The organism is Pseudomonas fluorescens, assembly GCF_902497625.1.
In the GTDB taxonomy this organism is placed as follows: domain Bacteria; phylum Pseudomonadota; class Gammaproteobacteria; order Pseudomonadales; family Pseudomonadaceae; genus Aquipseudomonas; species Aquipseudomonas fluorescens_BQ.
Map to the genome: position 1 here is coordinate 115,344 of NZ_CABVGX010000006.1, position 49,668 is coordinate 165,011.

Here is a 49,668-nt window from a genome sequence, read left to right on the forward strand (position 1 = left end):
ACTGGATCAACACGGTTGGCCTGAAGGGATACGAAAACAAATACCCGCACCAGCTCTCGGGCGGCATGCGCCAGCGTGTCGGACTGGCCCGGGCCTTGGCGGCCGACACCGACATCATTCTGATGGACGAAGCCTTCAGCGCCCTCGACCCGCTGATCCGCGCGGAAATGCAGGACCAGTTGCTGGAGCTGCAAAAGACCCTGCACAAGACCATCGTCTTCATCACTCATGACCTCGACGAAGCGGTGCGGATTGGTAACCGCATCGCGATCCTCAAGGACGGGCGCCTGATTCAGGTCGGGACGCCGCGCGAGATCCTGCACTCGCCGGCGGATGAATATGTGGACCGGTTCGTCCAGCGGCGTGCGGCGGTGGTTTAACTGGTTTGCGGGTGGTGAAACCTATTGTGGCGAGGGGGCTTGCCCCCGTTGGGCTGCGCAGCAGCGCCAAAAACCTGCGAGCGCTTCGCGCTCGAACGGGGGCAAGCCCCCTCACCACAGGGTTAATTGATCGACAGAATGGTTCATTGATCGACAGAATTTTTGTAAGAGGCACCAGATGTCCCAGGCCGAATTCGCCGACGGATGAGTAGGTGGACCGGTTCGTGCCCCGGCGGGCGGCGTTGGTTTAACAGATTTGCGGGTGGTTCAAAAACAGATTTGCGGGTGGTGAAACCTATTGTGGCGAGGGGGATTGCCCCCGTTGGGCTGCGCAGCAGCCCCAAAAAACCTGCGAGCGCTTGCGCTCGAACGGGGGCAAGCCCCCTCACCACAGGGTTCATTGATCGACAGAATGGTTCATTGATCAACAGAATTTTATAAGAGGCACCAGATGTCCCAGGCTGAATTCGCCGGCGGATGAATATGTGGACCGGTTCGTCCAGCGGCGGGCGGCGGTGGTTTAACAGATTTGCGGGTGGTGAAACCTATTGTGGCGAGGGGGCTTGCCCCCGTTGGGCTGCGCAGCAGCCCCAAAAAACCTGCGAGCGCTTGCGCTCGAACGGGGGCAAGCCCCCTCACCACAGGGTTCATTGATCGACAGAATGGTTCATTGATCAACAGAATTTTATAAGAGGCACCAGATGTCCCAGGCTGAAAAAATCGTTATCACCGACACCCCTCTGCGTTGGCAGGAGGTGGTCGCCGTCGCCCGTCATGGCGCTCAACTTGAGCTGTCGAACGACACCTGGGCGCGCATTGACAACGCCCAGGCCATCGTCCAGCGCATCGTCATCAGCGGCGAACGAGCTTATGGCGTCAATACCGGTCTGGGCGGGTTGTCCAACGTTTCGCTCAAAGACCAACAACTCAGCCAGTTGTCCCGCAACACCTTGCTCAGTCATGCTTGTGGCGTCGGCGCGCCTTTGGCCGACGAGCAGACACGCGCCATCATCTGTGCCGCAATCCGTAATTACAGCCACGGCAAATCCGGCATTCACCGGCGCGTCGTCGAGGCCTTGCTGGCGCTGCTCAACCGCGGCATCACCCCGCAAGTGCCGGCGCAAGGTTCGGTGGGTTACCTGACGCACATGGCGCACATCGGCATTGCGCTGCTGGGCGTCGGCAATGTCAGCTATCGCGGCCGGATCATTTCTGCCCAACAGGCGTTGCGCGAAGAAGGGCTGCCAACGGTCCAGCTCGGCGCCAAAGACGGGTTGTGCCTGGTCAACGGCACGCCGTGCATGAGCGGCCTGAGCTGTCTGGCGATTGCTGATGCAACCAACTTACTGCAGTGGGCCGATGTAATTGGCGCCATGAGCTTCGAAGCCCAGCGCGGCCAGATCGCCGCGTTCGACGCCGAGATCATCGCGCTCAAACCGCATCCGGGCATGCAACAGGTGGGCGTCAATCTGCGCGCGTTGCTTGATGGTAGCGAAGTGATCGCGGCGAGCAAAGGCATTCGCACCCAGGATGCGCTGAGCATTCGCTCGATTCCACAGGTACACGGCGCGGCTCGCGATCAGCTTGAACACGCGAAAAAGCAGATCGAAACCGAACTCAACTCGGTCACCGATAACCCGATGTTGCTGGGCACGCCGGATAATTTCCGCATCGTCTCCCAAGCCAACCCACACGGTCAGTCGGTCGCGCTGGCGGCGGATTTACTGGCCATCGCGATGGCGGAAATCGGCTCGATCGCCGAGCGTCGACTCGATCGTTTGATCAACCCGCACGTCAGCGGTTTGCCGGCGTTTCTGGTGGCCAATCCGGGGGTGAACTCGGGGATGATGATTGTCCAGTACGTCGCCGCGTCACTGTGCGCGGAGAACCGGCAATTGGCGCAACCGGCGGTGCTCGACAACTACGTTACCTCGGGCCTGCAGGAAGACCATCTAAGCATGGGCACCAACGCCGCGCTGAAGCTGCATCGCGCGCTGGAAAACTGCACGCAGATCCTCGCCATCGAATATCTGCTAGCGGCCCAGGCCTTTGAATTTCTCAAGGACCAGCGCTTCGGCGCCGGCACCGATGCCGCATGGCGGCTGCTGCGCGAACGGGTGCCGGCGTACGATCAGGACCGTTGGCTGGCGCCGGACATCGCCGCTGCCGCGAGTGTCCTTAAAGACCCGGCTCTGCTGCATCAGGCTTTACCGAACCTGCACTGACGACGACCTCACACCAGCGTGCCAAGGCGCCAGCCCCCCACAAGGCGGGAAGCGACGGACAACGGACTTTTCCGGAGCGTCTGGTGAGTTAACAAGCACTCTCAAAAGGAGAATAAAAGTGACTGCGCTTAACCTGATTCCCGGCCAATTGAGCCTTGCCCAACTGCGTGAGATTTATCAACAACCGGTTCGGATCACCCTCGACGACAGCGCCTCGGCGCAGATCGAGGCCAGCGTGGCCTGCGTCGAGCAAATCCTCGCCGAGAACCGCACCGCGTATGGCATCAACACCGGTTTCGGCCTGCTCGCCTCGACCCGGATCGCCAGTGAAGACCTGGAAAACCTGCAGCGGTCGCTGGTGTTGTCCCATGCCGCCGGGGTCGGCGAGCCGATCAGCGATGCCTTGGTGCGACTGGTCATGGTGCTCAAGGTCAACAGCCTGAGCCGGGGCTTTTCCGGCATTCGTCGGGTAGTCATCGATGCCCTGATCGCGCTGATCAATGCCGAAGTGTATCCGCACATTCCGCTAAAAGGATCGGTCGGCGCCTCCGGCGATCTCGCTCCGTTGGCGCACATGTCGCTGGTGTTGCTGGGCGAAGGCAAGGCTCGCTACAAGGGCGAATGGCTGGAGGCCACCGAGGCGCTGAAAGTCGCCGGTCTGGTGCCGTTGACCCTGGCGGCGAAAGAAGGCCTGGCGCTGCTCAACGGCACGCAGGTGTCCACCGCTTATGCTTTGCGTGGCCTGTTTGAAGGCGAAGACCTGTTCGCCGGCGCCGTGGCGCTGGGTGCCTTGACCGTCGAAGCGGTATTGGGCTCGCGTTCGCCGTTCGATGCACGCATCCATGCCGCCCGCGGCCAGAAAGGCCAGATCGACGCGGCTGCCGCTTATCGCGAGCTGCTCGGCGAGCGCAGTGAAGTCTCCGAATCGCACAAAAATTGCGACAAGGTTCAGGACCCCTATTCCCTGCGTTGCCAGCCCCAAGTCATGGGCGCCTGCCTGACCCAGTTCCGCCAGGCCGCGGAGGTGCTCGCGGTTGAAGCCAACGCAGTGTCGGATAACCCGTTGGTGTTTGCCGCTGAAGGCGACGTGATTTCCGGTGGCAACTTCCACGCCGAACCGGTGGCGATGGCGGCGGACAACATGGCTTTGGCGATTGCAGAAATTGCCTCGCTGAGCGAGCGCCGTATCTCGTTGATGATGGACAAGCACATGTCGCAACTGCCGCCGTTCCTGGTGGCCAATGGCGGGGTCAACTCCGGTTTCATGATCGCCCAGGTCACGGCGGCAGCGCTGGCCAGCGAGAACAAGGCGTTGTCGCATCCGCATTCGGTGGACAGCCTGCCGACGTCGGCGAACCAGGAAGACCACGTGTCCATGGCCCCGGCAGCGGGCAAGCGCTTGTGGGAAATGGCCGAAAACACCCGTGGCGTGCTGGCGGTGGAATGGCTGGCGGCGTGTCAGGGACTGGATTTGCGTGAAGGTTTGAAGACCTCGGCGAAGCTGGAAAAAGCCCGGGCGATTCTGCGTGCGGAAGTGCCGTTTTATGAGAAGGACCGGTTTTTTGCGCCGGACATCAATGCGGCGACCGAGCTGTTGGCGACGCGTTGTTTGAATGACCTGGTGTCGGTGAAGTTGTTGCCGAGCCTGTAAGGGCCCCATCGCGGGCAAGCCCGGCTCCCACAGGGATTGTGTGGACACTGCAAAACCGGTGTGGGGCTGAAGCCATCGCGAGCAGGCTCGCTCCCACAGGGATTGTGTGAACGCTGCAGATCCAGTGGGAGCGAGCCTGCTCGCGAATCGATTTTGAACAAGACGAGGAACCCGGGATGAAAACCCTATGGCACAACTGCCACGTCGCGACCATGGCGCAAGGCGTCTACTCGATTATCGAGGACGCGGCGATCGTGACGTCCGGTGCGCACATCGAGTGGCTCGGCCCCCAGGCTGAACTGCCGCCGGGAGACTATTCGGCCACCACCGACTTGAACGGCGCCTGGGTCACCCCAGGCCTGATCGACTGCCACACGCACACGGTGTTCGGCGGTAACCGCAGCGGTGAATTCGAGCAGCGTCTGCAAGGTGTTAGCTACGCGGACATCGCCGCTGCCGGCGGCGGCATCGCCAGCACCGTCCGCGCCACCCGCGCCGCGTCCGAGGATGACTTGTTCGCCAGTGCCGCCAGGCGCCTGAAGAGTCTGATGCGCGATGGGGTGACCACCATCGAAATGAAATCCGGTTACGGCCTCGACCTGGCCAGTGAACGGAAAATCCTCCGGGTCATCCGCCGTCTCGGCGCCGAACTGCCGGTCAGCGTGCGCAGCACCTGTCTCGCCGCCCACGCGATGCCGCCGGAATACGTGGATCGGGCTGATGACTACATCGACCACATTTGCACGCACATGCTGCCGGCGCTGGCCGCCGAAGGCCTGGTGGATGCGGTCGATGCGTTTTGCGAATACCTGGCGTTTTCGCCCGCGCAGGTCGAGCGCGTGTTTATCGCCGCCAAACAACTGGGCCTGCCGGTGAAGCTGCATGCCGAGCAATTGTCCTCGCTCAACGGTTCCAGCCTGGCGGCGCGCTACCACGCACTGTCGGCCGATCACCTGGAGTTCATGACCGAAGATGACGCCATCGCCATGGCTGCTTCCGGCACCGTCGCTGTGTTGCTACCTGGTGCGTTCTACTTCCTGCGCGAAACACAATTGCCGCCGATAGAAGCCTTGCGCAAACACGGGGTGAAAATCGCCATCGCCAGCGACCTGAATCCAGGCACCTCACCGGGACTGTCGTTGCGCCTGATGCTGAACATGGCTTGCACCTGTTTCCGCATGACCCCGGAAGAAGCGCTGGCGGGCGCGACGATTCACGCCGCCACCGCGTTGGGAATGGCCGACACCCATGGTTCGCTGGAAGTTGGCAAAGTCGCGGATTTCGTCGCCTGGCAAATTGATCGTCCCGCCGACCTGTCGTATTGGCTGGGCGGCGATCTGGAAAAACGCGTCGTGCGCCACGGCGTCGAAACGAGTCTGTAGGAGAGCAGTTGTGGATAAGGTTCTGAATTTCAAACAAGGCCGTGTGCCGCTGTTGATCAGCATGCCCCACGCCGGTCTGCGCCTGACACCGGCCGTCGAGGCCGGCCTGATCGGTGATGCGAAAAGCCTGCCGGACACCGACTGGCATATCCCCAAGCTGTATGAATTCGCCGATGAGCTTGGCGCCAGTACACTGGCTGCCGAATATTCGCGATTCGTTATCGACCTCAACCGTCCATCTGACGACAAACCGTTATATGCCGGCGCTACCACTGGCTTATACCCGGCAACGCTGTTCGACGGCATTGCATTGTTTCACGAGGGCAAGGAACCGTCAGCAGCGGAGCGGGCAAGTTATCTGGAGAAGATCTGGACGCCCTACCACAGTACGTTGCAGCGCGAGTTGGCGCGGCTGAAAGCCGAGTTCGGCTACGCGCTGCTGTTCGATGCGCATTCGATCCGCTCGATCATCCCGCACTTGTTTGACGGCAAACTGCCGGACTTCAACCTTGGAACCTTCAATGGCGCCAGTTGCGATCCGCAGTTGGCCGCTCAGCTGGAAGCGATTTGCGCGCAGCATGCCGAGTACAGCCATGTGCTGAACGGCCGCTTCAAGGGCGGTCACATCACCCGCCACTACGGCAACCCGGCCGACCACATTCATGCGGTGCAGCTGGAATTGTGTCAGAGCACGTACATGGAAGAGTTCGAGCCGTTCCGCCATCGGCCGGATCTGGCAGAGCCGACTCAGGTTGTCCTCCGGGAACTGCTGCAAGGGCTGTTGGCGTGGGGCGAACAACGCTACAACGCCTGACCCGACCCCGACCCCGGAGCTGTCGAGAGAAACGAGGCTGCGATCTTTTGATCCTGAATAAATCCAAAGATCGCAGCCTCGTTTCACTCGACAGCTCCTACGACGTCATCAGGTCAGGTTAAACGTCGCTCATGAGGCGCCTGCCATTGCCGGGGCATGCTCATTCACGTCAATCGGGTTTATGATGCCGAACGGCAGAATAATAGAAGTCCCCCCAGGGATGACCTCGACCCCTTACGGAGCGCGCAATGCAGACTTTGTACCCGCAGATCAAACCCTACGCCCGGCATGATCTGGCTGTCGATGAAACCCACACGCTGTACGTTGACGAAAGCGGCTCTCCGGAAGGATTGCCGGTGGTGTTTATCCACGGCGGTCCCGGTGCCGGGTGTGATGCCCAGAGTCGCTGTTATTTTGATCCCAATCTTTATCGCATTGTCACCTTCGACCAGCGCGGTTGCGGTCGCTCGACGCCCCATGCGAGCCTGGAGAACAACACCACCTGGGACCTGGTCGCAGACCTTGAGCGAATCCGCCAACACCTGGGTATCGACAAATGGGTGCTATTCGGCGGTTCGTGGGGCTCGACCCTGGCACTGGCCTACGCGCAAACCCATCCAGAGCGGGTACACGGTCTGATTCTTCGCGGGATTTTTCTCTGCCGTCCGCAGGAAATCGAGTGGTTCTACCAGGCGGGCGCCAGTCGTCTGTTCCCCGATTACTGGCAGGACTACATCGCGCCGATTCCGCTGGACGAGCGCGACGATTTGCTCTCGGCGTTCCACAAGCGATTGATCGGCAACGATCAGATCGCGCAAATGCACGCAGCGAAAGCCTGGTCCATGTGGGAAGGCCGCACGGCAACCCTGCGCCCGAACCCCTTGGTGGTTGATCGTTTCTCCGAGCCGCAGCGTGCGTTGTCCATCGCCCGCATCGAATGTCACTACTTCAGCAACAACGCTTTCCTCGAACCCAACCAGCTGATTCGCGACATGGGCAAGATCGCCCATCTGCCGGGCGTGATCGTCCACGGTCGCTATGACGTGATCTGCCCCCTCGATAACGCCTGGGAGCTCCATCAGAACTGGCCGAACAGCGAACTGCAGGTCATCCGCGATGCCGGCCACGCGGCCTCCGAACCGGGCATTACCGACGCGTTGGTGCGTGCTGCCAACCAGATGGCGCGGCGCCTGCTCGACCTTTCTCCCGACGAAGCATGAAAGGCCTTCTGCAACGGGTGAGTGCCGCTCGGGTCGAGGTCGCGGGCGAGGTGATCGGCGCCGTCGATCAAGGGCTGCTGGTATTGGTCGCGGTGGAGCCGGCAGACACTCCGGCCAGCGCCGACAAACTTCTGCATAAGCTGCTTAACTATCGTGTGTTCAGTGACGCCGAGGGCAAGATGAATCTGTCCCTGGCGGATGTCGGCGGAGGGCTCCTGCTGGTCTCTCAGTTCACCTTGGCCGCCGACACCAAAAGCGGGCTGCGGCCGGGTTTCTCAACGGCTGCCCCTCCGGCCTTGGGCGAGGAGTTGTTCGACTATCTATTAAGCCAAGCGAAACAGGTGCATGGCACTGTGGCATCAGGTAGATTCGGCGCGGATATGCAGGTGCATCTGGTCAATGACGGCCCGGTCACCTTCCTGTTGCAGACGTGAAAGCGCTTGAAACAACTTTTTAAGCGCTTATCGCCTGAAAACAGGGGTTTTTCGCGAAAAATACTTGCTGGCGCCTGATGCGTTGTAACGCGGCCTGCTAGATAATCGCGCGCTACGGGGATCGGCGTTCGTTGGTCCGTTTTTGACTTAGGTAGAGACTTGTCCTGGGCCTGTTGGGGAATCATTTTGCCCCATGGGAGTCGGAACAATGCTCGCCAACTTGGCAAGAGTCGCTGGCAAGGCCGGTTTTTTGAACCGCTAACCATGCTGGCACTTTAACTGGCCGTTGGTTTTTTGATCTGTTTTCGGCGAGGGTTGCTCGTGATTGTTAGTCCCTGTAATGCACCAAAATTGACTGCCAAACGGTTCCGAAGCGCTCTGGTAGCGGGCTCTGCTCTGCTCTGCCTGCTCAGCGCCGGACAGCTTTGGGCATTCAATCTGGAGGATGTGTCGGTCAAGGCAAAAGAGCTGGCCGGGCAGAAGTACGAAGCCCCGCGCAGTAATCTGCCAAACGAATTCCGTGAAATGAAATTCGCGGACTATCAGAAAATTCGTTTCCGCACTGAAAAAGCTGAATGGGCCGATCAGAAAACCCCGTTCAAGCTGTCGTTCTATCACCAGGGTATGCATTTCGATACACCGGTAAAAATCAACGAAATCACCGCCAACAACGTTCAGGAAATCAAATACGACCCTACTCGTTTTGATTTCGGCGATGTTCAGTTCGATCCGAAAGCCACCGAGCAACTGGGTTATGCCGGTTTCCGTGTGCTTTACCCGATCAACAAGGCTGACAAGCAAGACGAAATCATGACCATGCTCGGCGCGAGTTATTTCCGCGTTGTCGGCAAGGGGCACACCTATGGTCTGTCCGCTCGCGGTATGGCCATCGATACCGCGTTGCCGTCCGGCGAAGAGTTTCCGCGTTTCACCGAATTCTGGATTCAACAACCGAAGCCGGGCGACAAGCACCTGGTGATTTTCGCGCTGCTGGATTCGCCCCGCGCTACCGGCGCCTATCGCCTGACCCTGCGTCCTGGCAGCGACACCGTTGTCGACGTCAAGGCTCGCATGTTCCTGCGTGACAAGGTCACCAAGCTTGGCGTCGCGCCGCTGACCAGCATGTTCCTGTTCGGCGCCAACCAGCCGTCCAAGGTGCTCAACTATCGTCGCGAGCTGCACGACTCCAGCGGTCTGTCGATTCATGCCGGCAACGGTGAGTGGATCTGGCGTCCTCTGAACAACCCGAAACATCTCTCCGTCAGCAACTTCTCCATCGAGAACCCGCGTGGTTTTGGTTTGCTGCAGCGTGGCCGTGACTTCAGCCACTACGAAGACCTTGATGACCGCTACGACAAGCGTCCAAGTGCCTGGATCGAACCGAAAGGCGATTGGGGCAAGGGCTCTGTAGATCTGGTGGAAATTCCGACCGCCGACGAAACCAACGACAACATCGTTGCTTTCTGGAGCCCCGAAAAGCTGCCTGAGCCAGGCCAGCCGCTCGACGTTGCCTACCGCATGCACTGGACCATTGACGAAGCTGCGCTGCACGCTCCGGACAGCGCCTGGGTGAAACAGACCCTGCGTTCCACCGGTGACGTCAAACAATCGAATCTGATCCGTCAGCCGGACGGCAGCGTTGCTTATCTGGTCGACTTCGAAGGCCCGTCGCTGCTGGCGCTGCCGGAAGACACCGACGTGCGTAGTCAGGTCAGCGTTGGCGATAACGCCGAACTGGTCGAGAACAGCGTTCGTTACAACCCGGACACCAAAGGCTGGCGCCTGACGCTGCGCATGAAGATCAAGGACCCGGGCAAGGCCACCGAGATGCGTGCTGCACTGGTCAAGAACATTGTCACGGCCGACCTGGCCAAGACCCTGCCGACCTCCAATTCCTCCGTTGCCAAAGCCGACAAGGTCGCTGCCAGGCAGCAGGAGAAAGAGGACAAGGAAGCCAAGCTGGCCGAGGCCAAGCTCGCCGAAGCCAAACAGGCCGAAGCCAAGCCGGTCGCCACTACCAAGGAACAGGACAACAAAGACGCCAAGCAGCCAGTCGCTGCCGAAGCGGCCCCAGCCACACCGGAATCGGCACCGACTGAAGAAGTCCTGACCGAGACCTGGAGCTACCAGTTGCCTGCCGATGAGTAATTCTCAAGTACAGCCAGAGACTCTTGCCGAGTATCTGGCGCATTTACCGATGACCGATGAGCAGCGCGCGGAACTCGCGGGCTGCCAGTCGTTCAGTGAACTGCACCAGCGTCTGTCGTCCTCGACGTTCGACGCGCCGGCCGAGGCTGCTCAAGCTTCGGTCGGCAAACGCCTGACGTTGAACACTGCTGAAGAACTCGAAGAAGCGGAAATGCTGGCGATGGATGCCAGCGGTCGCGTGGTCCTCAAGGCCACGCCGCCGATTCGGCGGACCAAAGTCGTGCCGGAGCCGTGGCGCACCAATATCCTGGTGCGTGGCTGGCGCCGTCTGACCGGTCGCACCAATCCGCCGCCACTGCCTAAAGATGAGAACGTGCTGCCGGCGGCCCGCTGGCGTACGGTTGGTTCGATCCGTCGCTATATCCTGCTGGTCCTGATGCTGGGCCAGACCATCGTCGCCGGTTGGTACATGAAAGGCATCATGCCGTATCAAGGCTGGTCGTTCGTGAGCCTTGACGAAATCCTGCATCAGCCGTTCCTGCAGACCGTTACGCAAGTGCTGCCATATGCACTGCAAACCAGCATCCTGATTCTGTTCGGAATTCTGTTTTGTTGGGTATCGGCCGGTTTCTGGACGGCGCTGATGGGCTTTCTCGAATTGCTCACCGGTCACGATAAATACCGCATTTCCGGTAAAAGTGCCGGTAACGAGCCGATTCCCAAGGACGCACGCACCGCACTGGTGATGCCGATCTGCAACGAAGACGTGCCACGGGTGTTCGCAGGTTTGCGGGCGACTTTCGAGTCTGTCGCGGCCACGGGCAACCTGGATCGCTTCGACTTTTTCGTCCTCAGCGACAGTAACGATGCCGACATCTGCGTTGCCGAACAGCAGGCGTGGCTGGATGTCTGCCGAGAGGCCAAAGGCTTCGGCAAGATCTTCTATCGTCGCCGTCGCCGTCGCGTCAAACGCAAGAGCGGTAACCTCGACGACTTCTGCCGTCGCTGGGGCGGCGACTACAAATACATGGTCGTACTCGACGCCGACTCGGTGATGAGCGGCGATTGCCTGTCCAGTCTGGTGCGCTTGATGGAAGCCACGCCGGACGCCGGGATCATCCAGACCGCGCCGCGTGCGTCGGGCATGGATACGCTGTACGCACGCATGCAGCAATTCGCGACTCGCGTATACGGCCCGCTGTTCACAGCCGGTTTGCACTTCTGGCAGCTGGGCGAATCGCACTACTGGGGCCACAACGCGATCATCCGCATGAAGCCGTTTATCGAGCACTGCGCTCTGGCGCCGTTGCCCGGCAAAGGTGCGTTTGCCGGTGCGATCCTGTCTCACGATTTCGTCGAAGCTGCGCTGATGCGCCGTGCAGGTTGGGGCGTGTGGATTGCTTATGACTTGCCAGGCAGCTACGAAGAACTACCGCCGAACCTGCTGGACGAACTCAAGCGTGACCGTCGCTGGTGCCATGGCAACCTGATGAACTTCCGCCTGTTCCTGGTCAAAGGCATGCACCCGGTGCACCGTGCGGTGTTCCTGACCGGCGTGATGTCGTACCTGTCGGCACCCTTGTGGTTCTTCTTCCTCGTGTTGTCGACGGCGCTGCTGGCGGTGAACACGCTGATGGAGCCGCAATACTTTCTCGAGCCGCGCCAGCTTTATCCGCTGTGGCCGCAATGGCATCCTGACAAGGCTATCGCACTGTTCTCGACGACCATCGTGCTGCTGTTCCTGCCGAAGTTGTTGAGCATCATCCTGATATGGGCCAAGGGCGCGAAAGAGTTCGGCGGCAAGTTCAAAGTGACGCTGTCGATGCTGCTGGAGATGCTGTTCTCCATGCTGCTGGCGCCGGTGCGCATGATCTTCCATACCCGTTTCGTACTTGCCGCGTTCCTCGGCTGGGCCGCAACCTGGAACTCGCCACAGCGTGACGACGACTCGACGCCATGGAGCGAAGCGGTCAAACGCCACGGTCCGCAAACGTTGCTGGGTTTTTTCTGGGCGCTGCTGGTGATCTGGCTGAACCCAAGTTTCCTGTGGTGGCTGGTGCCGATCGTCGGTTCGCTGATGTTGTCGATTCCGGTCTCGGTGATTTCCAGCCGCGTCGGTTTAGGCCTCAAGTCCCGTGACGAGAGCCTGTTCCTGATCCCCGAGGAATACAACCCGACACAGGCACTGCTCGACACTGACAAGTACACGCACGAAAACCGCTATCACGCGTTGAAAGACGGTTTTATCCGCTCGGTCGTCGATCCTCAGCAGAACGCTCTGGCGTGCTCGCTGGCGACATCCCGTCACCGTGAAGCCGAGCCGATTGAATGGCTGCGGATTGAACGGGTTCGCCACGCCTTGAAAGTCGGACCTGATGGGCTGACCAATAATGAGCGTGTGCAATTGTTGAGTGATCCGGTGGCATTGGGTCGTCTGCATGAGCAGATCTGGAATGAAGGTCAACCTGAATGGCTCGAAGCCTGGCGTAGGTCGGTAAATGCCGACCCTCATGCGCCGTTGCTGCCGCTCAAACCGTTGAGTGCTCAGCCTCAGTTGGCTTGATAAGAATGAAAAAACCCCGCGAAAGCGGGGTTTTTTTTGCCTGATTATCCTTGAGTCACTTCAAATCTTGAATCTGCCCACCAGTGTCTGCAAGTGCGTCCCCAGCCGCGCGAGCTCAATGCTGGAGGCCGCCGTCTCTTCACTGGCAGCTGAGGTCTGTTCGGACACATCACGCACATTCAGGACGCTACGGTTGATCTCTTCAGCTACCGCGCTCTGCTGTTCGGCCGCTGCCGCAATCTGCTGGTTCATCGACTGAATCGCCGACACCGTGCGCGTGATGTTTTCCAATGAGCCGCCGGCGCGACGGGTCAGCTCGACGCTGCTGTCGGTCAGGGTGCGGCTGTTGTCCATGATGGCCGCCACTTGCTGGGTGCCGGTTTGCAGGCCGACGATGAGTTCTTCGATTTCCTCCGTGGATTTCTGCGTGCGCTGGGCGAGGCTGCGGACTTCGTCAGCAACCACCGCAAAACCGCGTCCGGCCTCACCGGCCCGGGCGGCTTCAATTGCCGCGTTGAGCGCCAGCAGGTTGGTCTGCTGAGCCACGGATTTGATCACGTCGAGGACGCTGCCAATCTTGTCGCTCTCGCGTTTAAGATGCCCCATGGCTTCGGTGGAATTACCGACCTCAAGCGCCAGGCGCTCGATTTGAGCGATGGCTTCACCCACCACCTTGTCACCCTCGCGGGCTTGTTGATCAGCAGCGACAGCCGCTTCGGACGCTTCTTCGGCGTTGCGCGCGACTTCCTGCACAGTGGCAGTCATTTCATTCATGGCAGTCGCCACCTGATCGGTCTCGATCTTCTGGCTATTGACCCCTGCACTGGTCTGCTCGGTCACGGCTGACAACTCTTCGGCAGCGCTGGCGATCTGGGTGACGCCCTCGCCGATCCCGCTGATCAGCACGCGCAGGCCTTGCGTCATGCTCTGGATTGCGCGCTGCAACTGGCCTAGTTCATCACGGCGTTGCGACGTAAGATTGTGGGTCAAATCACCGGCCGCGATGCGTTCAGCGACCTTGAGCGTCTCATTCAGCGGGGTGACGATCTGGCGAGTGATGAACCAGGCTGCCAACAGGCTGATCACCAGCGCCAGAGCAGTCGCCAACATCAACATGTTCTTGGCGTGAGCCGCATCGGTATCACGGACGACGGTCTGTGAAGTCGTGAGTTTCGTGCTGGCATCGATCAGGATGTCGCCTTGCGCGCTCATGCTTTTGAGGGCGCCCGCAGTAGTGGTCTGCGAGTCGCGGAACTGGCTGACGGCGGCGCGATAGGTCTTAAACGATTCGCCGGCCTGTTGCAGGTTGGCAGCGTGCTCCTCGGGAAGACTGGTCGCCAGGCTGCTGAAAGTTTTCAGCGCAGTATCGATGGCGTCCAGGGCCGGTTGTTCAGCGTCAGCCCGGGCGCTATAGGTGTAGCCACGGACCTGGTAGCGCGCTTGCTGCAGCTGTTTGCTCAGGTCGACGACACTATTGAACTGCGCAATGTTGTCGCCTTGCAGCATCGATTTCTCGATATCCGCGACCTTCGCCACGGCATTATCGGCATTAGCCCCGAGCTTGCTGCGGGCGTCTTCACGCTGCGCGCCGGCCTGGACCATAGTACCGAACGCACGCTTGTATTCAGTGACTGCAGCCAGTTGCTGGTCGATCAGTGCAATGTCGGCGGGTTGTTCGATCAGTGTGCGCGCTGTTTTCAGTCCGCTGTCGAGTTTGCCCAGCAACCCATTCACCGCTTCCGGACCTTGTTCGCCACGGCGCATTTCATAGGCCTGGCGGGCGATGCGCAGCTCTTTACTGAGGTCATTGAGGCTGGAGATAAAGCCCAATTTGTCCCCGCGATTCATCACCTCGCTCAGGCCGGTCCAGCCGGTGAAAGTGATCAATAGCGTCAGCAGCAGCACCAGACCGAAGCCGATCCCCAGTTTGCGATTAACGCTGACGTTTCCCAGTTTCTCGGCTAGCCATCCGTACATTGCTGCAACTCCCACAGACCACAAGTTGGTGTTTATGGGAGCTTTATCGGCCCATAGGCGGGATTCTGTAGAAAGTACCCGGACTTCACGACGGACGTCATCCTGGTAGCAGCTGGCGCAGCCTGCGTCCGGCGGCGCAGCAGTCGTCTAACCCTGAGTGCAATTTCCCTGAATCCCTACAGAGTTGGACAAACGGCTGCTGCGCGGTCGGGCGCACGCTGCGCCAGCTGCTACAGGTACTGAGACGGTCAGAAAAGGCGGGCGAGTAACGCCGTGACGGCGGTTTCCACGCGCAGGATGCGCTCACCCAGTTGCACCGGCTGCAGACCGGATTTGCCCAGCAGGTCGATCTCGTAAGGAATCCAGCCGCCTTCGGGACCGATGGCGAGGGTCACAGGCTCGTCCAGGCCGCGCGGGCAGGGCGGATAACTGCCAGGATGGCCGACCAACCCGAGCGTGCCCCCAGCAATCGCCGGCAGACGATCCTCAACGAAGGGTTTGAAGCGCTTTTCGATGACGATTTCCGGCAGGACGCTGTCCCGCGCCTGTTCAAGACCAAGCACCAACTGCTCGCGAATTGCCTCGGGCTCCAGGAAAGGCGTCTGCCAGAAGCTCTTCTCGACGCGATAGCTGTTCACCAGCACGATGCGCGGCACTCCCATGGCCGCGACCGTCTGAAACACCCTGCGCAGCATTTTCGGGCGGGGCAGGGCCAGCACCAGGGTCAACGGCAGCTTGGCAGGGGGCGATTGATCAAGCGTAACGCGCAACTCGGCTTCATCGGCGGCCAGGCGCAGCACTTCAGCCGAGCCCATCAAGCCGCCAATGCGTCCGACGCGCATGTTGTCACCGACTTCGCAGCGATGTACGTCCTGCATGTGCGTAAACCGCCGATCACGCAGGATCACCCGGTCGGCCGCAATGAAATCGGCCTCTTCGATCAGCAGCAGGTTCACGCTTGAGTCGCTGGCGGCTGGTCGTTGGGATCGTCGACCGGCTGATCGTCAGGATGATCACCGCGTTTGCTGATCAGACTGCTAAACAGGATGCCGATCTCGAACAGCATCCACATCGGCACTGCCAGCAGCGTCTGCGAGAAGATGTCCGGCGGCGTCAGAATCATGCCGACCACGAAGCAGCCGATGATCACGTAGGGGCGGATCTTCTTCAGGTAGGCGACATTGACCACGCCGATCCACACCAGCAAGACCACGGCCACCGGAATTTCGAAGGCCACGCCGAAGGCGAAGAAAAGCGTCATGACGAAATCGAGGTAGCTGGCGATGTCGGTCATCATTTCCACGCCGGCCGGGGTGGCAGCGGCGAAGAACTGGAAGATCAAGGGGAACACCAGGAAATAGGCGAAAGCCATGCCGGTGTAAAACAGCAGAATGCTGGACACCAGCAGCGGTACCGCAATGCGCTTTTCATGCTTGTAGAGCCCCGGCGCGATGAAGCCCCATATCTGGTGCAGGATCACCGGGATCGCGAGGAACAGCGAGACCATCATGGTCAGCTTCAACGGCGTGAGGAATGGGGACGACACATCGGTGGCAATCATCGTCGCGCCAGTGGGCAGGTACTGGCGCAATGGCGTGGAGACGAACGTGTAGATCTGCTGGGTGAAAGCGAACAGCCCGGCGAAGATGATGAAGATCGCCGCTACGCAGCGCAGCAGTCGGGTACGCAGCTCGGTGAGGTGCGACACCAGCGGCATGTGCTGGTCGTTTTCAGGAAGATCGCTCATGGGGCTCGCGGCGGCAAAGGAGTGTCATTAGGCGCCGGGGTAACGGGCGCGATGGAGGGCGCCATCGGCGCGGATTCGACGGCGGTCACTACGGGCGCCGTCGCAGGCGCAGGGTCAACGGCTGGCGCGTGAATGGTCTGCGGTGCCACGGGCTCGACCGGTGGAACCGGCGTAGGCTCCTGCTGAGTCGGGGTGAAAATCTTCCTCGCTTCCTGCTCCAGCGACAGAATGTGCTCGTTGTGCAGCTGCCGACGGATCTCGTCGGCACCGATTTCACGCTCAACTTCCTGTTTGATCGCGTTGAAGCTGCGCTTCAGACGACCGACCCACAAGCCGGCTGTGCGCGCAGCACCCGGCAGACGCTCGGGGCCCAATACCAGCAGGGCGACGAGGCCGACGAGTAGCAGTTCAGAGAAGCTGATACCAAACATTAGTCAGTGCTCACACGTCTTTGCGGGTTGGCTCTTCGACTTTTTGCGCCTGCACGTCGATGGTGTGCGGCGGGTTCACCGGCTGGGCAGCCTGAGGGTGAACAGGCTGGGCAGGCGGCACCGGCTGCGCCGGGGTCACGGTAGGATCGGCCGGTTTTTCATCATCGTTCATGGCTTTGCGAAAGCCCTTGATCGACTCGCCGACGTCAGTACCGAGGTTTTTCAGTTTTTTGGTGCCGAACACCAGCACGACCACAACCAGGATGACGATCCAGTGTTTCCAGTCAAAAATGCCCATGGTGCTGCTCCTCTCAAATAGTTGTTCAGGCGGACGGGCGCGAGGCTTTCTCGGCGTGTCCGGACAGACCGAAGCGACGGTCAAGTTCATCGAGTACAGCCTGTGGATGCTGGCCCAGTTGGGCAAGCATGACCATGCTGTGGAACCACAAATCGGCGGTCTCGTAGATCACATCGCTGCAGTCGCCGCTGATGGCGGCGTCCTTGGCGGCAATGATGGTTTCGACCGACTCTTCGCCGACTTTCTCCAGAATCTTGTTCAAGCCCTTGTGATAAAGGCTGGCGACGTACGAACTGTCAGCGGCGGCGCCCTTGCGCTCTTCCAGCACTTCGGCCAGACGGATCAACGTGTCACTCATGGGTGTGTCCTGCGCGGCTGTAGATGGCGTGCGGGTCTTTGAGCACCGGGTCGACGGTTTTCCAGTCGCCGTTTTCGAAGACACGATAGAAGCAACTCTGGCGGCCGGTGTGGCAGGCAATGTCGCCGATCTGCTCGATCATCAGGATGACCACGTCGGCGTCACAATCCAGGCGCATCTCATGCAAGACTTGCACGTGGCCGGACTCCTCGCCCTTGCGCCACAGTTTGCCACGGGAACGTGACCAGTAAATGGCGCGATTTTCGTCTGCCGTCAATTGCAGGGCTTCACGATTCATCCACGCCATCATCAGGACGCGCCCGGTCTTGTGATCCTGAGCGATCGCCGGCACCAGGCCGTCAGCGTCCCACTTGATCTCGTCCAGCCAGTTGGTCATCTTCAGTTCCTGAAGCAGCGGCAAGCTTTAAAGCTTCAAGCTGCGAGTAAAAAACAATCTGCGTCGTGCGGCCGAAGCGCTTGAGGCTTGAAGCTTATCGCTTGCAGCTCATTCTTGCTATCGACGCACGACCAGATACAAGCCCACAGCCATCATGATTGCCGCCGGCCAGTAAGCCAGTTCGTTCAGCGGGCCGCCAATGGCGAGTACGGCACCGCCGGCCAGATGCGCGGTGCCAAGCAGGCGCAGGAACCAGTCGTCACGGCGTCGATGCCAAGGTGGTGGCGGGTCGTAGGCGTGCGGTTGCGACATGCGTTCGAGCAGGTCACGCGCCATGTTGGCCAGATGCGGCAATTGCTCGAACTGGCTCTGTACGTTGCCGAGCAAGGCTTTCGGGCTGACTCGCTCGCGCATCCAGCGTTCGAGAAAAGGCTGCGCGGTGTTCCACAGATCAAGGTCCGGATACAGCTGACGACCCAGGCCTTCAATGTTCAACAGGGTTTTCTGCAACAGCACCAGCTGCGGTTGCACTTCCATGTTGAAGCGCCGCGCGGTCTGGAACAGGCGCATCAATACCTGGCCGAAGGAAATATCTTTTAACGGTTTTTCGAAGATCGGTTCGCAGACCGTGCGGATCGCTGCTTCGAATTCGTTGAGTTTGGTCTCTGCAGGCACCCAGCCGGAGTCGATGTGCAGTTGCGCGACGCGCCGGTAATCGCGTTTGAAGAATGCGAACAGGTTGCGCGCCAGGTAATCCTGGTCTTCCGGCGTCAGGCTGCCGACGATGCCGCAATCAATGGCGATGTACTGCGGGCTCCACGGGTTCACCGTGCTGACGAAGATGTTACCGGGGTGCATATCGGCGTGGAAAAAGCTGTCGCGAAACACTTGAGTAAAGAAGATCTCGACGCCGCGCTCGGCGAGCATTTTCATGTCGGTGCGTTGATCAGCCAGCGTCGCGAGGTCGGTGACCTGGATGCCGTAGATGCGCTCCATCACCAACACTTTCGGTCGGCACCAGTCCCAGTAGACCTGCGGCACGTACAGCAGCGGCGAACCTTCGAAGTTGCGCTTCAACTGGCTGGCGTTCGCCGCCTCTCGCAGCAGATCGAGTTCGTCGTAAATGGTTTTTTCGTAGTCCTGCACCACGTCCACCGGGTGCAGCAAACGCGCGTCGGCGGAAAGCTTTTCGGCAGCCCGGGCAAGTATGAACAACCATGCCAGATCCTGCGCGATGATGGGTTTCAAGCCAGGGCGAATGACTTTGACCACCACCTCTTCGCCGGTCTTGAGTTGCGCGGCATGCACTTGCGCAACTGAAGCCGAGGCCAGCGGTTCGACATCGAAACGGCTGAATACTTCACTGATCTTTTTACCGAGCTGTTCTTCGATCAGCCTGATCGATACCTGCGAATCGAACGGCGGCACGCGGTCCTGCAACATCATCAGCTCATCGGCGATGTCTTCGGGGAGCAGGTCGCGGCGCGTGGACAGAATCTGCCCGAACTTGATGAAAATGGGCCCGAGGTCCTGCAAGGCCAGGCGCAGGCGCGCGCCGCGGCTGAGCTCCAGCGTCTTGCGTGGAAACCAGCGCCACGGCAATGCGTAACGCAGCGCCAGCAGGAACCACGGCAACGGCAACGCGAACAGCAAGTCGTCGAGGCGGTAGCGGATCACAACGCGCTGAATGCGCAACAAACGGCGGACGGCAAGCAGCTTCATGCGTTATCGCTTGGGTCGAGGGATCGGGAAAGGCGCTCGAAACGCGCCTCGAGACGTTCCAGATCGAGTTTGATCTGGTCCAGTTCACTGAAACGGGCTTCGGCTTCGCGCTGGCCCACGAGGGTGCGCGACTCCTCGGCCAGGTATTCGCCGAGGTTCTGGCCAAGGGCGGTAAAACCCTGCTGATACCAACGCGCGCGGCCGCGCAGGTGACCGCCTACCAGAGGCGTGGCGATTGGACCCAGCCAGCGCGAGAGTTCGTACTCCCAGTCCAGTTCGAGGTCCTGAAGAATGGCCGCCAGCTCCAGCAGCACGCCGCTGTCACCATCGAGTTCGACTTCCGGGCTATGCAGGACGGCGGTCTTGTCTTTGCTCATCGCCAGTTTCAACAGGCTCGAGGCCGGGGCGCGCAATGTGCAATCGGCGCCCGACTCCCACTGCGAGGCGAGCATCAGGCCTTCATCGCTCGGCAGAATGAACACATTGAATGCAGGGCTGCGGCATTCGACGGCAATCACTTTGCCGCTCAAATGCGCCAGACGCGGCAGCGCGGTGCTGTCGAGACGCAGCACGCGGTTTACACCGAGTTCAACGCTGGCGAGCAGCCCGGCCAATAACATCAGGGCTTGATGCCGCGGTGCAGGGCGACGATGCCGGCGGTCATGTTGTGATAGGTCACGCGGTCGAAACCGGCCTCGACCATCATTGACTTCAGGGTTTCCTGATTCGGGTGCATGCGGATCGATTCGGCCAGGTAGCGGTAGCTTTCCGAATCGTTGGTGATCAGCTTGCCCATCAACGGCATGAAGGCGAACGAGTAGGCGTCGTAGGCTTTGGACATCAGCGCGTTGGTCGGTTTGGAGAACTCCAGCACCAGCAGGCGGCCGCCCGGCTTGAGTACGCGCAGCATGGAACGCAGGGCGTCTTCCTTGTGCGTCACGTTGCGCAGGCCGAAGGCGATGGTCACACAATCGAAATGGTTGTCCGGGAACGGCAGCTTTTCCGCGTCGGCCTGAACGAACTCGACGTTGCCGGCCACCCCCAGGTCAAGCAGACGGTCGCGACCGACCTTGAGCATGGATTCGTTGATGTCGGCGAGCACTACCTGGCCGGTCGGGCCAACGAGGTGCGAGAATTTTTTGGTCAGATCGCCCGTGCCGCCGGCGATGTCCAGAATACGATTGCCCGTGCGAACGCCTGACAGTTCAATTGCAAACCGCTTCCACAGACGGTGCATGCCGCCCGACAGGAGGTCGTTCATCAGGTCGTATTTAGCGGCTACGGAGTGAAACACCTCAGCGACTTTTTCCGCTTTCTGGCTTTCTGGTACGTTTTTGAAGCCGAAGTGAGTGGTGGGTTCGGCATCGCTGCCTTTGCGCTGATCAGTCATATCGCTGTCACCAAAAGAGAATGCCGGACATTCTAATCCCGGTGGCCTGCTTTGTCTTGGCAAGGCTGAAGGTAAGATAGGTAACCACCGGGACGTTTTGCCGCAGTGACGGTCAAGATGCTCAGGAAGTATTTATTTAGCAGGAGTCATGCAATGGCCCGTATCAGTGTTGAACGTAACCACGACCTGGGTAAAGAAGCAGCCCGCGAGAAGGCCGACAAGTTGGCGCAGAAACTGTCCGAGCAATATGGCCTGGAACCGCAGTGGTCCGGTGACACACTCAATCTCAAGCGCTCCGGCGTCAAAGGCGCAGTGCACGTCAGCGATGATTTGATCCGCGTCGATGTGGAACTGGGCCTGATGATGTCGGCCATGAGCGGCATGATCAAAGCCGAGATCGAGAAAGCCCTCGACAAAGCGTTGGTCTGATCCCCGATTGAAATGCGATCCCCCCTGTAGGAGTGAGCCTGCTCGCGATAGCGGCGTATCAGTCACTATTGATGTCGGCTGACACACCGCTATCGCGACAAGGCTCACTCCTACAATTGTTTTGCGGTGCACCCACTGTTAATGCCAGTTGTTAGGGTGCCGTTTCTAATTATTCCCCCTACTTTGTGCCTGAGCCCGACACTTTCACGGGCAGTTCCTCAATCCTTCTGCGCGTGAGGTGCACCATGGCCAAAGTTATTTTGAAGAAAAAAATCGACGCATCGACCACTGCTCGAAGCGAGGTCAAATCCTATGCCCGCAAGATCTGGCTGGCAGGCCTGGGCGCTTACACCAAGGTCGGCCAAGAGGGCAGCGAGTACTTTCAGGAGTTGATCAAGGCGGGTCAAACTGTTGAAAAGGAAGGCAAAAAAGTACTGGCTGAGAAACTTGAAGCCGCCAACACCGAGATCGACGACGCGAAGGGTGAAGTGAGTACTTTCAAAGGCAAGGTCGAAGTTCAACTCGACAAAGTCGAAAAGGCTTTTGACTCGCGTGTTGCAAGTGCCTTGAATCGTATCGGCATTCCGTCTAAACATGACGTGGAGACACTCTCTGCTAAGCTCGATGAACTGACGGCATTGCTCGAACGCGTCGCGCGTAAATCTTAAGGAGAACGGGATGGCTGGTAAAAAGAACACCGATAAAGAAGGCAGCTCGTGGATTGGGAAAGTCGAAGACTACTCCCGCAAAATCTGGCTGGCTGGTTTAGGCGTGTACTCGAAGATCGACACTGACGGCAGCAAGCTCTTCGACACATTGGTTAAGGACGGCGAGAAGGCCGAGAAGCTGGCCAAGAACGCAGTCGGCGATAAAGTCGATTCCGCTAAAGATTCTGCAACTTCGGCCAAGTCGCGCATGAGTGGCGTGAAAGATCGCGCAATGGGCAAGTGGGATGAGCTGGAAGGCGCATTTGACAAGCGTTTGAACAGTGCCATCTCGCGTCTTGGCGTTCCCAGTCGCAATGAGGTCAAGGCCCTGCACAGCAAGGTTGATACCCTGACCCGGCAGATCGAAAAACTCACCGGCGCCAAGGTCGCGCCAGTAACAGCGAAAACCGCTGCTGCCAAACCTGCAACCAAGGCGGCCGCCAAGCCGTTGGCCAAGGCTGTCGCCAAACCGGTTGCCAAGACTGCCGCGAAAGCAGCCTCCGCAGCGAAGACTGCGACCAAGACAGTTGCTTCCAAAACCGCTGCGGCGAAACCGGCAACCAAGTCCGCCGCTAAATCGGTCGCAGCGAAAGCAGCGCCCAAGCCAGCGACGAAAGCAGCTGCCAAACCTGCAGCCGCCAAGCCTGCTGCAAAAACTGCAGCGGCGAAACCGGCGAGCAAGCCGGCAGCAAAACCTGCCGCAGCGAAGAAGACAGCGGTGAAAAAACCAGCAGCGCCGAAAGCTGCAGCAGCAAAACCAGCTGCCTCGGCCAATTCGGCCAGCACCAACTCAGCTGCTGCGCCGACCCCAGCTGCAAGCCCGACTGCGAACTCGGCATCGACTCCGTCGACGCCAACCAGTCAATCCTGATTTTTTCAGGGCAAAAGAAAACGCCCGGCCTGAAGAGGCCGGGCGTTTTTTTTGAACCACGCCATTCATGTAGGAGCTGCCGAAGGCTGCGATCTTTTTATTTTTACGGTCAAAAGATCGCAGCCTCGTTTCACTCGACAGCTCCTACGGGGGGCAGGGATGTTCCGTCAGTCGAGCTCTTCCAGATACTGCAGCGCCAATTGCTCAGTCGCCGCCTTCACTGCCGGCAACAGGTGCGGCGCCACCAGCATCATGATCTGGTACACCACCAGCCTCACTTCGCCCTGACGCCCCAGAATCCGCTGATAATCCAGTGAGAACAGCAGCGTCATGGTGATCTGCTCCACCAGTTGCCCCAACGCCTGAGTGTCGCTGACCAGTTGCCCCCGCGCCTGCAACCGCGCCAGTAAAGACGCCAGCGTACGTTTCAACGCATTGAGCAGATTGCGAATGCCTTTCGCCAGTTTCGGCAAGCGGCCCGCCAGGTTCGACAGGTCCTGAAACAGGAACCGGTACTGAGCCAGCCGTTCCACGATCAAATGCAAAAACAGCCAGTAATCTTCCGGGGCCAGTTCGACTTCCGGGGGCGGATCCAGCAGTGGCGCCAATTCGGCCTGGAAGCGTTCGAACAGCCCCAGAATCAGTGGTTCCTTGCCGTGAAAGTGGTAGTACAGGTTGCCCGGGCTGATCCCCATTTCGTTGGCAACCTCCATGGTAGAAACGTTCGGTTCACCCTTGTGATTGAACAACTGCAAAGCACATTCGAGAATCCGGTCGCGTGTTTTCATCCAGTCTTCTTAATGGTTTGTTGCACCTCAGCGAACCCGCACGTAAGTACCGGGCGCCGCCTCCATCGGTGGATAATTCTGATTACCCAGCGCCATGTGCGTCGGCTTTTGCGCACCCGCACGTTCTTGAACCCAGCTCAGCCATTGTGGCCACCAACTGCCCTCGACAGGCTTGGCATCGAAGTACCAGGCGCGTGGGTCGCTGCTGAGTTTCGCGCCTTCGATAAACGTGGCTTTCAGGTTTGACGGCGGGTTGAGGATGCTCTGCACGTGGCCGCTGTTGGACAGCACAAAGCGTCTTGCGCCGCCGAGCAGCAAGGTCGAGCGATACACTGCATCCCATGGCGTGATGTGATCGTTCATGCCCGCAACGCTGAAACTGTCCACAGTGACTTTTTGCAAGTCGATCGGCGTACCGCACACTTCGAGACCGCCCGGATGGCTTAGCGGGTTGTGTTTGAAGAAGTCCAGCAGGTCGCCATGCAGGGCGGCCGGCAAGCGCGTGTTGTCGTTGTTCCAGTAGAGGATGTCGAACGCTGGCGGCTCCTTGCCCAGCAAGTAGTTATTGATGAAATAACTCCAGATCAAATCGTTGGGGCGCATCCAGGCGAACACTTTGGCCATGTCCCGACCGTCGAGCACGCCCTTCTGATACGAGCGACGCTTGGCCGCCTCCAGCGTTTGCTCATCGGCGAACAGGCTAGCTGGCGTGTCCATCTGGCTATCGAGCAAGCTCACCAGGTAGGTCGCGCTGGACACTCGTCGTTGCTGCCGCTTGGCTTGCAAGTGTCCCTGCAGGGCGGCGATGGTCAGCCCGCCGGCGCAGGCACCCATCAGGTTGACCTCACGGGCGCCGGTGATCGCCCGGCACACATTCAACGCTTCTTCGGCCGCCGCTACGTAAGTCGACAGACCCCACTCGCGATGACGAATGTCCGGGTTGCGCCAGCTGATCACGAAGGTTTGCAGACCGTTTTTCAGGGCGTACTGAACGAAGCTGTTGTGCGGGCTCAAATCAAAAATGTAGTACTTGTTGATCTGCGGCGGCACGATCAACAAGGGCTTGGAATATTGCTTTTCGCTCATCGGCTTGTACTGGATCAGCTCGAGCATTTCACTTCGAAACACCACGGAGCCCGGCGTGGTTGCCACCGTTCTGCCGACTTCAAAAGCTTGCTTGCTGACCTGCCGGGGCAAGCCGTCGTTGTGCAGGAAATCGTCCAGCAGGTGGCTGACACCGCGCACCAGACTGTTGCCGCCGGAGTTGAAGATCTCTTTCACCGCCAACGGATTGAGCAAAGTGTTGGACGGCGACACGGCGTCGTTGAGCAAGGAGAAAGCAAAATGCGCGCGGGCCCGGTCGTCCGGGGGCATGTCGCTTTCGTCGATCCAGTTCTTTACCTGCTTTTGCCAAGCCAGGTAGGCCTGCAGGCTACGACGATAAAACGGATTAAGGCTCCACGCCGGGTCGGCAAAGCGGTTGTCCTGCGGATTGCTCGGGTGCAGGGTTTCACCGAGCAGGACGCGACCCAATTGACCGCCAAATTTCAAGGCATGGCGAGCGGTGTGCAGCGGGTTGCGCAAACCATGGGCGGCGACGCTACGCAGCGTCGACAACATGTCCTGGCCACGCACACCGGTGATTGCAGTCTGAGCATTGATAAACGTGGCGGGCGTCGTTGGAGACTCCCTTGCAGGTCTGTCGCGCATGACTCAACACTCCTTCGTCTTCAGGCCAAAAACAAACACACCCAACCAGAACACCATAGACGCTGTAGCGGGTTGTTGCGCGGTGCGGCTCCCTACCGAACCGATGACGGGTTGATTAACTGCCCAATGGTGCCGGGTGCGGATGCATCACGGCGCGTTGCCGTTCTTCCTGAAGGAATCGCATGATGATGGGTGCTACCGCTTCCGCTCGTGTGATCAGGAACAGATGGCCGTCATCGATGACGTGCAATTCAGCGTTGGGGATGCGCCAGGCCAGCACGCGCATATTGATCAGCGGGATCAGCGGATCGTCATCGCCGGCGAGCACCAGCGTAGGCTGATTTATCTTGTGCAGCCAGTGAATGCTGGTCCAGCCAAGGCCGGCGAACAGTTGCCAGTAATAACCGAGCTTGCCTGCTGAGCGCACTTTCGCCGCGTGCCGGGCGGCAAGGGTCGGATCGCGACGGAACGCGCCGCCGTAGATCATCGGAGCAATGCGGATCACGTGGGACGGCTGAATGTAGCGGCGAGGGCTGGCCATCATCCACAATACTTTCGGCTTGCCCGGCACCATCACCGCACCCGCCGCTGTGGCCGCGAGCACCAGTTTTTTGCAGCGCTCGGGGTAGTCGTGGGCAAACTGCTGGGCGAGGGCGCCACCCCACGACACGCCGATCACATTGACCTGGCCGTAGTCGAGATAGTCGAGCATTCGCGCCGTGAGTTTGGCCAGGCCGGGAAAACGATAGGGCCGGTTCGGCGTCGACGAGCCGCCGACTCCGGGAACGTCGAAGGCAATGACTTCGAGGTCCGGATCCAGCGCCGCCACGAACGGGAATACCAGCTCCAGGTTGGCGCCGATGCCGTTGAAAATCAGCAAGGGCGTCAAGTGAGGCTTGCCGGGGCGCACCGCCGTGCGGAGGGTCTGGCCATCCAGGTCGACGGTACGAAAAATGAACGGTTGCGGCATGTTTCAAACCCTGCGGGTAGAAAAGCAGCTGCGAGCGGCAAGCTGCAAGCTGCAAGCGGAGAGTGCCGGCTTGCCGCTCATAGCTTGAAGCTTGCCGCTATCTTTCATGTACATAAGTGCCCGGCGCAGCTTCGCCGGCCGTGTAAATCTTGTTGCCCAGTTTCGTCGGCGCCTTCTTCAGATCGCCCGAGCGTTCCGCTTGCCATGCCTGCCAGTGCAACCACCAGGAGTCAGTGTGTTTGGTGGAGTTTTCCTGCCAGTCTTCAGCCTTGACCGGCATTTCGCTGCTGGTCATATATCGTGACTTCGGGTTGCCCGGCGGGTTCAGAATGCTTTGGATATGGCCGCTGCTGGAGAGCACGAACTCGACGTTGCCGCCAAACAATTGCGCGGATTTGTAGCAGGATTTCCACGGTGTGATGTGGTCGTTGGTGCCGGCCAGAGAGAAAATGTCCGCCGTGACCTGTTTCAGGTCGATCGCCGTACCGCACACCTCCAGTGCGTTAGGGCGGATCAGCGGATTGGTTTTGAACATCTCGATCAGGTCGCCGTGGAACGCCGCGGGCAACCGGGTGGTGTCGTTGTTCCAGAACAGGATGTCGAACACCGGCGGTTCGTTACCGAGCAGGTAGTTGTTCACCCAGTAGTTCCAGATCAGGTCATTGGGACGCATCCAGGCAAATACTTTCGCCATGTCGCGCCCTTCCAGCACTCCGGCCTGATAGGAATGGCGCTTGGCCGCCTCCAGAGTTTGCTCATCGACGAATAGCGCGACGTCGCTGTCCAGTGTGGTATCGAGCACACTGACCAGCAGCGTGAGGGCGTTGACCTTGTTCTCGCCGATCGCCGCGTAATGGCCGAGCAGGGCGGTGCAGGTGATGCCGCCGGAGCACGCACCGAGCATGTTCACGTCTTTGCTGCCGGTGATCGCGGTGACCACGTCGACCGCTTCCTTGAGCGCCTCGATATAGGTGGAGAGCCCCCACTCGCGCTGTTCCTTGGTCGGGTTGCGCCAGCTGACGATGAAGGTCTGCACATTGTTGCGCAGGCAGAAGCGTGCCAGGCTCTTGTCCGGACTCAGATCGAATACATAAAATTTGTTGATTTGCGGTGGCACCACCAGCAAAGGGCGTTCATGCACCTGTTCGGTGATCGGGCGGTACTGGATCAGCTCCAGCACGTCGTTGCGAAATACCACCGCGCCTTCGGTAACGCCCAGGCTCTTGCCGACTTCGAATGCGCCCATGTTGACCTGGCTGGGCATGCCGCCGTTATGCACCAGATCTTTGGCGAGGTGTGAGAGGCCGTCGAGCAGGCTCTTGCCACCGGTTTCAAAAAAACGTTTGACCGCCGCCGGGTTCGCCGCACTGTTGGTCGGTGCCATGGCTTCCGTCATGAGGTTGATCACGAAGTGCCCGCGCGCGACATCCTTGGGCGGCAGGTTACTGTCGTCGACCCATTCGTGAAGCTCCTTGCGCCACGCCAGATACGTTTGCAGATAACGTTTGTAGAGCGGGTTCTGGCTCCAGGCCGGATCGGCAAAGCGTCGATCATCGCTGGCGGGTTGCAGTTCGGATTTACCGAACAGTACGTTCTTCAGTTCCAGGCCGAAATGCGCGACATGTTTGGCGCTGTGAATCGGTTGTTTGATGGCTTGCCTGAGCACCATCCGAGCAGATGCCAGTAGATCCTTTCCACGTAGCCCAACGACAGGATTCAGCCCGAGAGTGTTTTCCGAGGCCTGATACTTCAAGTCATCGTTATTCTGTTTACTCATCTACGACGCTCCATTGTCCTGAGACGAGTACCGGTCCAGCTATGCAGTCACACAGCCAATGCCAGGTACTACTGCTCGGGGTGACCGTTGATTCTGCCGCTGCTTTTCAGTTGAGAGAGCACTGCAGGGAACTTGCCAGTTCCATTGGTTACCCGAGTTTAATTTTTTTCGCAAGCAGGCCGATGACTGCCCTGGCGGACAGGCATTCAAGCAAATGGAGTTAGAAAATGCGCCCTAAAGAGCAAGAAGCACGGACTAGAGCATCAGCTTGACGATCGACTCATTCGGATCGCGGGTCTTTCCGGCGGCTTTCAGTTCAGCAAGATAATCATTCCACAGATCATCCTGACGCACACCCAGCTGGTAAAGATATTCCCAGGTGAACAAGCCGCTGTCGTGACCGTCGTCAAAGGTCAATTTCAGGGCGTACTGACCCGCAGGTTCGACCTTGCTCAGGCCGACGCCGATCTTGCCAAATTGCAGGATAGGTTTACCGTGGCCCTGGACTTCGGCGGAAGGAGAATGCACGCGCAGAAATTCGGCCGGCAGGTGATGTTCCTCGCCGGACGCGTATTTCAGCGACAGGGTTTTCGAAGCTTTGTGCAGCTTGATGTCGGTGGGAATATGGCTCATGGAGCCAGCCTACAAGCTTCAAGCTTTAAGCTGCAAGAGGTAGGTGACCAACTTGCAGCTTGCAGCTTGCAGCTTACAACTTGAAGCTCTACAGAATGTAGCGCGAAAGGTCTTCGTTCTCTGCCAATTCACCCAGGTGGCTATTAACGTATTCGGCGTCGATCATGATCGCTTTCTCGTCATGCGCGCTGGCCAGATCACCGGCGCTGAAAGACACCTCTTCCAGCAGACGCTCAAGCAGGGTGTGCAGACGACGCGCGCCAATGTTCTCGGTCTTCTCGTTGACCTGCCAGGCGATCTCGGCAATCCGCTTGATGCCGTCCGGCTTGAATTCGATGGTCAGGCCTTCGGTTTTCAGCAGTGCGCAATACTGCTCGGTGAGCGACGCGTGTGGCTCGCTGAGAATGCGTTCGAAATCGCCCGGTGTCAGCGCCTTGAGTTCGACGCGAATAGGCAGACGACCTTGCAGTTCGGGCACCAGGTCGCTCGGCTTGCTCAAGTGGAAAGCGCCGGAGGCGATGAACAGGATGTGGTCGGTCTTGACCATGCCCAGTTTGGTGTTGACCGTGCAGCCCTCGATCAGCGGCAGCAGGTCGCGCTGCACGCCTTCACGGGACACATCGGCGCCACCGACATTGCCGCGCTTGGCCACTTTGTCGATTTCATCAATGAACACGATGCCGTGCTGTTCGACTGCTTCCAATGCCCTGGCCTTGAGCTCTTCTTCATTGACCAGGCGGCCGGCCTCTTCTTCGCGCACCAGTTTCAGCGCTTCCTTGACCTTGAGCTTGCGACTTTTGCGTTTGCCCTTGCCCATGTTGGCGAAGAGGCTCTGCAATTGATTGGTCATTTCTTCCATGCCCGGTGGCGCGGAGATATCGACGCCCATCGCTTCGGCGACTTCGATTTCGATCTCTTTGTCATCCAGCTGACCTTCGCGTAGACGCTTGCGGAACAGCTGGCGGGTGTTGGAATCGGCCGACGGGGTGGCTTCCTCGTTGAAGCTGCGTGCCTGCGGCAGCAACGCATCGAGAATGCGCTCTTCAGCGGCGTCCTCGGCGCGGTGGCGCACCTTGGTGATTTCCTGCTCGCGAAACAGTTTGATTGCCGCATCAGCCAGGTCACGAATGATCGATTCGACATCACGACCGACGTAGCCGACTTCAGTGAATTTGGTGGCTTCGACTTTGATGAACGGCGCGTTGGCCAGTTTGGCCAGTCGACGGGCGATCTCGGTTTTACCGACGCCGGTCGGGCCGATCATCAAAATGTTCTTCGGCGTGACTTCTACACGCAGCTCTTCCGGCAGTTGCATCCGGCGCCAGCGGTTACGCAGCGCGATGGCGACGGCGCGCTTGGCATCGTCCTGACCGATGATGTGGCGATTGAGTTCGTGGACGATTTCACGGGGAGTCATGGACATAATATTTGCGGTCCTCAAGCAAAAGCGAGCCGTGGCGTTAATGCCGGATCAGGCTTGTTCTGCGAGGTCCTGCTCCTCAATGGTAAAGGTATGGTTGGTGAATACGCAGATGTCGCCGGCGATGCCGAGCGCGGTTTCGACGATATCCCGGGCCGACAGATCAGTACGTTTGAGCAGCGCGCTGGCAGCCGCTTGCGCGTAGCCGCCACCGGATCCCATGGCGATCAGGCCTTCTTCGGGTTCGACGACATCGCCGTTACCCGTGATGATCAGCGAAGCATCTTTGTTGGCCACGGCGAGCATGGCTTCGAGGCGGCTGAGGGAGCGGTCGGTGCGCCATTCTTTGGCGAGTTCGACGGCGGCGCGCACGAGGTGACCCTGATGTTTCTCCAGCTGGCCTTCAAAACGTTCAAAAAGGGTGAAGGCGTCAGCGGTGGCCCCGGCGAATCCGGCGATGACTTGTCCGTGGTACAGGCGACGAACTTTCTTCGCGTTGCCTTTCATCACGGTATTGCCGAGAGAAACCTGGCCGTCGCCGCCCATGACGACTTTGCCGTGGCGGCGAACTGAAACGATGGTGGTCAAGGGAGAGTCTCCACGCAGCGGGGCGAAAATGCCTTATGCCAACTCATATGGGGGTGGTGACGCATTTTTCAACTGCGGGGCGGGAGAGGGGACGAATGGCGAGTGGTGACCTGTGGCGAGGGGATTTATCCCCGTTGGATCGCGAAGCGGCCCTAAGCTGCGATCGCGGCGTATCAGATACACCGCGAACAACGGTTTTACGACTGCTTCGCAGCCGAACGGGGATAAATCCCCTCACCACAGGGTTGTGGCTCACCTCAGATTTGTGGCTCACCTCAGATTTGGGTCGCCAGCAATAACAATCAGCGGTTCTGGCGTTGTTGTAGCAAAAGATTGCTGAAGCCCGCGCCGGCCAGCTGTTTCTGCGCCGTGGTCAACTGCTCACGGTTGCTGAACGGTCCGACCAGCACCCGATACCACGTCTCGTCCTTGACTGTGCCGGACTCAACCGCCACCGCCTGGCCCAGCAGGATAATCTGCGCACGAACCTTGTCGGCGTCGGCTTGTTTGCGAAACGAACCGGCTTGCAGGAAAAACTTGGTCACCGGCGCCGCTTTCGCTACCGGTGGGGCTGGTGGCGGGGTGATGCCTGCCAGGGCTGCCTGTGCGCGCGCGGTGTCGATCTTCGCCGCTTCCGCTGGCGTCACCGGTGTCGTCGGTACTGCCGGTGTCGGCAGGGTTTTCTCCGGGACTGCATCGGCCGGCACAATGACTTCCGATTCCGGCAGCAAGGTGTAGAAGTCGTACTTCGGCTTCACAGGCTGGGTGGGGCTCGGCGGCGTTTTGTTGGCTTCGGCGATCTTGCTCGCTTTCTGCTGCTCGATTTTCTCGCGCTTGACGCTTTCGCTGCCCTTGCCCGGTTCCAGCTTCATCAGGAACACGATGAACGCACCCACCGTCAGGCCGATCGCCATCCACAGCCAACCCGGAATCGGTTGCTTCGCAGGAGCTTGGTAACGGCTGGCGCCACGCTTGGGTGCAGGTTTTTTCTTGGCAGCCAACTTACATACGCTCCAGTGTTTCCAGACCCAAGAGTTCCAGGCCTTGCTTGAGGGTGCGGCCGGTCAGCGCGGCGAGGCGCAGACGGCTTTGCTTTTGCGCCGGGGTTTCAGCGCTGAGAATCGGGCAGTTCTCGTAAAAGCTGGAGAACAGACCGGCGACATCGTACAGGTAGGTGCACAGGATGTGCGGTGTGCCTTTGTCGGCAACATTGTTCAGCACTTCGCCGAACTGCGCCAGTTTGGTTGCAAGCTCATGTTCGTGCGCCGCTTCGAGGACAATCTGCCCTTCGACTTCGCTGAAGTCCTTGCCGAGTTTGCGGAATACACCGGCCACTCGCGTGTAGGCGTACAGCAGGTATGGCGCGGTGTTGCCTTCGAAATTCAGCATCAGGTCGAAGTTGAAGCTGTAATCGCTGGTGCGGTGCTTGGACAGGTCCGCGTATTTCACCGCGCCAATGCCGACGACCTTGGCAATGTTGCGCAACTCGGCCTCGGCCAGCTCGGGGTTCTTCTCTTTCACCAGGGTGTAGGCGCGTTCCTGGGCTTCGGTCAGCAGGTCGATGAGCTTTACGGTGCCGCCGTCGCGCGTCTTGAACGGGCGGCCGTCGGCGCCGTTCATGGTGCCGAAGCCCATGTGCTCCATTTGCATCGGATGCGTCACGAAGCCGGCCTTGTGCGCCACGGCGAACACTTGCTGGAAGTGCAATGCCTGCCGTTGGTCAACGAAGTACAGCGCGCGATCGGCCTTCAGCTTGCCGCTGCGGTAGCGCACCGCGGCAAGGTCAGTGGTGGCATACAGGTAGCCGCCGTCGGCCTTGACGATGATCACCGGTAGCGGATCGCCATCGGCATTCTTGAACTCGTCGAGGAACACGCACTGCGCGCCGTTGCTCTCGACCAGCAGGCCTGCTGCTTTGAGATCGTTGACCACGTTGATCAGGTCGTCGTTGTAGGCGCTTTCGCCCATCACGTCGGCCATGGTCAGTTTGACGTTCAGCAACTCATAGATTTTCTGGCAGTGCGACAGCGAAATGTCTTTGAACTTGGTCCACAAGGCCAGGCATTCGGCATCGCCCGCCTGCAGCTTGACCACCAGGCCACGGGCGCGGTCGGCAAACTCCGGGGATTCGTCAAAGCGCTGCTTGGCGGCGCGGTAGAAGTTTTCCAGGTCCGCCAGCTCATCGCTGGTGATCGGGTTTTCCTGCAGATAGGCCATCAGCATGCCGAACTGGGTGCCCCAGTCGCCGACGTGGTTCTGTCGAATCACTTCGTCACCGAGGAACTCGAGCACGCGGGCAACACCGTCGCCAATGATGGTCGAGCGCAAATGACCGACGTGCATCTCTTTCGCCAGGTTCGGTGCCGAAAGGTCGACCACGGTACGTTGTGCCGGGCCGGCCTTGCGCACGCCGATCTGCTCGTCTGCCAGCGCAGCGTCAAGGCGCGAGGCTAAAGCCTGAGTGTTCTGGAAGAAATTGAGGAAGCCGGGACCTGCGATTTCGGCTTTGGTCACGTTCTCGTCAGCCGGCAGCGCGGCAATGATTTTCTCGGCCAGGTCGCGCGGCTTCATGCCCGCGGGCTTCGCCAGCATCATCGCGATGTTGCTGGCGAAGTCGCCGTTCTTTTTGTCGCGGGAGTTTTCCACCTGGATCGCCGGCGACAGGCCTTCAGGCAACACACCTTCGTTGACGAGTTGGGTGATGGCTTGTTGGATCAGCTGGCGAATGGTGTCTTTCATGGTCTTCTCTTTCGACCGCAAGCGCGGCGGCGCTTCAGTGCGCTGGTGGAAAAACTGGGCATTATCCGTTGCGAACGCGGGCTTGCCAACTATAGCGGGCAGGTTGTGGATATGTGGTGACAAAAAGTCCGCTTTCGCGAGCAGGCTCGCTCCTACAGGGTTCTGTGCATGACACACAGTTGGCGTCACCGCTGATCCTCTGTGCGAGCGAGCCTGCTCGCGAAGGCAATCTTCAGCTCAATATAAATCCACCGGATCGACATCCAGCGACCAGCGCACCGCGCGCCCGCTTGGCATTTGCTCAAGCGCCAGCAACCAGCTGGCTAATAATCGATGCAACGGTGCGCGTGCGCTGGCCTGTAGCAGCAACTGCGCACGATACCGCCCGGCCCGACGTTCCATCGGCGCCGGTACCGGGCCGAGCAACTCGATGCCGGTCAGATTCTGCTCGGCCAGCAAACGCTCAGCCGCACTGCACGCTTCATCGAGGAAACCTTCAGCTTGTCCGGGTTTGTGCGCCTCTGCCCTTAGCAGTGCCAGGTGCGCAAACGGCGGCAGGCCGGCCGAGCGGCGTTCACTCAGCGCTTGCTCGGCGAAAGCGAAATACCCTTGTTCGGTCAATTGCACCAGCAGCGGATGGTCGGCCAGATGCGTCTGAATGATCACTCGGCCCGGCTCTTCGGCTCGGCCCGCACGCCCGGCGACCTGCACAATCAACTGCGCCATGCGCTCACTGGCCCGGAAGTCGCCGGAGAACAACCCACCGTCGGCGTCGAGAATCGACACCAGCGTCACCCGTGGAAAGTGGTGTCCTTTGGCGAGCATCTGCGTACCGACCAGAATGCATGGGTGGCCCTTCTGGATGGTCGCGAACAATTGATTCATCGCGTCCTTGCGCGAGGTGCTGTCGCGATCGACCCGCAACACTGGAAAATCCGGGAACAGAATGGCCAATCGTTCTTCGGCGCGCTCCGTCCCTGCGCCAACCGGGCGCAGATCCACCTTGTTGCACTTCGGGCAATGGCGAGGCACGCGTTCGACGTAGCCGCAGTGGTGGCAACGCAACTCAGCGGAGCGCTGGTGCACGGTCATGCGCGCATCGCAGCGCTGGCATTCGGACATCCAGCCGCAGTCGTGGCATAACAACGTCGGGGCAAAACCGCGGCGGTTGAGGAACACCAGGACTTGCTGGCCCGCCGCGAGCGTTTGCCCGATGGCTTGTTGCATCGGCCCCGAAATACCGCTGTCGAGCGGACGACTTTTCACGTCCAGACGCAGGAAGCGCGGTTGCTTGGCGCCACCGGCACGTTCGTTCAGGCGCAGCAGCCCGTAACGGCCGGTGTAGGCGTTGTGCAGGCTTTCCAGGGACGGCGTGGCGGAGCCGAGCACGATCGGGATGTTTTCCTGCCGGGCGCGCACCAATGCCAGATCGCGCGCGTGGTAGCGCAAACCTTCCTGCTGTTTATAAGAGCCGTCGTGCTCCTCATCGATAATGATCAGGCCGGGATTTTTCATCGGCGTGAACAGTGCCGAGCGGGTGCCGATAATGATGTCGGCATCGCCGTCACGGGCGGCGAGCCAGGCATCCAGGCGTTCACGATCGTTGACCGCCGAGTGGATCAGCGCAATGCGCGCATTGAAGCGCTGTTCGAAACGCGCCAGGGTCTGCGGGCCAAGATTGATCTCCGGGATCAGCACCAAGGCTTGTTTGCCGGCTTCGAGAGTTTCGCGAATCAGCTGCAAATAGACTTCGGTCTTGCCGCTTCCGGTCACGCCGGCCAGCAGAAACGCGTGATAACTGTCGAACCCGGCGCGAATCGCTTCATAAGCGGCGCGTTGTTCGGGATTGAGCGGCAACTCCGGTTGTGCCAGCCAGTGTTCGTGACGGGCGCCGGGGGCATGCTTGCGGATTTCCACCTGTACCAATCCTTTGGCCAGCAACAGATCGAGGCTGTCCTTGCTCAGCATCAATTTGCTCAGCAACTGATGGGCGACGCCGTGGGGGTGCTGCGCCAGCGTGGCCAACGCCTCACGCTGGCGCGGCGCACGGGCTATCCGCGGGTCATCAAGTTTGGCGCCGGGGGCTGCAGACCAGAAACGTTCCTGGCGGGGCTCGGCCAGTTCGCCCTGACGCAGCAACACTGGCAGCGCCCAGCTCAACGTATCGCCCAGACTGTGCTGGTAATACTGCGACGTCCACAAACACAGCTTGAACAGCGCCGGCGGCAGCGGCGGGGTGGCGTCGAGCAGCGCCAGTGCGGGTTTGAGCTTTTGCGCCGGGACTTCGCTGGTGTCAGTGACTTCCACCAGAATCCCGATCATCTCTCGTCGGCCAAACGGCACTCGCAAGCGCATGCCGGGGTGCAACTGCTCGCGCAGAACCCCGGCTGGCGCGCGGTAATCGAACAGGCGGCGCAAAGGCGAGGGCAAGGCGAGGCGCAGGATGGCGTCGGGCACGCGGGGGGATCTCGATAAACGGAAGTAATGGAAGTCGGATGCAGATTGACTGTGGGAGCGGGCTTGCTCGCGAATACGGAGCAACAGACACATCATCGTCGCCTGACACACTGTATTCGCGAGCAAGCCCGCTCCCACACGGATCGGGTATCAGGTCGGGAGCCTAGCAGACGGTCGGTAGAAGCGACAGCTTGCGCGATCAGCATTGTCTGGTAGAATCCGCGGCCTAATTACGTGCGGTATTCAACAATAGTGTTGAGTGGCGGCACGCTAGCCTGAGGAATACATCATGAAAGCCGATATCCATCCAGCGTACGAAACCATCGAAGTAACCTGCAGCTGCGGTAACAAGTTCGAAACCCGTTCGAACCTGTGCAAGCCACTGGGTACTGACGTATGCAACGAGTGCCACCCGTTCTACACCGGTAAGCAGAAAACTCTGGATACTGGCGGCCGTGTACAGCGCTTCGCAGACCGTTTCGGTGCTTTCGGCAAAGCCAAAGCTCCTGCTGCTGCAGAGTAAGGCTGAAAGGCCCTGTGGGCTTTTCCATGCTGTTGAAAAAGGCGTCCCTCGCGGGCGCCTTTTTTGTGTCTGCGATTTGGCTTACCACCGCCCAGGCCTTCTGCCCGACCCCGACCGGCCTGGCGCCTGTCACCGTGCAGCGAGTGGTGGATGGCGACACGGTGCGCCTGAGCGACGGTCGCAGCGTGCGAATGATCGGTCTGAATACACCTGAGCTGGGCAGGAAAGGCCGCTCCGACGAACCGTTCGCCGTCGCTGCGCGCAAACGTCTGGAAGCCCTGGTGAACGCCAGTGATGGGCGCCTCGGTCTGCTCGCAGGTAAAGAGAGCAAGGACCATTACGGCCGAACCCTGGCGCATCTCTACGGTGCCGATGGCAGCAATCTGGAAGCGCAGATGCTCGCCGAAGGCTTGGGTTTTCAAGTGGCCGTGGCGCCTAATGTCGATCTGGTTGCCTGTCAGCAAGCTGCGGAACGAAGTGCCCGTCAGGCCGGGCTCGGCGTATGGCGCAAGCCGCCCGTGGTGGAGGCGGGGCGGATCAGCGCCTCAGGCTTTGCCGTGCTCAGCGGTCGGGTGAGCAGGATTCAGCGCAATCGTGGCGGAATCTGGATTGAGTTACAGGATTCAGTTGTCCTGCGCGTCGCACCAGGTTTGTTGCAGCAATTCGACGTCGCTGCGCTTGAGCGACTCAAAGGCAAGCAAATCGAGGCCCGTGGCTGGGTGGTCGATCGATCGCGACGCGGTGGATTGAAAGCGGGGCAAGCGCGCTGGCTATTGCCATTGACTGATCCGGCGATGCTCGACAGCGAGCCAAAATAAAAATTGTAGACATTTTTAGCTTTGATTGTGAACAGTCTAGCCCTTGTGATCCGCGGCTCTTGGCCTAAAGTCTCAAGGGTGGGCGCTTGACAGGGGTGACTGACCAGTCTTGTGGGGACTTTGCGAGGCGCGTATCCTCGCTGACCAGTCTGTCCAACAGTAAAAGCGGAATGCCCACATGTCTGATTTGAAAACTGCCGCTCTCGAATACCACGCCCATCCTCGTCCAGGTAAGCTGAGTGTCGAGCTCACCAAGGCCACCGCTACTGCCCGCGACCTGTCGCTGGCTTACAGCCCCGGCGTAGCCGAACCAGTGCGCGAAATCGCCCGCGATCCTGAACTGGCTTACAAATACACCGGTAAAGGCAACCTGGTTGCAGTCATTTCCGATGGCACCGCGATTCTGGGTCTGGGTAATCTTGGTCCATTGGCCTCCAAGCCAGTGATGGAAGGTAAGGGTGTGCTGTTCAAGCGCTTCGCCGGCATCGACGTTTTCGACATCGAAGTCGATTCCGAAAGCCCGCAAGCCTTCATCGACACCGTCAAGCGTATTTCCATCACCTTCGGTGGCATCAATCTGGAAGACATCAAGGCGCCTGAGTGCTTTGAAATCGAGCGCGCTCTGATTGAGCAGTGCGACATTCCGGTATTCCACGATGACCAGCACGGCACCGCGATCGTCACCGCGGCCGGCATGATCAACGCCCTGGAAATCGCCGGCAAAACCCTCGCCGAGGCCAGGATCGTTTGCCTGGGCGCCGGTGCAGCTGCCATCTCCTGCATGAAATTGCTGGTGAGCATGGGCGCCAATATCGAAAACATTTTCATGGTTGACCGCACCGGTGTGATCCATTCCGGCCGTGACGACCTGAACCAGTACAAGGCAGTTTTCGCTCACGCGACCGAGAAGCGCAGCCTCGCTGACGCGCTCGAGGGTGCTGATGTGTTCGTTGGCTTGTCCGGCCCGAACCTGCTTAGCCCCGAAGGCCTGAAGTCCATGGCGGCCAACCCGATCGTGTTCGCCTGCTCGAACCCGGATCCGGAAATCTCCCCGGAGCTGGCTCACGCCACTCGTAGCGACGTGATCATGGCGACCGGCCGTTCGGACTACCCGAACCAGGTCAATAATGTCTTGGGCTTCCCGTTCATCTTCCGTGGTGCTCTGGACGTTCGCGCCAAGCGCATTAACGAAGAAATGAAAGTGGCAGCGGCCAACGCCCTGCGTGAGCTGGCCAAACTGCCGGTACCTCAGGAAGTCTGCGACGCCTACGGCGGCATCAAGCTGGAATTCGGCCGTGAGTACATCATTCCAAAGCCAATGGATGCCCGCCTGATCACCCTGATCTCCGATGCAGTGGCCAAAGCTGCAATCGAGACCGGTGTGGCGACCCTGCCGTATCCGAAGAATTACCCGCTGAAAAGCGTGGATGATGTGTTCAACGGATAAGGGCAGCGCCCATAAAAAAACCCAGCCGAGTGCTGGGTTTTTTTATGGCCTTCAAGCTTCAAGCTTCAAGCGGCAAGATAAAAGCGCGGAGCTGCGCAGCTGTTACTTGTGGCTTGCCGCTTGAAACTTGCAGCTGCTTCGCTAGAACAAATCTATTGGCGCCGCTTCATCTGCCGGCAGCGGGCTGCCCGGCGCGCTGCCGTTACCCAGCTCGCTGGCCGACGGCGGGGTGTCTTCAGCCTTGAACAGCTCAAAGTAGGCCCCAGGTGTGCCGGGGGTAGCTGCACGGCCACTGACCGGGTCAACCCGCAGGCTCAACAGTCCTTCCGGCTCCGCCTGCGTGTGTGGCGGCTTGTCCTTGAGGGCGGCAGCCATGTAATTCATCCAGATCGGCAGCGCCACGGTGCCGCCGAACTCGCGACGACCCAGGCTTTCCGGCTGATCGAAGCCGGTCCACACCGTGGTCACGTAATCGGCGTTGTAACCGGAGAACCAGGCGTCCTTGGACTCGTTGGTCGTACCGGTCTTGCCCGCGATGTCGCTGCGACCCAGCGCGAGTGCGCGACGACCTGTGCCGAGCTTGATCACGTCTTCAAGCATGCTGTTCAGGATGTACGTGGTGCGGCCATCGACAATGCGCTCGGCAACGGCAGGTGCTGGCGCCGCCGGTGCACCCATTGCAGCCTCAGGTGTTGCGTTGACTGTAAAGGCCTCGGCTGCCGGCGCGGCAATCCCGTCCGGTGCGACATCGCCTTTCGGCACGCTTGGCGGATTGGCCACGAACAGCGTCTCGCCATTGCGGCTCTCGATCTTGTCGATGATGTACGGGGTGATCTTGTAACCGCCGTTGGCAAAGGTGCTCCAGCCTGTAGCGATTTCCATCGGTGTCAGGGTGGCAGTCCCCAGCGCCAGCGACAGGTTGCGCGGCAAGTCCTGTTTGTTGAAGCCGAACTTGCTGATGTAGTCGATGGTGCGATCGACGCCCAGTGCCTGCAGCAGACGGATCGACACCAGGTTGCGCGACTTGTACAGGCCTTCACGCAGACGTATCGGGCCAAGGAAGGTATTAGTGTCGTTCTTCGGACGCCAAACCTTGTCGAGGTATTCGTCGACGAAGACGATCGGGGCATCGTTCACCAGGCTGGCGGCGGTGTAGCCATTGTCCAGCGCGGCACTGTAGACGAACGGCTTGAAACTCGAACCCGGCTGACGCTTGGCTTGCAATGCACGGTTGTAGTTGCTTTGCTCGAAGGCGAAACCACCCACCAGCGAACGAATCGCGCCGTTTTGCGGATCCAGGGAAACCAGCGCACCCTGCGCTTGCGGGATCTGGCTGAACTTGAGCGAATTATCTGGCTGACGCTGTACGCGGACCAGGTCGCCAACCTGCGCCACATCCGCAGGCTGCTTGGGATTGGCGCCCATGCTGTTGGTATTGAGGAACGGCCGCGCCCATTTCATGGTGTCCCAGCTGACATGTTCCTCGCCAGTACGGGTCAGCACCTGTAGGCCATTTTTCTCGACCTGCACCACGATGGCCGGTTCGAGGCTGCTGATGGTACGTTGCTTGGTCAGCTCGGCCGCCCAGGCTTCCCGGGTCTTGCCGGGCAAACGTGATTCGGGTCCGCGATAACCGTGGCGCTGATCGTAGGTCATCAGCCCTTCGTGAAGTGCGGTGTTGGCCATTTCCTGAAGGTTGCTCGGCACGGTGGTCGTGACGCGGAAACCCTCGGTGTAGGCCTCGCTGCCATAACGGCCCACCATCTCGGCGCGAGCCATTTCAGCGATGTACGGCGCGTTCACTTCCGGCGTCGGCACATGATAGCTGGCGTTCAATGGCTCATTGATGGCCGTGGTGTAATCGGCTTCGGTGATCTTGCCAAGCTTGTACATGCGCCCCAGAATCCAGTCACGACGCTCTTTGCTGCGTGCCGGATTGGCCAGCGGATTGAAACGCGAAGGTGCCTTGGGCAGACCGGCGATCATCGCCATCTGCGCCAGGCTGACATCACGAATCGACTTGCCGTAATACACCTGCGCCGCCGCCTCGATGCCATAAGCGCGGTTGCCCAGATAGATCTTGTTGACGTACAACTCAAGGATCTCATCCTTGGTCAGTTGCCGTTCGATTTGCAGAGCCAGGAGGATTTCAGTGGTCTTGCGCGAGAAGCTGCGCTCGCTGGTAAGGAAGAAGTTCTTCGCTACCTGCATGGTGATGGTGCTACCGCCCGACTGAATGTGTCCGCTTTTTACCAATTGTGTCGCGGCACGCATCAAACTGCCGGGATCGACACCATAGTGATTGGCGAAGTTATCGTCTTCAGCACTTAGTAACGCATTGATGAAGTTGGGGGGAATGTCGGCGAAACGGATGGGAGTGCGGCGCATTTCGCCAAACTCTGCGATCAACTTGTCGTCGCTGCTGTAGACACGCAGCGGAATCTGTAACTGGATGCTTTTCAATGTCTCCACTGACGGCAATCCAGGGCTAAGGTAAAGAAACGCGCCGCTGAGACCTAGGAGCAGTCCGCAGAATACGGCGACGATGGACCAACCGAAAAACTTCAGCAGACGAATCAAGGCTTTGAGATATCCAAGGCAAAAAATGAATGTGGCACCAGGAGTTCAGGTAAAAAGGAGAACGGCCCGCGCTCGAAAAAATAAGCGGAAAAAATCGCTGGGCATTATAAGCAGTTTTTCCGGCGCGGGCGTCATTTGCGCGGCTGTCAAGACAAGTGGATTCAACGCAATGAGCGTCAAGAGTTCGTAACTAACGGAAAGTCATAGGGAATTGGTAGTGCTAGGACTCTTCAATAAAAAGGCCAACACGCTTCTGGGGATCGACATCAGTTCCACGTCGGTGAAGCTTTTGGAGTTGAGTCGCCACGGCGACCGCTACCGGGTCGAGGCCTATGCCGTAGAGCCGCTGCCCGCCAGCGCCGTGGTAGAGAAGAACATCGCCGAGCTCGAAGGCGTGGGTCAGGCCCTGGCACGTGTGTTGCTCAAGGCCAAGACCAGTCTCAAGAACGTCGCCGTGGCGGTTGCCGGCTCTGCCGTGATCACCAAGACCATCGAGATGGATGCAGGTCTTTCCGATGACGAGATGGAAAACCAGTTGAAGATCGAGGCGGATCAGTACATCCCTTATCCGCTGGACGAGGTGGCCATCGACTTCGAAGTTCAGGGTCCGTCGGCGCGCAACCCCGAACGGGTCAACGTGCTGCTGGCAGCCTGCCGCAAGGAAAACGTGGAAGTTCGCGAAGCAGCGCTCGCAATGGCCGGGTTGACCGCACGTGTGGTGGATGTCGAGGCTTACGCGCTGGAACGCTCCTTCGGCTTGTTCGCCGGTCATCTGGGTGCTGCCCAGACGCTGCTGACGGTTGCCATTGTCGATATCGGCGCCACCATGACCACCCTCAGCGTGTTGCACAACGGTCGAATCATCTACACCCGCGAACAATTGTTCGGGGGGCGCCAATTGACCGAAGAAATCCAGCGACGCTACGGCCTGACCGTCGAGCAGGCAGGGCTCGCCAAGAAGCAGGGTGGTTTACCGGACGATTATGTCAGCGAAGTATTGCAGCCGTTTCGTGACGCGGTGGTGCAGCAGGTGTCGCGTTCGCTGCAGTTCTTTTTTGCATCGGGGCAGTACAACGCGGTCGATCACATTTTGCTGGCGGGCGGCACGGCGTCCGTCCCCGGTCTCGACCGGTTGATCGAACAGCGTTTGGGCACGCCGACTCAAGTGGCCAATCCATTTGCCGATATGACACTTGGCAGCAAAGTCAACGCGGGTGCCTTGGCCAGCGATGCTCCAGCACTGATGATCGCCTGTGGACTGGCGCTGAGGAGTTTCGACTGATGGCGCGGATTAACCTTTTACCCTGGCGCGACGAACTGCGCGAGGAGCGCCGCAAACGCTTTTTACTGGCACTGGCCGGTGTATTGGTGGGCGCGGTCGGGGCGATTTTGATCGCAGACAGGGCTATTAGCGACGCCATCGATCGGCAAATTGCCCGAAACAATTACATTGGCAAACAAATCACCGTGGTCGATGAACGTATCAAACAGATCAGCGAATTGAAGGCCCGTCGCCAGCAACTGGTCGAGCGCATGCGTATCATCCAGGACCTGCAGGGTAACCGGCCGATCAGCGGGCGAATCTTCGATCAGCTGGCGCGCACCTTGCCGGATGGCGTGTATTTCACCGAAGTGAAAATGGCGGGTAAAACCCTGTCAGTCACAGGCGCGGCGGAATCCAACAACCGTGTTTCCGATCTGATGCGTAATCTGGACGCCTCTGACTGGTTCGATGCGCCCACCCTTACCGAGGTCAAGGCGACCACCGCCGGGCAACTCGATCAGGCGAACATCTTTCAATTGACTGTGCGTCAAACCCAGCCGGCCGCCGCGGAGGCTGTTCAATGAGCCTGGCCCAATGGTTCGAAGGGCTGCGCAAGATCGACATCAACGATCTGGACACCAACAACATGGGCTCCTGGCCGCCCGCCATCAAGGCGTTGGCGGGTATCGTGCTGGCCGGTCTCGTGCTGGCGCTGGGCTACAACTTTTCCATCAGCGACCTTGAAACCCAGCTTGATCTCAAACGGGATGAGGAATCGACCCTCAAAGAGCAGTTCGCCAATAAAGCGCACATGGCGGCGAATCTGGAGCTGTATGTACAGCAGATGAAAGAAATGGAAAATTCATTCGGTGTGCTGTTGCGGCAATTGCCCAGCGATACCGAAGTGCCCGGTTTGCTTGAAGACATCACACGCACTGGCTTGGGCAGTGGCCTGGAATTTGAAGAGATCAAACTGCTGCCGGAAGTCACACAGCAGTTCTACATCGAGTTGCCGATCCAGATCACCGTCACGGGCGCTTATCACGACCTTGCCACCTTCGTCAGTGGCGTCGCCGGGTTGCCGCGGATCGTCACGTTACATGACTTCGACATCGCCGCTGCCGATCCCGAAGGTGGCTCGAAACTGCGCATGAGTATCCTCGCCAAGACCTATCGCTACAACGATAAGGGGCTGCAGAAATGAGCCCGATCCGAATCTTAATGGTGAGCGTCATGCTCATCCTTGCCGGATGCGACGGTGACGGCGGTTTCAACGACCTTGACGCTTACATGAACGAGGTGCGGCTGCGCGCACCGGGCAAGATCGAACCTACGCCGGTATTCCGCTCATACCCGACATTTACCTACAGTGCAGCCAACCTGCGAAGCCCGTTTTCCCGTCAGGTGCGGGTTGACCTCGCCGGCCAGAAAGCCGGCTCGCGCAACGTCAAACCCGACCCCAACCGGGCAAGGCAGTACCTGGAAGGTTTTAATATCGAACAGTTTGAAATGGTCGGTACGATCTCCAATGCCGCTGGCTCCTTTGCGTTATTGCGTGGGGCAGGAGGTGTGCATCGGTTGAAAGTCGGCGACTATCTGGGCCGCAATGAAGGGCGCATCGTCGCCATCAGCGGCGCGCAAGTCGATGTGGTAGAAATCGTTCCGGACGGCCAGGGCGCCTGGCTGGAACGACCACGCACCATCCCTTTGAAAGAGCACTCATAGTGGAACTCGAATAATGAACAGGATTTTCACCGCCCTCGGGGTTTCGCTATGGATAGCGTTGCAGTCACCGATGGTACAAGCGGCCAACCTCAAGGCGCTGGACGTCGCCGCGCTGCCGGGGGATCGCGTCGAGCTGAAATTGTCGTTCGATGCAGCCCCTCCGGCACCCCATGGCTACACGACTGAACAGCCTGCGCGGATCGCTCTCGATCTGCCCGGCGTGGTCAGCCAACTGGCGAGCAAGACACGTGACCTCGGTGCCGGTAACGCCCGCAGCGCAACGGTGGTGGAGGCCAAGGATCGTACGCGGTTGATCATCAACCTGACGCAAATGGCCCCTTACACCTCGCGGGTTGAGGGCAATAATCTGTTTGTGGTGGTTGGGCGGGGTGCCGGTAGCTCGGCCGCTCGACCTGCCGCCAAATCGGCACCGTCGCGCACGGCGACCCCGGTTGCCGCCCCGGCCAGGAACTATGCGCCGGTGGCCAAGGCTATTCGTGGTGTCGATTTCCAGCGCGGCACACAGGGTGAAGGTAACGTAGTCATCGATTTGTCCGACCCGTCCATCGCCCCCGATATCCAGGAACGCGATGGCAAGATCGTCCTCGGTTTCACCCGCACCCAGTTGCCCGAGCCGCTGCGTGTGCGCCTGGACGTGAAGGATTTCGCGACCCCGGTGCAGTTCGTCAATGCCAGCGCTACGGGTGACCGCGCCACGATAACCATCGAGCCCAGCGGTGCCTTCGACTACTCCACCTATCAAACCGACAACAAGTTGACCGTCAGCATTCGCCCGATGACGGTGGATGATTTGCACAAGCGCAATGCCGAACGGTTTGCCTATACCGGCGAGAAGCTTTCGCTGAATTTTCAGGACATCGATGTGCGTTCCGTGCTGCAGTTGATTGCCGACTTCACCAATCTCAATCTGGTGGCGAGCGACACAGTGCAGGGCGGCATTACGCTGCGCTTGCAGAACGTACCGTGGGATCAGGCGCTGGACCTGGTACTGAAAACCAAGGGCCTGGACAAACGCATGATCGGCAACGTCTTGCTCGTGGCCCCGGCGGAAGAAATTGCCGCCCGTGAGCGTCAGGAACTGGAATCGCAGAAACAGATTGCCGAGCTGGCGCCATTGCGGCGCGAACTGCTGCAGGTCAACTACGCCAAGGCGGCCGATATCGCCAAATTGTTCCAGTCGGTGACCAGTGCAGAAGCAAAGATCGACGAGCGTGGGTCGATCACTGTTGATGAGCGCACCAACAACATCATTGCCTACCAGACCCAGGACCGCCTCGACGAGCTGCGGCGTATCGTTGCACAGCTGGACATACCGGTGCGGCAGGTGATGATCGAAGCGCGCATCGTCGAAGCCAACGTCGATTATGACAAGAGTCTGGGCGTGCGCTGGGGCGGTTCGGTGCAAAAGGGAAACTGGAACGGTTCCGGGGTCAATGGCTCGTCGACCACCATTGGTACTCCGGGCAGCACCAGCACCAACTCGCCGTTTGTTGACCTGGGCACTTCAGGCAATACTTCGGGGATCGGTATCGCGTTCATTACCGACAACGTATTGCTCGACCTGGAGCTGACGGCGATGGAGAAAACCGGTAACGGCGAAATCGTCTCGCAGCCCAAAGTGGTCACGTCCGACAAGGAAACGGCGAAAATCCTGAAAGGTACGGAAATTCCATATCAGGAGGCCAGCTCCAGTGGCGCCACCTCGGTATCTTTCAAGGAAGCATCGCTGTCCTTGGAAGTGACGCCGCAGATCACCCCGGACAACCGCATCATCATGGAGGTCAAGGTCACCAAGGATGAGCCGGACTACCTGAACAAAGTGCAGGACGTGCCGCCGATCAAGAAAAACGAGGTCAACGCCAAGGTGCTGGTGAATGACGGTGAGACCATCGTTATCGGCGGAGTTTTCTCCAATACTCAAAGCAAGGTTGTAGATAAGGTGCCATTTCTCGGTGATGTGCCGTATCTTGGCCGCCTTTTCCGGCGTGACGTGGTTTCGGAGAAAAAATCCGAGCTGCTGGTGTTCCTCACTCCGCGTATCATGAACAATCAGGCGATTGCTGTGAGTCATTGATTCTGTGCGAAATTTGATTCTTGTTGGACCGATGGGTGCTGGAAAAAGCACCATCGGCCGGTTGCTGGCCAAAGAGCTGCGCCTGCCGTTCAAAGATTCCGATAAGGAAATTGAATTGCGCACGGGCGCCAATATCCCATGGATCTTCGACAAGGAAGGCGAGCCGGGCTTCCGGGACCGTGAGCAGGCGATAATTGCCGAGCTCTGCGCATGCGATGGCGTGGTTCTGGCGACCGGTGGCGGTGCCGTCATGCGTGAGGCTAATCGCCGGGCACTACATGCCGGTGGTCGGGTGGTTTATTTGCATGCCTCGGTCGAGCAGCAAGTGGGTCGCACCTCTCGCGACCGTAACCGGCCGTTGCTGCGTACCGCCGATCCGGCCAAGACTCTGAGAGATTTGCTGGCGCTTCGCGACCCGCTTTATCGGGAAATCGCCGACCTAGTGGTGGAAACCGATGAGCGGCCGCCGCGAATGGTGGTGCTTGATATTCTGGATCGCCTGCAGCAACTTGCGCCGCGTTAAAGCACCGCGTGAAATGCGCTATCCTCGGCGTCGCGCCATGCCTGTTCAATGACGTGGCGGATTGAAACCGGCGTTGCAGCGTCAGTTGCGGTAGACACTCGATTTCCTTAGGCGGGACGCCTGATTCCATTCCACTGTGGGGACACATGCAGACACTCAAGGTTGATCTCGGCGAGCGCAGCTACCCGATTCATATTGGCGAAGGTTTGTTGGATCAGCCTGAACTGCTGGCGCCGCATATTCGCGGACGGCAAGTGGCAATTATCTCCAACGAAACCGTAGCGCCGCTATACCTCGAGCGATTGACCCGCAGCCTTGAGCAGTTTTCGGTAGTTTCCGTAGTGCTGCCCGACGGCGAATCGTTCAAGACCTGGGAAACCCTGCAACTGATATTCGATGGCTTGCTGACCGCCCGGCACGATCGCCGTACCACAGTGATCGCCCTCGGGGGGGGCGTCATCGGTGACATGGCCGGTTTTGCTGCGGCCTGTTACCAGCGCGGCGTCGATTTCATCCAGGTCCCCACCACATTGTTGTCGCAGGTCGATTCGTCGGTGGGCGGCAAGACCGGGATCAATCATCCGCTGGGCAAAAACATGGTCGGCGCGTTCTATCAGCCGAATGTCGTGCTGATCGACACCGCCACACTCAATACCTTGCCTGCCCGCGAACTGTCGGCCGGGCTGGCAGAGGTCATCAAATACGGTTTGATCTGCGATGAGCCCTTCCTGACCTGGCTAGAAGAAAACGTTGATCGCCTGCGGGCTCTGGATCAAATTGCCCTGACCTACGCCATCGAGCGTTCGTGCGCGGCCAAGGCGGAAGTGGTCGGTGCCGACGAGAAGGAAACCGGCGTACGGGCTACGTTGAATCTGGGGCACACCTTTGGGCACGCCATCGAGACGCACATGGGATATGGTGTGTGGCTGCATGGTGAGGCGGTGGCTGCTGGCACCGTCATGGCGCTGGAAATGTCGACGCGTCTGGGCTGGATCAGCGAGCAGGAGCGTGATCGCGGCATTCGTTTGTTTCAACGAGCCGGGCTGCCCGTGGTTCCGCCTGAAGAGATGACGCCAGCCGATTTTCTCGAACACATGGCAATTGACAAGAAAGTGATCGACGGTCGTTTGCGCCTGGTGTTGCTGCGCCACATGGGCGAAGCGGTGGTGACCGACGATTATCCGAAAGAAGTTTTACAGGCCACGCTGGAAGCGGATTACCGCGCTCTGGCTCAGCTTAAAGGTTAATAAGATCCCGATGACTAGTTTGCATGCCGACGAGGCTTTCCTCGGCCATTTCCAGTTGAGTCACGACCCTTTCGCTCCACGGGTACCTGGCTTCAAATTCTTCCCGGCCCAGCGCAAGCCGGTACTGGGGCAACTGCATCACCTGGCTCGCTACAGCCAGTTGCTGCTGGTGGTAACCGGTCCGCACGGCAGCGGCAAGACTCTGCTGCGTCAGGCGCTGGTGGCCAGTACCAACAAACAATCGGTGCAGAGCGTGGTGGTGTCTGCCCGTGGCGCCGGTGATGCGGCCGGCGTATTGCGCCAGGTAGCGCAAGCCTTGAATGTCGCTCATGCAGAGATTGGCCCGATCCTGGCTCAGGTGGTTCAGCTGGCATTGACCGGGCAGGAGGTCTATCTGCTGGTGGATGACGCCGAGCAGCTCGACGAATCCGCGCTGGAAGCGTTGATGGAGCTGGCCGCTGGTGCGCCTGAGGGCCGCCCGCATGTGTTCCTTTTTGGTGAGTCGTCGCTGATCGCTCAGCTGGAGGCGCTGAGCCTGCAGGAAGAGCGCTTTCACGTTATCGAACTGCAGCCCTACACCGAAGAAGAAACCCGTGAATACCTGGATCAGCGCCTCGAAGGTGCCGGCCGGGGTATCGAACTTTTCACCGCAGATCAGATCTCTGATATTCACGAAAGCTCCGACGGCTGGCCTGGCAACATTAATCAGGTCGCCCGCGATGCACTGATCGAAGTCATGATTGCCAGCCGCTCAGCGGTCAAGCGTCCAAGTATGGGGTTCAACATGCCGAAGAAACACGTATTGGCGATTTCCGCCGTAGTCGTGGTCGCGGTAGCCGCCGCCTGGTTGATGCCGGGTCGCAGCAAAGCACCGACCACTGGCGCTCCTGCCAATGAACAGGCGCAATTGCCACTGGGTCAGGGCACGCCACAACCAAACGATGGCGGTGCACCCGCTGTTGAATTCGCCGGTAATTCGCAGCCGATGCCATTGCCTCTGGTTGGCAACTCGCAACCGGTGATGCGCGGCCCGCTGGCTGAAGCGGCCGGTGGCATTACTGAAGGCGACGACGGTGTCCCGGTGGAAGGTTCGAGCGAAGTTCCGCCGACCGTGACCACTACCGCTCCGCCTGCGGGCATCCCGGCCGGCCCTGCGCCGACCGCACCTGCTGCTAAACCTGCACCGGCACCGGTGCAGATCGCGACGGCCAAGCCAGCGC

44 protein-coding genes (1 of these 44 cut by a window edge) are annotated in these 49,668 nt (G+C 59.5%); 23 read left to right on the forward strand and 21 right to left on the reverse strand.

The window, feature by feature from the left end:
* The 9 genes from F8N12_RS05805 to mdoH form a co-directional block, all read left to right on the forward strand.
* Nucleotides 1–380, forward strand: the 3' end of a protein-coding gene (locus F8N12_RS05805) for a quaternary amine ABC transporter ATP-binding protein (RefSeq protein ID WP_150579590.1). The gene continues 451 nt to the left of window position 1, outside the view; 380 of the gene's 831 nt are visible here — the last part of the coding sequence; the start codon falls outside the window, past its left edge; it ends in the stop codon at nucleotides 378–380.
* A gap of 701 nt (nucleotides 381–1,081) precedes the next feature.
* A complete protein-coding gene (locus tag F8N12_RS05825) occupies nucleotides 1,082–2,605 on the forward strand; it encodes an HAL/PAL/TAL family ammonia-lyase (protein ID WP_150579594.1) in 1,524 nt (507 codons plus the stop codon).
* A 118-nt stretch (nucleotides 2,606–2,723) separates the two neighbouring features.
* On the forward strand, nucleotides 2,724–4,256 hold the full coding sequence (gene hutH / locus F8N12_RS05830) for a histidine ammonia-lyase (RefSeq protein WP_150579595.1): 1,533 nt from the start codon (nucleotides 2,724–2,726) through the stop codon (nucleotides 4,254–4,256).
* 176 nt (nucleotides 4,257–4,432) lie between these two features.
* Nucleotides 4,433–5,638, forward strand: coding sequence for an imidazolonepropionase (gene hutI / locus F8N12_RS05835; protein ID WP_150579596.1), 1,206 nt, complete (start codon nucleotides 4,433–4,435; stop codon nucleotides 5,636–5,638).
* A gap of 10 nt (nucleotides 5,639–5,648) precedes the next feature.
* Nucleotides 5,649–6,452 carry an N-formylglutamate deformylase gene (gene hutG, locus F8N12_RS05840; RefSeq protein WP_150579597.1) on the forward strand — a complete coding sequence of 268 codons (804 nt, stop codon included), beginning with the start codon at nucleotides 5,649–5,651 and terminating at the stop codon, nucleotides 6,450–6,452.
* Nucleotides 6,453–6,700: 248 nt separating this feature from the next.
* On the forward strand, nucleotides 6,701–7,672 hold the full coding sequence (gene pip / locus F8N12_RS05845) for a prolyl aminopeptidase (protein WP_150579598.1): 972 nt from the start codon (nucleotides 6,701–6,703) through the stop codon (nucleotides 7,670–7,672).
* A complete protein-coding gene (gene dtd, locus F8N12_RS05850) occupies nucleotides 7,669–8,106 on the forward strand; it encodes a D-aminoacyl-tRNA deacylase (protein ID WP_150579599.1) in 438 nt (145 codons plus the stop codon). Before pip ends, dtd begins: the two co-directional genes overlap by 4 nt.
* Nucleotides 8,107–8,427: 321 nt before the next feature.
* On the forward strand, nucleotides 8,428–10,254 hold the full coding sequence (locus F8N12_RS05855; protein ID WP_150579600.1) for a glucan biosynthesis protein G: 1,827 nt from the start codon (nucleotides 8,428–8,430) through the stop codon (nucleotides 10,252–10,254).
* Nucleotides 10,247–12,817, forward strand: a complete 2,571-nt coding sequence (mdoH, locus tag F8N12_RS05860; RefSeq protein WP_150579601.1) for a glucans biosynthesis glucosyltransferase MdoH — start codon at nucleotides 10,247–10,249, stop codon at nucleotides 12,815–12,817. Before F8N12_RS05855 ends, mdoH begins: the two co-directional genes overlap by 8 nt.
* A 60-nt stretch (nucleotides 12,818–12,877) precedes the next feature.
* On the opposite strand, the gene F8N12_RS05865 is transcribed toward mdoH, so the two are convergent.
* From F8N12_RS05865 to ubiE, 10 genes are all read right to left on the reverse strand, one after another.
* Nucleotides 12,878–14,794, reverse strand: a complete 1,917-nt coding sequence (locus tag F8N12_RS05865) for a methyl-accepting chemotaxis protein (protein WP_150579602.1) — start codon at nucleotides 14,792–14,794, stop codon at nucleotides 12,878–12,880.
* Nucleotides 14,795–15,042: 248 nt separating this feature from the next.
* The gene (locus F8N12_RS05870) at nucleotides 15,043–15,750 is read right to left on the reverse strand and encodes a 16S rRNA (uracil(1498)-N(3))-methyltransferase (RefSeq protein WP_150579603.1); all 708 of its coding nucleotides are present in this window, start codon (nucleotides 15,748–15,750) and stop codon (nucleotides 15,043–15,045) included.
* On the reverse strand, nucleotides 15,747–16,541 hold the full coding sequence (tatC, locus tag F8N12_RS05875; protein ID WP_150579604.1) for a twin-arginine translocase subunit TatC: 795 nt from the start codon (nucleotides 16,539–16,541) through the stop codon (nucleotides 15,747–15,749). Before tatC ends, F8N12_RS05870 begins: the two co-directional genes overlap by 4 nt.
* On the reverse strand, nucleotides 16,538–16,972 hold the full coding sequence (gene tatB, locus F8N12_RS05880) for a Sec-independent protein translocase protein TatB (RefSeq protein WP_150579605.1): 435 nt from the start codon (nucleotides 16,970–16,972) through the stop codon (nucleotides 16,538–16,540). The genes tatC and tatB overlap by 4 nt, the downstream gene beginning before the upstream one ends.
* A gap of 10 nt (nucleotides 16,973–16,982) precedes the next feature.
* On the reverse strand, nucleotides 16,983–17,270 hold the full coding sequence (locus F8N12_RS05885) for a twin-arginine translocase TatA/TatE family subunit (RefSeq protein WP_028621770.1): 288 nt from the start codon (nucleotides 17,268–17,270) through the stop codon (nucleotides 16,983–16,985).
* A 25-nt stretch (nucleotides 17,271–17,295) separates the two neighbouring features.
* Entirely contained in the window at nucleotides 17,296–17,628 is a 333-nt protein-coding gene (locus F8N12_RS05890; RefSeq protein ID WP_150579606.1) for a phosphoribosyl-ATP diphosphatase, read from the reverse strand.
* A complete protein-coding gene (hisI, locus tag F8N12_RS05895; protein WP_150579607.1) occupies nucleotides 17,621–18,025 on the reverse strand; it encodes a phosphoribosyl-AMP cyclohydrolase in 405 nt (134 codons plus the stop codon). The genes F8N12_RS05890 and hisI overlap by 8 nt, the downstream gene beginning before the upstream one ends.
* Before the next feature lie 117 nt (nucleotides 18,026–18,142).
* Nucleotides 18,143–19,747, reverse strand: a complete 1,605-nt coding sequence (ubiB, locus tag F8N12_RS05900) for a ubiquinone biosynthesis regulatory protein kinase UbiB (protein WP_150579608.1) — start codon at nucleotides 19,745–19,747, stop codon at nucleotides 18,143–18,145.
* On the reverse strand, nucleotides 19,744–20,367 hold the full coding sequence (locus F8N12_RS05905) for an SCP2 domain-containing protein (protein WP_150579609.1): 624 nt from the start codon (nucleotides 20,365–20,367) through the stop codon (nucleotides 19,744–19,746). The genes ubiB and F8N12_RS05905 overlap by 4 nt, the downstream gene beginning before the upstream one ends.
* A complete protein-coding gene (gene ubiE / locus F8N12_RS05910; RefSeq protein ID WP_150579610.1) occupies nucleotides 20,367–21,137 on the reverse strand; it encodes a bifunctional demethylmenaquinone methyltransferase/2-methoxy-6-polyprenyl-1,4-benzoquinol methylase UbiE in 771 nt (256 codons plus the stop codon). Before ubiE ends, F8N12_RS05905 begins: the two co-directional genes overlap by 1 nt.
* A gap of 153 nt (nucleotides 21,138–21,290) precedes the next feature.
* Between ubiE and F8N12_RS05915 the strand changes: the two genes are divergently transcribed.
* The 3 genes from F8N12_RS05915 (at nucleotide 21,291) to F8N12_RS05925 (ending at nucleotide 23,144) form a co-directional block, all read left to right on the forward strand.
* Nucleotides 21,291–21,566 carry a polyhydroxyalkanoic acid system family protein gene (locus F8N12_RS05915; protein WP_150579611.1) on the forward strand — a complete coding sequence of 92 codons (276 nt, stop codon included), beginning with the start codon at nucleotides 21,291–21,293 and terminating at the stop codon, nucleotides 21,564–21,566.
* Between the two features lie 245 nt (nucleotides 21,567–21,811).
* The gene (locus tag F8N12_RS05920) at nucleotides 21,812–22,234 is read left to right on the forward strand and encodes a phasin family protein (protein WP_150579612.1); all 423 of its coding nucleotides are present in this window, start codon (nucleotides 21,812–21,814) and stop codon (nucleotides 22,232–22,234) included.
* A gap of 10 nt (nucleotides 22,235–22,244) precedes the next feature.
* Nucleotides 22,245–23,144: a phasin family protein gene (locus tag F8N12_RS05925; protein ID WP_150579613.1), complete on the forward strand. Its 900-nt coding sequence runs from the start codon at nucleotides 22,245–22,247 to the stop codon at nucleotides 23,142–23,144.
* A gap of 167 nt (nucleotides 23,145–23,311) precedes the next feature.
* Here F8N12_RS05925 and F8N12_RS05930 read toward each other — a convergent pair whose 3' ends face one another.
* The 10 genes from F8N12_RS05930 to F8N12_RS05975 all read right to left on the reverse strand — a co-directional run bounded on the left by F8N12_RS05930 (nucleotide 23,312) and on the right by F8N12_RS05975 (nucleotide 36,226).
* Entirely contained in the window at nucleotides 23,312–23,932 is a 621-nt protein-coding gene (locus F8N12_RS05930) for a TetR/AcrR family transcriptional regulator (protein WP_150579614.1), read from the reverse strand.
* 27 nt (nucleotides 23,933–23,959) lie between these two features.
* Nucleotides 23,960–25,642: a class II poly(R)-hydroxyalkanoic acid synthase gene (phaC, locus tag F8N12_RS05935; RefSeq protein ID WP_150579615.1), complete on the reverse strand. Its 1,683-nt coding sequence runs from the start codon at nucleotides 25,640–25,642 to the stop codon at nucleotides 23,960–23,962.
* 115 nt (nucleotides 25,643–25,757) lie between these two features.
* Nucleotides 25,758–26,612 carry a poly(3-hydroxyalkanoate) depolymerase gene (phaZ, locus tag F8N12_RS05940; RefSeq protein ID WP_150579616.1) on the reverse strand — a complete coding sequence of 285 codons (855 nt, stop codon included), beginning with the start codon at nucleotides 26,610–26,612 and terminating at the stop codon, nucleotides 25,758–25,760.
* A gap of 97 nt (nucleotides 26,613–26,709) precedes the next feature.
* Nucleotides 26,710–28,389 (reverse strand): class II poly(R)-hydroxyalkanoic acid synthase, encoded by a 1,680-nt coding sequence (gene phaC, locus F8N12_RS05945; RefSeq protein ID WP_150579617.1) that lies wholly within the window; start codon nucleotides 28,387–28,389, stop codon nucleotides 26,710–26,712.
* A 255-nt stretch (nucleotides 28,390–28,644) separates the two neighbouring features.
* Nucleotides 28,645–29,022, reverse strand: a complete 378-nt coding sequence (locus F8N12_RS05950) for a gamma-butyrobetaine hydroxylase-like domain-containing protein (RefSeq protein WP_150579618.1) — start codon at nucleotides 29,020–29,022, stop codon at nucleotides 28,645–28,647.
* Nucleotides 29,023–29,110: 88 nt separating this feature from the next.
* Nucleotides 29,111–30,445 (reverse strand): ATP-dependent protease ATPase subunit HslU, encoded by a 1,335-nt coding sequence (gene hslU, locus F8N12_RS05955; RefSeq protein WP_150579619.1) that lies wholly within the window; start codon nucleotides 30,443–30,445, stop codon nucleotides 29,111–29,113.
* A 48-nt stretch (nucleotides 30,446–30,493) separates the two neighbouring features.
* The gene (gene hslV, locus F8N12_RS05960; RefSeq protein WP_028621757.1) at nucleotides 30,494–31,030 is read right to left on the reverse strand and encodes an ATP-dependent protease subunit HslV; all 537 of its coding nucleotides are present in this window, start codon (nucleotides 31,028–31,030) and stop codon (nucleotides 30,494–30,496) included.
* A 302-nt stretch (nucleotides 31,031–31,332) separates the two neighbouring features.
* The gene (locus F8N12_RS05965; RefSeq protein ID WP_150579620.1) at nucleotides 31,333–32,031 is read right to left on the reverse strand and encodes an SPOR domain-containing protein; all 699 of its coding nucleotides are present in this window, start codon (nucleotides 32,029–32,031) and stop codon (nucleotides 31,333–31,335) included.
* Between the two features lies 1 nt (nucleotide 32,032).
* Nucleotides 32,033–33,769, reverse strand: coding sequence for an arginine--tRNA ligase (gene argS / locus F8N12_RS05970; protein ID WP_150579621.1), 1,737 nt, complete (start codon nucleotides 33,767–33,769; stop codon nucleotides 32,033–32,035).
* 237 nt (nucleotides 33,770–34,006) lie between these two features.
* Nucleotides 34,007–36,226, reverse strand: a complete 2,220-nt coding sequence (locus F8N12_RS05975; protein WP_150579622.1) for a primosomal protein N' — start codon at nucleotides 36,224–36,226, stop codon at nucleotides 34,007–34,009.
* 289 nt (nucleotides 36,227–36,515) lie between these two features.
* On the opposite strand from F8N12_RS05975, the gene rpmE reads away from it, so the two are divergent.
* The 3 genes from rpmE to F8N12_RS05990 all read left to right on the forward strand — a co-directional run bounded on the left by rpmE (nucleotide 36,516) and on the right by F8N12_RS05990 (nucleotide 39,014).
* Entirely contained in the window at nucleotides 36,516–36,749 is a 234-nt protein-coding gene (gene rpmE / locus F8N12_RS05980) for a 50S ribosomal protein L31 (RefSeq protein WP_028621753.1), read from the forward strand.
* A gap of 26 nt (nucleotides 36,750–36,775) precedes the next feature.
* Nucleotides 36,776–37,567, forward strand: a complete 792-nt coding sequence (locus tag F8N12_RS05985) for a thermonuclease family protein (RefSeq protein WP_150579623.1) — start codon at nucleotides 36,776–36,778, stop codon at nucleotides 37,565–37,567.
* Between the two features lie 178 nt (nucleotides 37,568–37,745).
* Nucleotides 37,746–39,014: a malic enzyme-like NAD(P)-binding protein gene (locus F8N12_RS05990; protein WP_150579624.1), complete on the forward strand. Its 1,269-nt coding sequence runs from the start codon at nucleotides 37,746–37,748 to the stop codon at nucleotides 39,012–39,014.
* Between the two features lie 141 nt (nucleotides 39,015–39,155).
* Here the strand turns inward: F8N12_RS05990 and F8N12_RS05995 are convergent, their stop codons facing one another.
* On the reverse strand, nucleotides 39,156–41,594 hold the full coding sequence (locus F8N12_RS05995; RefSeq protein ID WP_150579625.1) for a penicillin-binding protein 1A: 2,439 nt from the start codon (nucleotides 41,592–41,594) through the stop codon (nucleotides 39,156–39,158).
* Nucleotides 41,595–41,811: 217 nt separating this feature from the next.
* Between F8N12_RS05995 and F8N12_RS06000 the strand changes: the two genes are divergently transcribed.
* From F8N12_RS06000 to F8N12_RS06035, 8 genes are all read left to right on the forward strand, one after another.
* Nucleotides 41,812–42,876, forward strand: a complete 1,065-nt coding sequence (locus F8N12_RS06000; protein WP_150579626.1) for a pilus assembly protein PilM — start codon at nucleotides 41,812–41,814, stop codon at nucleotides 42,874–42,876.
* Nucleotides 42,876–43,442: a PilN domain-containing protein gene (locus F8N12_RS06005; protein ID WP_150579627.1), complete on the forward strand. Its 567-nt coding sequence runs from the start codon at nucleotides 42,876–42,878 to the stop codon at nucleotides 43,440–43,442. Before F8N12_RS06000 ends, F8N12_RS06005 begins: the two co-directional genes overlap by 1 nt.
* Nucleotides 43,439–44,062 carry a type 4a pilus biogenesis protein PilO gene (gene pilO, locus F8N12_RS06010; RefSeq protein WP_150579628.1) on the forward strand — a complete coding sequence of 208 codons (624 nt, stop codon included), beginning with the start codon at nucleotides 43,439–43,441 and terminating at the stop codon, nucleotides 44,060–44,062. The genes F8N12_RS06005 and pilO overlap by 4 nt, the downstream gene beginning before the upstream one ends.
* On the forward strand, nucleotides 44,059–44,583 hold the full coding sequence (locus F8N12_RS06015) for a pilus assembly protein PilP (protein ID WP_150579629.1): 525 nt from the start codon (nucleotides 44,059–44,061) through the stop codon (nucleotides 44,581–44,583). Before pilO ends, F8N12_RS06015 begins: the two co-directional genes overlap by 4 nt.
* Before the next feature lie 13 nt (nucleotides 44,584–44,596).
* Nucleotides 44,597–46,678 carry a type IV pilus secretin PilQ gene (gene pilQ, locus F8N12_RS06020; RefSeq protein ID WP_150579630.1) on the forward strand — a complete coding sequence of 694 codons (2,082 nt, stop codon included), beginning with the start codon at nucleotides 44,597–44,599 and terminating at the stop codon, nucleotides 46,676–46,678.
* Between the two features lie 4 nt (nucleotides 46,679–46,682).
* Complete coding sequence (gene aroK / locus F8N12_RS06025) at nucleotides 46,683–47,201, forward strand: shikimate kinase AroK (RefSeq protein ID WP_150579631.1); 519 nt, start codon at nucleotides 46,683–46,685, stop codon at nucleotides 47,199–47,201.
* Nucleotides 47,202–47,347: 146 nt separating this feature from the next.
* Nucleotides 47,348–48,448 (forward strand): 3-dehydroquinate synthase, encoded by a 1,101-nt coding sequence (aroB, locus tag F8N12_RS06030; RefSeq protein WP_150579632.1) that lies wholly within the window; start codon nucleotides 47,348–47,350, stop codon nucleotides 48,446–48,448.
* A gap of 10 nt (nucleotides 48,449–48,458) precedes the next feature.
* The coding region (locus tag F8N12_RS06035; RefSeq protein WP_150579633.1) for an ExeA family protein at nucleotides 48,459–49,668 on the forward strand (1,210 nt) is incomplete at its 3' end.

Coding starts and splice junctions, on each gene's coding strand:
- F8N12_RS05825 (WP_150579594.1), top strand. CDS start 1,082: ATGTCCCAGGCTGAAAAAATCGTTATCACCGACACCCCTCTGCGTTGG.
- hutI (WP_150579596.1), top strand. CDS start 4,433: ATGAAAACCCTATGGCACAACTGCCACGTCGCGACCATGGCGCAAGGC.
- pip (WP_150579598.1), top strand. CDS start 6,701: ATGCAGACTTTGTACCCGCAGATCAAACCCTACGCCCGGCATGATCTG.
- dtd (WP_150579599.1), top strand. CDS start 7,669: ATGAAAGGCCTTCTGCAACGGGTGAGTGCCGCTCGGGTCGAGGTCGCG.
- mdoH (WP_150579601.1), top strand. CDS start 10,247: ATGAGTAATTCTCAAGTACAGCCAGAGACTCTTGCCGAGTATCTGGCG.
- F8N12_RS05865 (WP_150579602.1), bottom strand. CDS start 14,794: ATGTACGGATGGCTAGCCGAGAAACTGGGAAACGTCAGCGTTAATCGC.
- tatC (WP_150579604.1), bottom strand. CDS start 16,541: ATGAGCGATCTTCCTGAAAACGACCAGCACATGCCGCTGGTGTCGCAC.
- tatB (WP_150579605.1), bottom strand. CDS start 16,972: ATGTTTGGTATCAGCTTCTCTGAACTGCTACTCGTCGGCCTCGTCGCC.
- F8N12_RS05885 (WP_028621770.1), bottom strand. CDS start 17,270: ATGGGCATTTTTGACTGGAAACACTGGATCGTCATCCTGGTTGTGGTC.
- F8N12_RS05890 (WP_150579606.1), bottom strand. CDS start 17,628: ATGAGTGACACGTTGATCCGTCTGGCCGAAGTGCTGGAAGAGCGCAAG.
- hisI (WP_150579607.1), bottom strand. CDS start 18,025: ATGACCAACTGGCTGGACGAGATCAAGTGGGACGCTGACGGCCTGGTG.
- ubiB (WP_150579608.1), bottom strand. CDS start 19,747: ATGAAGCTGCTTGCCGTCCGCCGTTTGTTGCGCATTCAGCGCGTTGTG.
- F8N12_RS05905 (WP_150579609.1), bottom strand. CDS start 20,367: ATGTTATTGGCCGGGCTGCTCGCCAGCGTTGAACTCGGTGTAAACCGC.
- ubiE (WP_150579610.1), bottom strand. CDS start 21,137: ATGACTGATCAGCGCAAAGGCAGCGATGCCGAACCCACCACTCACTTC.
- F8N12_RS05915 (WP_150579611.1), top strand. CDS start 21,291: ATGGCCCGTATCAGTGTTGAACGTAACCACGACCTGGGTAAAGAAGCA.
- F8N12_RS05920 (WP_150579612.1), top strand. CDS start 21,812: ATGGCCAAAGTTATTTTGAAGAAAAAAATCGACGCATCGACCACTGCT.
- F8N12_RS05925 (WP_150579613.1), top strand. CDS start 22,245: ATGGCTGGTAAAAAGAACACCGATAAAGAAGGCAGCTCGTGGATTGGG.
- F8N12_RS05930 (WP_150579614.1), bottom strand. CDS start 23,932: ATGAAAACACGCGACCGGATTCTCGAATGTGCTTTGCAGTTGTTCAAT.
- phaC (WP_150579615.1), bottom strand. CDS start 25,642: ATGCGCGACAGACCTGCAAGGGAGTCTCCAACGACGCCCGCCACGTTT.
- phaZ (WP_150579616.1), bottom strand. CDS start 26,612: ATGCCGCAACCGTTCATTTTTCGTACCGTCGACCTGGATGGCCAGACC.
- phaC (WP_150579617.1), bottom strand. CDS start 28,389: ATGAGTAAACAGAATAACGATGACTTGAAGTATCAGGCCTCGGAAAAC.
- F8N12_RS05950 (WP_150579618.1), bottom strand. CDS start 29,022: ATGAGCCATATTCCCACCGACATCAAGCTGCACAAAGCTTCGAAAACC.
- hslU (WP_150579619.1), bottom strand. CDS start 30,445: ATGTCCATGACTCCCCGTGAAATCGTCCACGAACTCAATCGCCACATC.
- argS (WP_150579621.1), bottom strand. CDS start 33,769: ATGAAAGACACCATTCGCCAGCTGATCCAACAAGCCATCACCCAACTC.
- rpmE (WP_028621753.1), top strand. CDS start 36,516: ATGAAAGCCGATATCCATCCAGCGTACGAAACCATCGAAGTAACCTGC.
- F8N12_RS05985 (WP_150579623.1), top strand. CDS start 36,776: ATGCTGTTGAAAAAGGCGTCCCTCGCGGGCGCCTTTTTTGTGTCTGCG.
- F8N12_RS05990 (WP_150579624.1), top strand. CDS start 37,746: ATGTCTGATTTGAAAACTGCCGCTCTCGAATACCACGCCCATCCTCGT.
- F8N12_RS06005 (WP_150579627.1), top strand. CDS start 42,876: ATGGCGCGGATTAACCTTTTACCCTGGCGCGACGAACTGCGCGAGGAG.
- pilO (WP_150579628.1), top strand. CDS start 43,439: ATGAGCCTGGCCCAATGGTTCGAAGGGCTGCGCAAGATCGACATCAAC.
- F8N12_RS06015 (WP_150579629.1), top strand. CDS start 44,059: ATGAGCCCGATCCGAATCTTAATGGTGAGCGTCATGCTCATCCTTGCC.
- pilQ (WP_150579630.1), top strand. CDS start 44,597: ATGAACAGGATTTTCACCGCCCTCGGGGTTTCGCTATGGATAGCGTTG.
- aroB (WP_150579632.1), top strand. CDS start 47,348: ATGCAGACACTCAAGGTTGATCTCGGCGAGCGCAGCTACCCGATTCAT.